41 protein-coding genes (2 of these 41 running past the window's edge) are annotated in these 57,671 nt (G+C 35.8%); 28 read left to right on the top strand and 13 right to left on the bottom strand.

What is annotated here, in order from left to right; all coding sequences use genetic code 11:
* Positions 1-2,213, top strand: partial view of a SusC/RagA family TonB-linked outer membrane protein gene (locus VB798_RS14165; RefSeq protein ID WP_323259397.1) — the 3' portion only. The gene continues 1,249 nt to the left of window position 1, outside the view; only the last 2,213 of its 3,462 coding nucleotides appear in the window; its start codon lies off the left edge, out of view; its stop codon occupies positions 2,211-2,213.
* Positions 2,214-2,273: 60 nt separating this feature from the next.
* Positions 2,274-3,803: a SusD/RagB family nutrient-binding outer membrane lipoprotein gene (locus tag VB798_RS14160; protein ID WP_323259395.1), complete on the top strand. Its 1,530-nt coding sequence runs from the start codon at positions 2,274-2,276 to the stop codon at positions 3,801-3,803.
* 73 nt (positions 3,804-3,876) lie between these two features.
* Here the strand turns inward: VB798_RS14160 and VB798_RS14155 are convergent, their stop codons facing one another.
* Both VB798_RS14155 and VB798_RS14150 read right to left on the bottom strand, forming a co-directional pair.
* Complete coding sequence (locus tag VB798_RS14155; RefSeq protein WP_323259393.1) at positions 3,877-4,602, bottom strand: nickel transport complex, NikM subunit,transmembrane; 726 nt, start codon at positions 4,600-4,602, stop codon at positions 3,877-3,879.
* Positions 4,603-4,777: 175 nt separating this feature from the next.
* Positions 4,778-5,485, bottom strand: a complete 708-nt coding sequence (locus VB798_RS14150; RefSeq protein WP_323259391.1) for a FadR/GntR family transcriptional regulator — start codon at positions 5,483-5,485, stop codon at positions 4,778-4,780.
* A gap of 366 nt (positions 5,486-5,851) precedes the next feature.
* On the opposite strand from VB798_RS14150, the gene VB798_RS14145 reads away from it, so the two are divergent.
* From VB798_RS14145 to VB798_RS14080, 14 genes are all read left to right on the top strand, one after another.
* Positions 5,852-9,124, top strand: coding sequence for a SusC/RagA family TonB-linked outer membrane protein (locus tag VB798_RS14145; RefSeq protein ID WP_323259389.1), 3,273 nt, complete (start codon positions 5,852-5,854; stop codon positions 9,122-9,124).
* 18 nt (positions 9,125-9,142) lie between these two features.
* Entirely contained in the window at positions 9,143-10,678 is a 1,536-nt protein-coding gene (gene nanU / locus VB798_RS14140) for a SusD family outer membrane lipoprotein NanU (protein ID WP_323259387.1), read from the top strand.
* 69 nt (positions 10,679-10,747) lie between these two features.
* Positions 10,748-11,731 carry a dihydrodipicolinate synthase family protein gene (locus VB798_RS14135; RefSeq protein ID WP_323259385.1) on the top strand — a complete coding sequence of 328 codons (984 nt, stop codon included), beginning with the start codon at positions 10,748-10,750 and terminating at the stop codon, positions 11,729-11,731.
* Positions 11,682-12,824: a Kelch repeat-containing protein gene (locus tag VB798_RS14130; protein ID WP_323259383.1), complete on the top strand. Its 1,143-nt coding sequence runs from the start codon at positions 11,682-11,684 to the stop codon at positions 12,822-12,824. The genes VB798_RS14135 and VB798_RS14130 overlap by 50 nt, the downstream gene beginning before the upstream one ends.
* Before the next feature lie 39 nt (positions 12,825-12,863).
* A complete protein-coding gene (locus VB798_RS14125) occupies positions 12,864-14,084 on the top strand; it encodes an MFS transporter (protein ID WP_323259381.1) in 1,221 nt (406 codons plus the stop codon).
* 85 nt (positions 14,085-14,169) lie between these two features.
* A complete protein-coding gene (locus tag VB798_RS14120; RefSeq protein ID WP_323259379.1) occupies positions 14,170-15,351 on the top strand; it encodes an AGE family epimerase/isomerase in 1,182 nt (393 codons plus the stop codon).
* Positions 15,352-15,356: 5 nt separating this feature from the next.
* Complete coding sequence (locus tag VB798_RS14115) at positions 15,357-16,523, top strand: sialidase family protein (RefSeq protein ID WP_323259377.1); 1,167 nt, start codon at positions 15,357-15,359, stop codon at positions 16,521-16,523.
* Complete coding sequence (locus tag VB798_RS14110) at positions 16,514-19,078, top strand: family 20 glycosylhydrolase (protein ID WP_323259375.1); 2,565 nt, start codon at positions 16,514-16,516, stop codon at positions 19,076-19,078. The genes VB798_RS14115 and VB798_RS14110 overlap by 10 nt, the downstream gene beginning before the upstream one ends.
* Before the next feature lie 7 nt (positions 19,079-19,085).
* Positions 19,086-20,627 carry a sialate O-acetylesterase gene (locus VB798_RS14105; RefSeq protein ID WP_323259373.1) on the top strand — a complete coding sequence of 514 codons (1,542 nt, stop codon included), beginning with the start codon at positions 19,086-19,088 and terminating at the stop codon, positions 20,625-20,627.
* A 419-nt stretch (positions 20,628-21,046) separates the two neighbouring features.
* Positions 21,047-22,129, top strand: coding sequence for a sensor histidine kinase (locus VB798_RS14100; RefSeq protein WP_323259371.1), 1,083 nt, complete (start codon positions 21,047-21,049; stop codon positions 22,127-22,129).
* Complete coding sequence (locus tag VB798_RS14095; RefSeq protein WP_323259369.1) at positions 22,126-22,881, top strand: LytR/AlgR family response regulator transcription factor; 756 nt, start codon at positions 22,126-22,128, stop codon at positions 22,879-22,881. Before VB798_RS14100 ends, VB798_RS14095 begins: the two co-directional genes overlap by 4 nt.
* A gap of 176 nt (positions 22,882-23,057) precedes the next feature.
* On the top strand, positions 23,058-24,197 hold the full coding sequence (locus VB798_RS14090) for an efflux RND transporter periplasmic adaptor subunit (protein WP_323259367.1): 1,140 nt from the start codon (positions 23,058-23,060) through the stop codon (positions 24,195-24,197).
* Between the two features lie 23 nt (positions 24,198-24,220).
* Positions 24,221-27,346 carry an efflux RND transporter permease subunit gene (locus VB798_RS14085; protein WP_323259365.1) on the top strand — a complete coding sequence of 1,042 codons (3,126 nt, stop codon included), beginning with the start codon at positions 24,221-24,223 and terminating at the stop codon, positions 27,344-27,346.
* An 11-nt stretch (positions 27,347-27,357) separates the two neighbouring features.
* A complete protein-coding gene (locus tag VB798_RS14080) occupies positions 27,358-28,773 on the top strand; it encodes an efflux transporter outer membrane subunit (RefSeq protein ID WP_323259363.1) in 1,416 nt (471 codons plus the stop codon).
* 86 nt (positions 28,774-28,859) lie between these two features.
* On the opposite strand, the gene lodB is transcribed toward VB798_RS14080, so the two are convergent.
* The 5 genes from lodB to VB798_RS14060 all read right to left on the bottom strand — a co-directional run bounded on the left by lodB (position 28,860) and on the right by VB798_RS14060 (position 34,670).
* Positions 28,860-29,960, bottom strand: a complete 1,101-nt coding sequence (gene lodB / locus VB798_RS14075; RefSeq protein ID WP_323259360.1) for a lysine-epsilon-oxidase maturase LodB — start codon at positions 29,958-29,960, stop codon at positions 28,860-28,862.
* Position 29,961: 1 nt separating this feature from the next.
* The gene (gene lodA, locus VB798_RS14070) at positions 29,962-32,016 is read right to left on the bottom strand and encodes a CTQ-dependent lysine 6-oxidase LodA (protein WP_323259358.1); all 2,055 of its coding nucleotides are present in this window, start codon (positions 32,014-32,016) and stop codon (positions 29,962-29,964) included.
* A gap of 1,191 nt (positions 32,017-33,207) precedes the next feature.
* On the bottom strand, positions 33,208-33,339 hold the full coding sequence (locus VB798_RS24380) for an AAA family ATPase (RefSeq protein ID WP_407654161.1): 132 nt from the start codon (positions 33,337-33,339) through the stop codon (positions 33,208-33,210).
* Positions 33,326-33,655, bottom strand: coding sequence for an AAA family ATPase (locus VB798_RS14065; protein ID WP_323259356.1), 330 nt, complete (start codon positions 33,653-33,655; stop codon positions 33,326-33,328). The genes VB798_RS24380 and VB798_RS14065 overlap by 14 nt, the downstream gene beginning before the upstream one ends.
* 736 nt (positions 33,656-34,391) lie before the next feature.
* Positions 34,392-34,670 carry a hypothetical protein gene (locus VB798_RS14060; protein ID WP_323259354.1) on the bottom strand — a complete coding sequence of 93 codons (279 nt, stop codon included), beginning with the start codon at positions 34,668-34,670 and terminating at the stop codon, positions 34,392-34,394.
* 550 nt (positions 34,671-35,220) lie between these two features.
* Here VB798_RS14060 and VB798_RS14055 point away from each other — a divergent pair.
* The 5 genes from VB798_RS14055 to VB798_RS14035 all read left to right on the top strand — a co-directional run bounded on the left by VB798_RS14055 (position 35,221) and on the right by VB798_RS14035 (position 43,274).
* On the top strand, positions 35,221-35,811 hold the full coding sequence (locus tag VB798_RS14055) for an RNA polymerase sigma factor (protein ID WP_323259352.1): 591 nt from the start codon (positions 35,221-35,223) through the stop codon (positions 35,809-35,811).
* A gap of 82 nt (positions 35,812-35,893) precedes the next feature.
* Positions 35,894-36,994, top strand: coding sequence for a FecR family protein (locus VB798_RS14050; RefSeq protein WP_323259350.1), 1,101 nt, complete (start codon positions 35,894-35,896; stop codon positions 36,992-36,994).
* Between the two features lie 180 nt (positions 36,995-37,174).
* Positions 37,175-40,645 carry a SusC/RagA family TonB-linked outer membrane protein gene (locus VB798_RS14045; RefSeq protein ID WP_323259348.1) on the top strand — a complete coding sequence of 1,157 codons (3,471 nt, stop codon included), beginning with the start codon at positions 37,175-37,177 and terminating at the stop codon, positions 40,643-40,645.
* Between the two features lie 22 nt (positions 40,646-40,667).
* The gene (locus VB798_RS14040; protein WP_323259346.1) at positions 40,668-42,530 is read left to right on the top strand and encodes a RagB/SusD family nutrient uptake outer membrane protein; all 1,863 of its coding nucleotides are present in this window, start codon (positions 40,668-40,670) and stop codon (positions 42,528-42,530) included.
* 18 nt (positions 42,531-42,548) lie between these two features.
* Positions 42,549-43,274, top strand: coding sequence for a DUF3823 domain-containing protein (locus tag VB798_RS14035; RefSeq protein ID WP_323259344.1), 726 nt, complete (start codon positions 42,549-42,551; stop codon positions 43,272-43,274).
* Between the two features lie 613 nt (positions 43,275-43,887).
* Here the strand turns inward: VB798_RS14035 and VB798_RS14030 are convergent.
* The 4 genes from VB798_RS14030 to VB798_RS14015 all read right to left on the bottom strand — a co-directional run bounded on the left by VB798_RS14030 (position 43,888) and on the right by VB798_RS14015 (position 46,817).
* Positions 43,888-44,634 carry an SDR family oxidoreductase gene (locus VB798_RS14030; RefSeq protein WP_323259342.1) on the bottom strand — a complete coding sequence of 249 codons (747 nt, stop codon included), beginning with the start codon at positions 44,632-44,634 and terminating at the stop codon, positions 43,888-43,890.
* A 32-nt stretch (positions 44,635-44,666) separates the two neighbouring features.
* Positions 44,667-45,524 carry a pirin family protein gene (locus VB798_RS14025; RefSeq protein WP_323259340.1) on the bottom strand — a complete coding sequence of 286 codons (858 nt, stop codon included), beginning with the start codon at positions 45,522-45,524 and terminating at the stop codon, positions 44,667-44,669.
* Between the two features lie 140 nt (positions 45,525-45,664).
* Positions 45,665-46,093 (bottom strand): nuclear transport factor 2 family protein, encoded by a 429-nt coding sequence (locus tag VB798_RS14020; RefSeq protein ID WP_323259338.1) that lies wholly within the window; start codon positions 46,091-46,093, stop codon positions 45,665-45,667.
* 142 nt (positions 46,094-46,235) lie between these two features.
* Positions 46,236-46,817, bottom strand: a complete 582-nt coding sequence (locus VB798_RS14015) for a Crp/Fnr family transcriptional regulator (protein ID WP_323259336.1) — start codon at positions 46,815-46,817, stop codon at positions 46,236-46,238.
* Between the two features lie 231 nt (positions 46,818-47,048).
* Between VB798_RS14015 and VB798_RS14010 the strand changes: the two genes are divergently transcribed.
* The 3 genes from VB798_RS14010 to VB798_RS14000 all read left to right on the top strand — a co-directional run bounded on the left by VB798_RS14010 (position 47,049) and on the right by VB798_RS14000 (position 49,065).
* Positions 47,049-47,630 (top strand): Crp/Fnr family transcriptional regulator, encoded by a 582-nt coding sequence (locus VB798_RS14010; protein WP_323259334.1) that lies wholly within the window; start codon positions 47,049-47,051, stop codon positions 47,628-47,630.
* Positions 47,631-47,719: 89 nt separating this feature from the next.
* Positions 47,720-48,610, top strand: coding sequence for an MBL fold metallo-hydrolase (locus VB798_RS14005; protein ID WP_323259332.1), 891 nt, complete (start codon positions 47,720-47,722; stop codon positions 48,608-48,610).
* Between the two features lie 65 nt (positions 48,611-48,675).
* Positions 48,676-49,065 (top strand): nuclear transport factor 2 family protein, encoded by a 390-nt coding sequence (locus VB798_RS14000; RefSeq protein WP_323259330.1) that lies wholly within the window; start codon positions 48,676-48,678, stop codon positions 49,063-49,065.
* Between the two features lie 80 nt (positions 49,066-49,145).
* Here the strand turns inward: VB798_RS14000 and VB798_RS13995 are convergent, their stop codons facing one another.
* Positions 49,146-50,624, bottom strand: coding sequence for a cryptochrome/photolyase family protein (locus tag VB798_RS13995; RefSeq protein WP_323259328.1), 1,479 nt, complete (start codon positions 50,622-50,624; stop codon positions 49,146-49,148).
* On the bottom strand, positions 50,611-50,760 hold the full coding sequence (locus tag VB798_RS13990; RefSeq protein ID WP_323259326.1) for a DUF2256 domain-containing protein: 150 nt from the start codon (positions 50,758-50,760) through the stop codon (positions 50,611-50,613). The genes VB798_RS13995 and VB798_RS13990 overlap by 14 nt, the downstream gene beginning before the upstream one ends.
* Before the next feature lie 465 nt (positions 50,761-51,225).
* Here VB798_RS13990 and VB798_RS13985 point away from each other — a divergent pair, with 465 nt between their 5' ends.
* From VB798_RS13985 to VB798_RS13970, 4 genes are all read left to right on the top strand, one after another.
* Complete coding sequence (locus VB798_RS13985) at positions 51,226-52,749, top strand: carboxylesterase/lipase family protein (RefSeq protein WP_323259324.1); 1,524 nt, start codon at positions 51,226-51,228, stop codon at positions 52,747-52,749.
* A gap of 332 nt (positions 52,750-53,081) precedes the next feature.
* Entirely contained in the window at positions 53,082-53,705 is a 624-nt protein-coding gene (locus VB798_RS13980; protein WP_323259322.1) for a gluconate 2-dehydrogenase subunit 3 family protein, read from the top strand.
* Between the two features lie 92 nt (positions 53,706-53,797).
* The gene (locus VB798_RS13975; protein ID WP_323259320.1) at positions 53,798-55,513 is read left to right on the top strand and encodes a GMC family oxidoreductase; all 1,716 of its coding nucleotides are present in this window, start codon (positions 53,798-53,800) and stop codon (positions 55,511-55,513) included.
* Positions 55,514-55,861: 348 nt separating this feature from the next.
* Positions 55,862-57,671 carry the 5' portion of a DUF7133 domain-containing protein gene (locus VB798_RS13970; protein ID WP_323259319.1) on the top strand. Its footprint extends 992 nt past the window's final position, so 1,810 of the gene's 2,802 nt are visible here — the first part of the coding sequence; it begins with the start codon at positions 55,862-55,864; its stop codon lies off the right edge, out of view.

The following is a 57,671-nucleotide window of genomic DNA, read 5'->3' as shown; positions in this document are numbered from 1 at the left end:
CAACGGTTGCTCAAACAGCTACTAGAAATAGCTGGGGTGGAAAACTAGACGGAAGTAATGCCATGTTTTACGATGGCGTAGAAAGACCTTATCTAGCTGTAAAAGATAATTTGAAGAAGTTTTACCAAATAGGAACTACTTTAACAAACTCTGTTGCGCTAACGGGTGCTACTGAAAAAGTGACCTACCGTTTTTCAATGAATGACTTAAACAATAAGGGTGTTTTACCAAACAATACATTACACAGAAACAATTTTGCCTTGAATCTTAATGGAAATCTTGGTAAAAATATTTCATTCGTAGCCAATGCAAAGTACATCATTGAAAAAAATCACAACAGACCAAGAGTAAACGATTCGCCCGGAAATGCCAACTTTACCATGTATGTTTTACCAACTTCGTTGGGTGTAGATGTATTAAGAAATGCAGTTTTTGATGCTAACGGTAACGAAAAAGTATGGTCTGATAATCAGTTTACACAAAACCCATATTTTGCTACGGAGCAATTTCAACAAGATGATGAAAAGAAAAGAATCATTACTTCTTTTGAACCAAAATATACCATCAATGAATGGCTTTATGTAAAAGGACGTTTGGGTTTTGATAATTTCAACCATTATTACAAAAACATCGAACCTTATGGTACTGGCTATGCACTAAGAGGAAATTATGCGGTTTCTACCCGTAATTTTACGGAGACAAACACGGAATTATTAGTAGGCTTCAACAAGAAATTCGGCGAAAAATTCAGTGTAAATGCTTTGCTTGGTGGTAACCAAATGAGACAAGTTACCAGAGTAACTGAATTTAGTGCTTCAAACAGCTTTAATATTCCTTTCTTCTATGATATTTCAAATATTGATCCATCTGCAAGAAGTTTATCAGAAGCTTATATCGAAAAAAGAATCAACTCAGTATATGGTTCTGCGGAATTATCTTACAATAATATCTTGTTCCTAACAGCTACTGCTAGAAATGACTGGTTTTCAACACTTGCAGCGGGCAAAAACAGTATTATGTATCCTTCTGTTGGTTTAAGTTTTGTAGCATCAGAGGCTTTCGTATTACCTGAAGCGATTAACTATTTGAAATTCAGAAGTTCATGGGCACAAGCTGGTGGCGATACCGACCCTTATAATTTATCTTTATATTATGCTTTAAATGGCGCACATTTAGGTTCACCAATTGCTCAAGTAAGTTCAAACCGTGTGCCAAATGCTAATTTACAACCTTTAACATCTACTGCTTCTGAGTTAGGGCTTGAAGCTAAATTATTCAGAAATAAAGTAAATGTAGATTTAGCGGTGTACAACAGAAAAACTACAAATGATATTGTAGCCGCTACAATTTCTGGAGCTTCTGGTTATAATAGTGCTTTATTTAATGTGGGAGCTATCCAAAACAGCGGTGTAGAATTATTATTGGGAGTTGCTATTACTAAAACTAAAAGCTTTACTTGGGATGCCTCATTCAATATGGGTTATAACAAAAGTGAGGTGTTAAGTTTATATGGCAATTTGAATACGCTACGTGTTGACCAGTCAAGACCTGGGGCTACTTTTATCCAACAAACCATTGGTTTACCTTATAGCCAAGTTCAAGGATATGATTTTAAAAGAGATGCTAGTGGAAACATCGTTTACAATGCACAAGGCTTTGCGATGCAAGGAGATTTGAAAAACTTTGGTACGGGTGTTTCTCCATATACTTTGGGTTTAAATAACACTTTCTCTTTTAAAGGTGTAAGCCTAAGTGTTTTAGTGGATGGTAAGTTTGGCGGTTATATTTATTCTGGTACAAACGCCTTGGCATATCGTTTTGGTTTAGCTAAAGAAACGTTAGTAGGTCGTGAAGGTGGAGTACTTGGTGCTGGAGTTACTCAATCTGGCGAACCTAATACAGTAAAAGCTCCTGCTCAGGCTTACTACAGCGGATGGTACAGTAGCATTGCAACGCCATTTGTGTATCAGTCAGATTTTATCAAATTGCGCCAAATTGTATTAGAATACAGTATTCCAGCTAAATACTTGAATAAATTACCATTCAAAGGAGCATCTGTTTCAATCGTAGGTAGAAACTTGGCTATACTCATGAAGAAAACACCAAACATTGACCCTGAGTCCACTTATAATAATGGAAATGCTCAAGGTTTAGAGTTTGCGGGTACTCCATCAACAAGGTCGTTTGGGATGAATGTAAACTTGAAGTTTTAAGGGTAATCCACCAAACAGTATCAATTTTTTAGAAAAATACAGTTAATATAATAGACAATTATGTTAAAGAAAATAACAATATGTGCTTCTCTCATCTTATCAATGGGAGCTTGTACGAAAGATTTTGAAGTAATCAATGTGAACCCAAATACACCATCAAGCGTTCCAATCGATTATTTATTAGGCGAATCTGAATTATTTATTCCTGGTTCTAGCGATGCTTCTAGTAAAGCTTGGCGTATCAACTTTGGTTTTGCGGCTTGTTTTGTTCAACAGATGTCATCAATAGATGTAACATTTTATGGCGGTAGTTTCTATAATTCTGGCTCTAACAATTTTACTTCATTTTTCGATTATTCATATCCCAATGCTGTGAAAAGTTTGGTTAATGTAATTGATATAGCTAAAAAAGACGCCAAATATATCAATGTGTTGTCGATGGCTAGAATCCTGAAAGTAATGGAAATGGCTAGGCTTACCGATCTTTATGGAGACATTCCTTATTCTGAAGCGGGAAAAGCATTTTTAGATGGTAATTTTTCGCCGAAATATGATGCGCAGAAAGACATCTATTTTGATATGTTGAAAGAATTAGATGAAGCAGGTAAAGCATTTAGTGCAACAGCTTATATTCCTAAAACGGCTGATTATATTTATTCAGGCGATTTAGACAAATGGAAACGAGCAGCGAATACTTTAATGCTACGTTTAGCAATGAGATTACAGAAAGTAGATGCCACTTCTGCGCAATCTTGGGCTAAAAAAGCCATTGATGGCGGTTTGATAACGAGTAACAGTGAAACCATTGCCTTTAAATTTGATAATACTGGTGCAATGATTAACTCAAACCCAAATTCATGGGTGCTAGGACCAAGCGGACAAAATATTGCCAATTTGAATAATGCGGGCGTACAATGGGGCAAAACGCTTATCGACCTTTTAAAGACTCGTAAAGACCCACGTTTATCGGTTATTTCTAGTTTAAGAAATGGCGACAAAACCATTGAAAACCAAAGAGGATTACCAAATGCAACTGATGCTATTATATTAAACACTTTAGAGGAGAAAAATCTTAATAATTACTCTCGTCCTAGCAGTAATTTGATGAGCTTGGCTACTCCTTGGATTTATATGACTTATGCCGAAGCACAATTATTAAAAGCAGAAGCCATTGAAAGAGGTTGGGTAAGTGGCTCGGCAAAAACTGCTTTTATTGAAGGACAAAGTGCAGGAATTAACCAACTTTCAGTTGTTGGAAGCACTATTACAGCAAGCGATTTAAGTACTTATGCAACGTTAAATGCTTATCCTGAAACTGGAAATTTAGACAATAAACTAAATGCTATTCATACAGAATTATATTTGATTCATGCTTCAACCCTTAATCATATTGAAGCTTGGGCAAACTGGAGAAGAACGGGCTATCCAAATTTAAATCCAGTAAATTATTCTGGTAACGAAACTGGTGGAGTGATTCCTCGTCGCTTACGTTATCCATTAAGCGAACTGGGTATCAATCCTAATTTCAAAGACGCTATTACTCGTCAGGGTCCAGACTTATTTACAACCAAAGTATGGTGGGATAAATAATATTGCTACAAATTACGACTGGCACAATTTTAACAGTGCCAGTCGTAATTATTTTCAAAGAAGATTCTTATTATTAATCAATCACAAAAGTCATCTCAGATTTGTATCTGATTGTTTGATAATCTTTTCCTTTAAAAGTACCCGGATTTGTGTCAATCCATTCTAATTCAACCAAATACAAACCTTTTCCAGTTGGTGTAAATGTTGTTTGTCCATTTTCATTAGTGAATTTTGTTTTTTCCCACGTTTGTGGATTGATAATCGTTAATTTGGTTTTGGCTAAAGCTTGCTTGTCTTTAAAAGCCGACAAAGTAATTTTACCATTTTCTTGATTTGCCGTAACATCTAAGAATTGAAGATTCTTCGCATTTGTTGCACTAGCTTTCCCAACTTGATAAGTTGTTCTCATAAATTGTACGGGACGAGTAATGCCTAAATTATGTTTCGTAAAATCTTGTACTTCACGGGTATCATTTATTGCCAAAATCTGATAATTTCCATTGGTTGTTGGCGTAAACGTTCCTTCCCAATGCGTTTCTTTCTGAACCATATTGATAGCCGATTGCTTTCCCAAAGCATCAATAACAGAGACTTTTAACTCAGCCATTTTATCAAGTTTATTACCCTTTTCTCTTATTGCTTCAGCATATTCTCCATAAAACATTAAGATTTTAACAGGTTCACCGATTTTTCCAGAACCTTGTGTTTCAAGCCAATATCCATGTGCCCTTGATAAAAATGGGAGGCAAATAATTGTCAATAATAGACATAGCTTTAATAATGTTGTATTACTTTTCATGGTATGAAAATTGTTAATTTTATTTAGACTTATTATAAATAATAGCGCAAAGCTACATGTGATAATCTATACTAGCAAGCATTATTTAATATAATTCTAAATAGTAATTCATCCATCATTTTATAATGGGCGAATTACTATCCAATCAAAGTATGTAATAATTCCTTCAGAATGATTAGGAAATTAATCGAGCAAAGTGATTTTCTAAATGGTTGCGCATTCCATTTCTAAATAATTCTGGTGAACCATTTTCTAAAATATCTACCAAGCCTTTGTGCGAGACAAACTTTCTTTTTTGTACTTCCTTTTTCAATAAACCACTGTTATGGACATAATCGAAAATCGGCAATAGCATTTTCTGAAAAGTCTTCATGGTTTTGTTACCTGTTATTTCGTACAGTTTTCCGTGAAATTTAATTTCGTGCTCAATATTAAAAAGATGCGATTCACTTGACGCTGGCTCATTTTTAACAATTTCTTTGAGTTCCTCAATATCTTTTGGGGTGATTTTCTGAAATATAAAATCCGCCATTCCGATTTCTAATACCAGTCGAATTTCGAAAATCTCTTTCAGTGTTTCTTCGTTCAAAATATGAGGATTCATACTTTTACTCATGATTCCGAAAATATCTGGACTCGTAATTACAGAACCTTTTTTCTTCTTAGATTCAATAATACCCATTGTGCGAAGTCTGGTAATGGCTTCTCTAATTACCGTGCGACTTACTCCTAATAGTTCTACCAGTTCTATTTCTTTAGGGATGACATCGCCCACTTTTAGCTTCCTACTTTGTAGTAATTCAACCAAATTGGCTTCTACTTTATCCACCAATGAGCTATTGTCAACAGTTATAAAATTATTATTAATAGATTCCTTTGTCATATTATGTATTACTTATTTAGAATAAAAGTAGGTAAAATATTTCATTTTATGAAATATTCATGATTATATCAACTGTAAAGCGCTATTTAGCTTTGTATGGGTACTTATTGAAGAATATGCTGTTTTCTTTTTAAAGATAATGTAAAGTAAGCCTTTTAACGACAAAACATCACAAAATAGCCATTAAGTATTACATATTTATCTTCATAAATACTCTTACTAAGTATATTTTTGGTGCTACTTTTGAGTATTTGTCACTATTTATAGATATTTTATAAAAATATTCGAATAATGTTATGAAATTAAAAAGATGTTCTATAGTTTTGTTATGTCATACATAATACAAAAATAAAACTAGGCTTCATTATGAAAAACGTTTATCAGAAAATTGGTTTCTTGATTATCTGTTGCCTTTGCCTACTAAGCGCATGGGGACAAACCAAAAAGATTAATGGCAAAGTAATTGCCGCTGAAACAGGAGAGGCTTTACCCGGCGTATCTATTATTTTGAAAGGAAAAACTACTGGAACCATTAGCAACGAAAATGGGGAATTTAGTGTAACAACTGCTGAGGGAGATATATTGGTACTGAGTTATGTTGGCTATCTTAAAGAAGAAATCAAAGTAAGTGGAAATACTTTTTTGAACATCAAACTCAGAGCAGATGTCACTTCTCTTGGTGAAGTAGTGGTGGTTGGTTACGGAACGCAGTCACGTCGGAATATTACCAGTTCGATTGGAAAGCTTGACAAAGATGTACTTTCGAATGCTCCGAGAGCCAATGTTGGAACAGCTTTGCAAGGTTCTTTGGCGGGTTTACAAGTTGTAAATCGAACAGGAACGCCCGGTGCAGCGCCATCAATTTTATTGCGTGGCGGGGCTTCAATTAATAGCCCGGGTTCGCCTTTGGTAGTGGTTGATGGCGTAATTAGGTCATTAAATGACATCGCTCCAGACGATATTGAGTCGATAGAATTGTTGAAAGATGCTGCATCAACGGCTATTTATGGTGCTAGAGCCAACAATGGAGTAATTATAATTACCACAAAACAAGGTAAAACTGGCACCGCACGTGTAACCTATAAGTTTACAGCGGGCTATAACCAAAACCGTGAAGGTTATAAATACATGAATGCCCGAGACTATATTTATTATAATAGATTGGGAAATTTGAACTCAGGTAGAACGCTTGCACAAGTAAATTCATCAAGAGGTTATGGACTATTGACGGACGCTGCCAATTTAGCACTTTTTGACATTCGAATAAACAATGCTGCTAATGCTGGCTTGCTATCGCAAGGTTGGTTGGCGATGGATGACCCTTATGGCGGTTCGATTTTATACAAAGAACACGGAGGAGAAATTGAAAATTTAGTTTTCAGAAATACCTATACAAAAGACCATTATGTTAGCGTAGAAGGTGGCAACGATCGTGGAAAGTACTTTGCCAGTTTTGACCATTATAAAGAAGATGGCGTAATTGTGGGTTCAGATTACAAACGTTATACAGGGAATATCAATGGTTCTTACAAAGTAAAGCCGAACCTTGAAGTAACAACAGGAACAACCTTCTCGACTTCTTCCCAAAATGGTACTTTAGCTTCAGAATCCAATGTATTGTACAGAAGTTTAGCGATTTGGCCTACGATGAATCCTTGGTTAGATTCTTTGCAAACAATGCCCAACCCTGGAAATGGCGTGAGCGATAGTAATCCTTTGTATTGGTTACAAAAAACAAAACGTAATAGCGAAGTCAACCGATTTACGGTAAATGCTTCTGCCAAATATGATATTACGAAAGATTTGTACGTAAAAGTAGCTGGAAATGCTTATCTGTTTGAATCGCTAAATCAGTCGTTTAATCTTGCTACGCAAAACTATACCAACTTATATACCAATCCGCCCTCGTTTAGCAATGCTACTCGCAATTCACTTGCGAATTTCTCAAGGTCGGTACAACAGCAATACAATGCTATTATTAATTACCAAAAAAGTATCGGTGAATCGCACCATTTCAACACAATGCTTGGGGCAGAAATATTCAGCCAAAAAGGTTTTGAAATGCAAGTTTTAGGGCAAAATGCTCCGACAGATGATATCGAAACAGCAAATGCTTCAACAACTTTTGCGGCTGGAAGTAATTATTCAACCAGAGATGAGTACAAAATTGTGTCGCAATTTGGTCGCCTCAACTACGATTTTGACGAGCGTTATTTGGTGAGTCTTGTGTTCAGAAGAGATGGAGTATCAAGTTTGGCAACTGACAATCGTTATGGATTCTTTCCGGGGATGTCGGCTGGTTGGAATCTTCACAAAGAAAAATTCTTTGCTGAAAGTTCACTTAACCAATATATAAGTGCCTTAAAACCACGATTTAGTTATGGTATTAATGGAAATGTGGCAGGAATTGGCAATTACGAAGTACAAGGCGTGTACGGTTCGCAAGGTAATTATAACACCAGTTTAGGTTTTTTAAGTACAAGTATTATCAACTCTGGCTTGCGTTGGGAAAAAAGTAAAACCTTGGATTTAGGCTTAGACATTTCCTTCCTTAATAATCGCTTTAGTATAATGCTAGATTATTATGACCGTAGAACGAGCGATTTATTGACCAATTTAACCTTGCCAAGTTATGTAGGATATAGCTCGGTAAGAACCAACCTCGGAACCTTTCAAAATACTGGTCTTGAATTGACGGTGAATGCTAGCATCTTGAAAAATCCAAATGGAATTTCTTGGAATATGGGTGGAAATGTTTCGTTTGTGGGCAATAAAATCTTGCAATTACCATTCAATGGAAATGAAAATAATCGACAAGGTGGCTTGCAAATTTATGACCCAATTCAAGGTAAAGTAGTGTGGGTTGGCGGTTTACAAGAAGGACAACCTTTGGGAGCTATTTACGGTTTTAAACAAGTTTCAATCTTTAAAAATGAAGAAGAAATCGCCCAACTAGCTGCTAATAGAGTAGATGCCATTGCAGGAATCGGTGGTCCATCTACTACTATGACGAACAAAATTGCTCCGGGCGATGTCAATTGGCTAGATGTTGACAATAACAATATTATCGACTCACGTGACCAAGTATTTCTAGGGAATATCAATCCAACGGTTACAGGAGGTTTTACTTCAAATGTTAGTTACAAAGGATTTTCTCTTTTCACCAGATTTGATTTTGCTTTAGGACATACCATTTATAATGACTTGGTAGCACGCACGCTTGGTAATTATCAGGGTACTTTAAACTACATGGAAATGCAAAAAGATGCGTGGTCGCCAACCAATACCGACACTGATATTCCAAAAGTATATTATGCCGACCAAGTGGGTGCACCAGCAGGTAAAAAGAACTATACTCGTGCAAACAACGCTGGGCAAGTATTGAACGGAAACAATTCAAGATTTTATGAAAAAGGAGATTATTTAGCTTGTCGAGAAATTACCATTTCTTATGATTTATCTAAGAATAAATTCTTGAGTAAATGGTTCTCACAAGCACGTGTTTATACCAATTTTAACAACCTTTTTTATGTCACGAAATTTAGTGGACCATCGCCAGAACCACCAGCAGGCGGTATTTATGCAGGTACATATCCAACGCCAAAATCAGTGGTATTAGGTCTTCAGGTTTCATTTTAATTATTAAAAATTACTTTCATGAAAAATATCATTAAAACCATATACATCAGTTTGGGGATTAGTTTGCTATTTACCTCATGCAATACTCAACTGGATTTAGCGCCTGAAAGTAGTATCAGCGACGCCAATTATTGGAAAACTGCCGACCAATTTGATGCTTTTGTATCGGGTATTCACGTTCGTTTCAGAAGTCACAATGCCAGTTTTCAGGCTTTGGGAGAAATGCGTTCTGATATTTTTGGGACGGAAGACAATAGCCCAAGTACTTTCACGGGTGAAGCCACGCAAGGTTTAGAACGCATGTGGTTGCAAAATCTGGACATGGATAATACAGGTGTGAGCAATTTTGGAGGATTTTACAGCAATATCGTTCAACTCAATTTGTTGATTCATAAGCTAAATGCTACCAATATTGTTTCAGATGCCAATAAAAACTATTATTTGGGTATTGCACATGGGATGCGTGCATTTTATTACTTTCATTTGTATCGTTCATGGGGCGGTGTGGTAATTCAAACAGAGCCTGTTTTATCAATAGATATTGCAAATTTGGCAAAAGCGGCTTCACCTGAAGCAGAAGTAATGACCTTGATTAAAGCTGATATTGATAAATCGGAAAGCAGTTTTGGTACTAATTATACTTTCAGAAATAATAAAGGCTATTGGTCAAAAGCAGCTACGCTGATGCTAAAAGCCGAAGTATCACTTTGGAATAGTCATCGTGGTGGTGGTTCTGTTGATGCCACTACGGCATTAAATGCGCTGAATGACATCAAAACAAATATTCCGAACTTAACTTTATTACCCAATTATAGCACAGTATTTACTGCTGGTAATAAAGGGAATAATGAGATTATTTTTGCCATTCGATATGTACTCAATGAAGCTACAATGGGTTTTGTTGCGAGCTCATTTGTTCCACAATCTGGTTTGATTTCCAACTTTTATGATCTCAATGGTTCACGACAATTTAATGTAACTACCGACAACTGGGGAGGACTTTTGCGTGCGCCAGTACGTATTGCTACTTATCAAAAATTTGATGATAACGATAGTCGAAAATTGTCTTCTATTCAACCTGCTTTTAGTAAAAAAGGTACTGGGTTTGAATTGGTGGGTTGTTTTATCAATAAATTTCAAGGAGAACAAAATGCGGGTTCACGTGCTTTTACCAACGATTATCCTATTTATCGTTATGCAGATTTATTATTAATGATGGCAGAAGCAAAAGTAATTTTAGGACAAAATCCTGCTAATGAAATCAATTTAGTGAGAGCCCGTGCTTATGGAGCAAAATATGATGCAAGCAAATACGCTTTTCCAAATCAAGCCAAAGATGCTAGTCCACTCAATGCCATCTTAGATGAAAGATTATTTGAATTTGTTTTCGAAGGAAAAAGATGGTACGATTTACGCCGTGTAGGCAACAATTATGTATTTGCTAATACTAGCCTTTCATCAAACGAAGCATTCAAATTATTATGGCCAATCGACCGTAACTCACTGACAAACAATAGGTCATTAGTACAAACTGCTGGTTATCCAGTCTTTTAGTTTTATCATCCAGAGCGGGTACTCGCCTGCTCTGGATATGATTTTCTATTTTTTAAAATGATAATTTATATGAAAACAACACATCTTTCTGGACTTATTGCGGCGCCATTTACGCCCATGAATGCCGACGGAACCCTTAATTTAGCGGCTATTCCAGCTTATTATCAAATGCTTAAAACCAATGGCGTAACAGGTGCATTCATCTGTGGTTCTACGGGCGAAGGCGTTTCAATGACACAAGTAGAGAAAAAAGCTGTTGCCGAAGCATGGGCAATTTGTACTCGTCACGATGACGATTTTAAAGTGATGTTATTTTTGGGAGGAACCAGCCTCACCGATTGCAAAGAGTTAGCGTTGTTTGCTCAAAAAATTGGCTTATACGCTATTTCATTTACAGCTCCTTTTTACTTCAAACCTGCTTCGGTAGAAATGTTGGCAAATGCTTGTAGAGAAGTAGCCGCTGTTGTGCCAGAAATGCCATTTTATTATTATCATATTCCTGTGTTGACGGGTGTAGATTTTGCCATGTATGATTTGTTAAAAGCGATAGATGGCAATGTTCCTAATTTTGCGGGCATCAAATATACTCATGAAGATTTTATGGATTACCAATCGTGCATGAGCTTTCAAAACGAAAAGTATGATATGTTATGGGGACGAGACGAAAATATGCTTTCAGCCTTGGCTTTAGGAGCAAAAGGTGCGGTTGGGAGTACTTTCAACTATGCAGCACCACTGTATCATCAGCTTATTCAGTCTTTTGAAGACAATGATTTAGTAAAAGCAAGAGCGTTGCAAATGACTTCAATAGAAATGATTCGTTTATTGGGAAAATATGGTGGGATTTCTACAGGAAAAGCATACATGAAATTAATCGGTCATGACTGCGGAACGTTTAGAGCACCCGTTAGAAATATGACGTCAGCCCAGTTCGAAGTATTCAAGCAGGATGTGGAATCATTGAATTTCTCCTTATTTTGCTCAAAATCTATTCAACACATTCATGAAGCAAATTCTAATGTCTCTTTCACTCTCGATTTTAACTTACAATAGCATTGCTCAAAACAATGCTATTCAAACCATTGATTGGAGTATTCCGACCCAACTTCCTGTTGCCGAAGGACATCACAAACAAATGGGTTTAGCTGGGGCTATCGCAGGATACTGTCGAGATGTATTTATCGTGGCTGGAGGATCCAATTTTGAAGATGCTCTTCCTTGGGAAGGGGGAAAAAAGAAGTATTTCGACGATATTTATTTCTTGAAAAAAGACATAAATGGCGTAATTGCTTGGCAAGAAAAAACCTTACGTCTTCCCGAAAAGAAGGCTTATGCAGCTGTGGTAAATACTTCTGATGGAATAATTTACGTGGGAGGAGAAAATGAAAAAGGATTAAGTAATAAAGTTGTTTTAATACAAGTATTTCGTAATCAGATTAATACAAAAATATCGTTGTTCCCCGATTTGCCTTTTGCACTTACTAATGCAGTAGCAACATTGGTCAATAATCAATTATTTGTTGCTGGAGGCGAAAAGATAGATGGAGTTTCATCAGCATTATTGCGCTTAGATTTAAACAATTTAGCACTAGGCTGGAAAATCTTGCCAGATATTCCTGAAAAAGTATCACATACGGTTTTCCTTAATCATGGCGAAAAACTGTATTTGTTGGGTGGTCGCCAAAAGCAAGCATCAGGAATCAGTACTTTATTCAGTGCTTGTTTTGCGTTTAATTTAATCACCCAAACATGGGAGAAACTTCAAGATTTGCCCTATCCTTTATCGGCAGGAACAGGCTGTGTCGTTGGGGAAAATACTTTAGCAATGTTCGGTGGTGATAAAGGAACAACTTTTCATCAGGTAGAAAAGTTACTCGTTGCCATTCAAGCGGAACAAGACTTAGAGAAGAAACAGCGATTAATTCAAGAAAAAAATCAATTGCAGATAAATCATCCCGGTTTTAGTCAGGAAGTATTATTGTACAATATTACTAGTAATCAATGGACTAGCACCAATAACATCGGTTTTCAAACGCCAGTAACTACGCAAGCAGTTATGTGGGATAAACAAATTATCATTCCTTGCGGAGAAGTAAAAGCGGGTGTGCGTACAGCGAATATTTTGGTGGGAAAACTAAACCCATAGATTTGATTTGTAAAGTATTAATATTTCAATTTAGAAAAAATGGCTTCAAAAACATATAAATGGTTGGTAGTAGCTCTATTATGGGGCGTAGCTTTACTCAATTACTTGGATAGACAAATGCTATCGACCATGAAAGCAAGTATGCAGGCGTCTATTCCAGAGCTACAAACTGCTGCAAATTTTGGCTATTTGATGGCTATTTTTCTGTGGATTTATGGTCTTATGAGTCCCGTTGCTGGCATTGTAGCAGATAGATTCAATCGAAAATGGATAATTGTAATCAGTCTTTTTGTTTGGTCTAGTGTTACTTTTTTGATGGGATATACTACTTCTTTCAACCAACTTTTTTGGTTAAGGGCATTAATGGGCGTTAGCGAAGCTTTGTATATTCCTGCGGGTTTGTCGCTGATTGCCGATTATCATAGTGATAAAACTCGCTCGGTAGCCATTGGTATTCACATGACTGGTCTTTATGTTGGGCAATCACTAGGTGGATTTGGAGCGACTATTGCGGAACATTATTCATGGCAAGAAACCTTTCATTTTTTTGGTATTATCGGTATTATTTATGCTTTGATATTACTCTTACTGTTGAAAGAACAAAAAATAAAAACAAGTAAAAAAGTTGAAAATGAGGCGCCAAGACCGCTTTTGAAAGATTTGAAAGTACTATTTGGAAATCTTTCATTTTGGTTATTGCTATTCTATTTCACAATTCCAAGTTTGTCGGGTTGGGGAATTAAAAACTGGTTACCTACACTTTTTGCCCAAAATTTACAGATTGAAATGGCAAAAGCTGGTCCACTTTCTACGATTGCCTTGGCTGTGTCTTCTTTGTTTGGCGTTTTATTTGGAGGAGTATTATCAGATAAATGGATACAGAAAAACCCCAGAGGACGTATTTTTACCAGCACCATCGGACTGGGGTTAACTGTTCCCGCCTTATTGTTTTTGGGCTTTGGACATAGTGTAGTGCATTTGGTTTGTGCAGCACTTTGCTTTGGCTTTGGTTACGGTATGTTCGACGCCAACAATATGCCGATTTTATGTCAATTTGTTAGTCCACAGCACAGAGGTACTGCTTATGGTATCATGAATATGTGTGGCGTATTTGCAGGGGCTTTTATTACCAATCTTTTAGGAAAATCAACCGACCAAGGGCAACTCGGCTACGACTTGGCAATTTTAGCGGGTTTTGTCTTACTGGCTTTAGCTATTTTTTTAGGGAAAATGATGCATATTCGGATTAAGGATTTTTGATTTTGGACTGAAAAGTACTCCAATTATCATTCACTTGATTTGAATTTTCCATGTTACAATTCCCTAATTTTCAAAGGAGAAAAAGATGTACTCAACACAAGAACTTATAGATTTAAGAGATTTTTATCGGAAACAATTATTGGATGATACGATTCCTTTTTGGTTTCCAAGAAGTATCGATATAGAACAAGGAGGTTATTTATTGATGCGAGACCAAACAGGCAATTTGCTTGATGACGACAAAGCTGTTTGGATTCAAGGCAGAGCGGCGTGGATGCTTGCCACTTTATACAATACTTTTGAAAAAGATAGCAAATGGATAGAAGGCTCCAAAAGCGGTATCGATTTTTTGAATAATCATTGTTTTGATACTGATGGACGAATGTTTTTTCATGTAACTCGTAATGGACAACCCCTTCGAAAAAGACGTTATTTCTTTTCAGAAACCTTTGCGGTGATTGCAAATGCTGCCTATGCCAAAGCAAGTGGTGATTCACAAGCTGCTGATAAAGCGAGAGAACTTTTTGGTAAGTGCATCGAATATGCTAGTAATCCAAGTTTATTACCTGCCAAATTCACGGCTGTGCGTCCAGCAAAAGGTATTGGAGTACCAATGATTATGATTAATACTGCTCAACAATTGCGAGAAAATATTGGCGACGAGCGTTGCGATGAATGGATTAGTCGTTGGATAACGGAAATTGAGCGTGATTTTATCAAAGATGATATTCAATGTGTGATGGAAAGTGTTGCCTTAGATGGAAGTATTATCGACCATATCTACGGGCGAACGCTGAATCCGGGACACGCTATGGAAGGTGCTTGGTTTATTTTGCATGAGGCACGTTACCGAAATAACGACCAACATTTAATTGCCTTGGGTTGTAAAATGCTAGATTATATGTGGGAACGTGGTTGGGATAAAGAGCATGGAGGTATTTTATATTTCAGAGATGTTTATGATAAACCTGTGCAAGAATATTGGCAAGACATGAAATTCTGGTGGCCTCATAACGAAGTAATTATTGCCACTTTGTTAGCGTACTTAATGACAGGCAATGAAAAATATGCCCAATGGCACCGTTTGGTGCATGATTATGCTTATTCACATTTTCATGATAAAGAGTATGGTGAATGGTTTGGTTATTTACACCGTGATGGTACTGTAGCACAAACTGCTAAAGGAAATCTCTTCAAAGGTCCCTTTCATTTGCCTCGCCAAGAATGGTATTGTTATAAAATTTTAGCAGAATTTTTAGAAAAATAAATCTCATGAAAAATACTCTTTTACTGATTATACTCTTTTTATTTTTTGGTACAATTGCGTCAAAAGCTCAATCCGTTCCAGTATTTACTGCTGGTACTGAAGGGCATAAATCTTATCGTATTCCAGCTATTATCAAACTTCCAAGTGGCGATCTTTTAGCTTTTGCCGAAGGGCGTGTACAAGGTGCTGGCGACTTTGGCGATATTAATATTGTATTGAAAAGAAGTAAAGACAACGGCAAAACTTGGGGAAAACTTTCAACAGTCGTCAACTATGATACACTTCAAGCAGGCAATCCTGCTCCTGTGGTTGATTTAACCGATAAGCGTTTTCCGAAAGGTAGAATTTTTCTTTTTTTCAATACTGGAAACAACCATGAAGGCGAAGTCCGTAAAGGAAAAGGTTTGAGAGAAGTATGGTACAAAACTTCTACTGATGGTGGATTTACTTGGAGTGATGATGTGAATATTACGACACAAGTACATCGTCCCAATCAGCCACAAACTAATCCTATGTATAATTTTAAAGAAGATTGGCGCTCGTATGCCAATACACCGGGGCATGCAACGCAGTTTTTAGCAGGAAAATACAAAGGTCGTATCTATGTAGCAGCCAATCATTCAGAAGGGAATCCACGTAAACAATCTGCTGATTATTTTGCTCACGGATTTTATACTGATAATCACGGAGAAAGTTTTCAATTAAGTGAAACCATCATGAAAGAAGGTGGAAATGAAGCCACAGCGACACCTATTTCGGGAAATCGTTTGATGCTAAATGCCCGTAATCAAAAGGGTGACGTTAGGCAAAGAATTGTGGCAATCAGCAATAACGGAGGACAAACATGGGATAAAACCTATTTTGATGCCAATTTGCCAGACCCCGTTTGTCAAGGAAGTATTTTGACGATAGGACAACAAAAAGGCAAACATATTTTAGCATTCTGTAATGCCGCCGATACCCAAAAACGTGACAATTTAACCCTGAGAATTAGTTTTGATGATGGGCAAACTTGGCCTATTGCCAAATTGGTTGATAAAAGCAGTGATAAGCAACAAAATGACTATACTGCCTATTCGGATATTGTAGCAATCGGCAAGCGTGAAATTGGAGTTTTATATGAAAAAAGTAACTATACACAAATCGTTTTAAACACAATATCATGGAAGTAAAAACGCTTGTAACTTATTTCTTAGTACTTTTCTGTCATTTTACGGCATCCACTCAAGTAGCGGTTCCACAATTTAGCGATTCGTTATTTTCGACCTATTATCATCAACGAGTATCGCATTTTAAAAGTCTTCCGCAAACTCAAAGTGATATTATTTTCTTGGGAAATAGCATTACTGACGGCGGAGAATGGAGTGAAATGTTTCAGGATTTACATGTTAAAAATAGAGGCATTAGTGGCGATAATACGGCAGGAGTTTTACATCGTTTATCAGAAGTATATAATCGTAAACCCGACAAAGTTTTTTTGCTAATTGGCACGAACGACTTAGCAAAAGGTATTTCGCCAGATAGTGTTATCAAAAACATTCGTTGGATTACGACAATACTCAAAGAAAAATCGCCCAATACAAAGATTTTTGTACAAAGTATTTTACCGGTAAATGAGTCTTTCAATAAGTTTGGAGGACATACCAGTAAAAAGCAACAAATCTTGTCTGTGAATAAAATCCTCAGTACGATTTCAGCAAGTATTCCTTTTACTTTTCTGGATATTCATGCTGCTTTAGCTGATTCAACTGGAAGGTTAGATGTTCGCTTCACCAATGATGGTTTGCATTTGAATGGTGCGGGTTATCAAAAATGGAAATCATTAATAGAACATAAAATGTATTTACTGCCCAGCCTGTTACCATTTCCTAAACAACTGGCTTGGACAAGACAATTGTTTTTATTAAAAACCTGTAAAACAATTTATTACAATCATTCTTCTTTAAAAAGAGAAGCCGTTTTTTTACAAAAACAATTGGCTAAAAATGGGTTTAAAGTAAATATTACTTCTAAAAAAGACCCCAAAAATACTTGTATTGAACTCCTTCTTAGCAAATCGCCAGCGAATCATTTACCTGTAGAAGCCTATCAATTGAGAGTCAATACTGAAAAGGTTTCTTTAAGTGCTAATACTGCTCATGGAATTTTTAACGGCATTCAAACGCTTGCTCAATTGCAAGTCGGGAATGTAATTCAAGGTTGTGAAATTAGTGACAGTCCTGCTTTTTCTTGGCGAGGGTATATGGTGGATGTAGGTCGTAATTATCAGTCGATGCCACAATTATTGCAACAGATTGAGACAATGGCAAGATATAAACTTAATGTTTTTCATTTTCATTCAACCGAAGATATTGCTTGGCGTTTGGCAGTAAAAAAGTATCCTCAACTTACTGCTCCAAAAACAATGCAACGCCAGCAAGGAAAGTATTATAGCAGCGCTGAGATAAAACAGTTAATCGCTTTTTGCGAAGAAAGACATATTGAATTTGTCCCAGAAATTGATATGCCCGGACACAGCCAAGCTTTTGAAAGAGCAATGGGAGTAACCATGCAAAGTGCTGAAGGATTACGTATTGTAAAGGAAATTATCAAAGAGTTTTGTGAAACATATCGAGTAAAATACCTTCATATTGGTGGTGATGAGGTTAAAATAACCAATTCCAATTTTTTGCCAGAAGTGATAAAATATGCTGAAAGTTTTGGTAAAAAAGTAATTGGCTGGTCACCAGGTGGAAACCTTTCAGACCAAACCATTCGTCAACTTTGGATGGGACATGAACCTATTTTAAAAGATTATCAGTACATTGATACACGACATTTATACATCAATCATTTAGACCCATTGGAGGCTGTCACAACAATTTTTCATCGAAAAATTGGGGACAAAGATTCCTCTGATACTCATTCGCTAGGAGCAACACTCTGTTTGTGGCACGACAGAAATATTCAGAAGGAACAAGATTTATTAATAATGAATGCCGTTTATCCAAGCTTATTAGCCTTTGCAGAACGTACTTGGCTTGGTGGTGGAGAGACTAATTGGATAACGAATGTTTCAGCAAGTGATTCGAAAAAGGCAGCAATTTTTCAAGCATTTGAAGAAAGATTGATGGCTGAACGTTATCGTTTTTTTTCCAAAAAACCATTTCCATATCATCCACAAGCGCACATTCGTTGGCAAATGTTTGGTCCGTTTAATAATAAAGGGAATTTAGAAGCAAATTTTTCTCCAGAACATCCTAAGTTTTTAGAAACTAATCCATTGACAAATTTAGAAGCTTTGGGTGGAACTATCGTCTTGCGACATTGGTGGTCGCCAACAGTAAAAGGAGTTTTGCCGAATCCATTAGAAAACACGACTTGGTATGCCATTCAACAAGTGTGGAGCGACACCGATACGACGGCTTTTTTATGGCTTGGCTTCAATAATATATCAAGGTCAATGGCCACAAATGTGCCCAACTCGCAACAATGGGATGAACGTTTTAGCAAAATATGGCTAAACGACGATTTACTTGAGGCACCAGATTGGAAAAACGGAAATCAAAAGCCAAACTTAGAATTGCCTTTGATTGATGAAGGTTACGAATACAGAAAACCCTTATTGATAAAGCTAAAAAAGGGCTGGAACGAAATTAAAGTAAAAGCTCCTGTGGGCAGTTTTAAAGGAAAAGATTGGCAAAATCCAGTGAAATGGATGTTTACTGCACTTCCATTTTTTGAATAGCATTAACATGAAAAAGATTACACTTTGTCTATTGTCGCTTCTTGCGTGCTTGTGTCAAACGGTACAAGCACAGCTTGAGTTTCCTCTAATTTTTACCGACAACATGGTTTTACAGCAAAATATGGAAATTCCTGTTTGGGGAAAATCTTGTAAAAACTGTGAAGTTACCGTCTCTTTTGATAATATTTCAAGAAAAACAAGAGCAGATAAAAAAGGAGATTGGCAACTGAAAATTCCTGCTCATACGGCTGGCGGACCTTTTCAGTTAAGTATTTCTGATAAAAAGCAAGCTAAAACTTTACAAAATATTCTTGTGGGTGAAGTATGGCTTTGTGCGGGTCAATCTAATATGGAATTACGCCTTGAGCAGTCCAAAGAAGCTAAAGAAGAAATTTCCCAAGCCAGTAATTCTCAAATCAGATTTTTCCGTATGACAGCTCAAGACAAAGCCCGTCCTACAGCAAAAGTAGTTTTTGATGATAGTCTTCTGGCAGATTTGCAGGCAGGAAAATTCTATGAACCTACCACATGGCAAGTCTGCACAGTCGAAAACGCCGCCAAGTTTTCGGCTGTAGGCTACTATTTTGGCAAATCACTTCAGCATCAACTGAATGTTCCTATCGGACTGATTTGCAATGCCGTTGGAGGAACTACCACACAGGCTTATATTGATTCAGCGAGTTTGGCTTCTCATCCACAACTTCGTCAATTTGTGGATGCTAACTGGCTTGAAAGCGCTCAAGATATTCATCCTTGGGTACTTGAACGGAGTAATGAAAATTTAGCAAAAACAAAAAATGATGTTGTTCCAAATCGGAAGTTTTTACATCCTTTTGCAGGTTCATTTTTGTACAAAAACGGCATTCAACCACTATTGCCTTTTGCTATCAAAGGTGTAATTTGGTACCAAGGAGAATCGAACGCTACTCATCCCGAAATTCATACGCCACTATTTGAAACACTCGTAAAAAACTGGCGAAAGGCTTGGGGACAAGGAGACTTCCCTTTTTATACTGTACAATTACCAGCGATTGCCAATCGGAGTGCTTGGCCCACTTTTCGTGCAAGTCAGGAAGAGTTAAGTAAACGGATTGTCAATTCAGGAATGGTAGTAACGATTGATACTGGAGATTCTTTAGATGTGCATCCTACTGACAAAAAAAACGTTGGCGAGCGTTTGGGTTTATTAGCTTTAGCGAAAACGTATAATCAAAAAAATGCCTATTCTGGACCAGTCTTGCGAACTTACGAACAAAAAGGGCAGGAAGTACACCTTTATTTTGACCATGTGCAAGAGCTAAAAACTAAAGACGGACAAGTGCCGAAGAGTTTTGTTTTGCAAGGCTATAATTTAGGCGGAACAGAAGAATCCATTTTTTATCCAGAAAAAATTGAAATTCAACCAACAAAAATTATTCTTACGCTACCACCAAATCGACAAGTAACACAAATAAAATATGCTTGGTTACCAAATCCAAAATGTAATATAATCAATGAAGTTGGGCTACCGATGTCACCATTTAAATTTGATTTGAAAGGAAGTTTTTAAGGCTAAGTATTTGGAAGCATTTAGTCAAACCTATTAAGGATTCATATAATTATCTAATAATAAGAACTTTAATGTCAAATTCCTATAGGTTTATATTCTCAATTTATTGATTCCAAATATTTAAGTTAGTTTATATGATTTTTATTTAACATAATTATAATTATAATTCAAATATAGGATGCAATAATATTTGTCATTTTGTGCTTATTTAAATACTATAGGTAAAAAATGCTCTTCGGTCTAGTAATTGTATTAGAGCTTTCAGTCGTGAATTAGGTAGATTAAGTAAGAAAAAAAAGAAAGTAAATATAGAATAATCCAATTTTGGAAACTTTAAATACATAAGGATATAAATGCTTATCTTTCAAGCAAGAACCATCATTAATAAATTTAACTTACAATTACTGTATTTATAATAAATGAGCGAAAAAAAAGATACATTTTTAAGTAATAAAGGAAAGCGAATTATCATCGTTGTTTTCGCTTTTATCTTATTAAACCTTGTTTCTTACATTATTGACCCCTATTCTTCCTATTGGGTTTATTACTTCAACCGTTCTGTACTGACGATTGCAGAAGACTTGGCTTTATCGTTTATTTTCTGCTTGTTGATTTCCGAAACAAGTATTTATATCAGCAACAAACTCAATGTGTTAATTTCATGGACAGAAAAACCCTTGAAAAGGCTATCTATTGAAACGGGGCTAAACTTGGTGATTATCTTTGTAAGTCTTGTCATGTTAGACCAATTGTACCAATTATTGGATAATCCTGAAACTTGTATAGAAATTCATACTGCCGACCAAGTAAGAGGTTTTTTACAATGGATTGTAGTCAGTACGATTATCGCATTTATGATTATCGGAATCAACACCTGTAATTACCTGATTGTCAGTTGGAAAAATGCTGCCATGAAAGCCGCCGCACTCGACCAACTCGCTGTCGAAGCAGAATTACAATCTTTAAAACTTCAAATAGATCCACATTTTGTATTCAATAATCTTAGCGTACTTTCTGAACTGATATTAGTCAACCAGCAATTAGGCTATGAATATGCTGAGAATTTTTCAAAAATTTATCGCTATATGTTGGTCAACTCAAAGAAAGATATAATTCTATTGGAGGATGAGTTGAAGTTTTTGCATTCTTATATGTTCTTGATTAAGAATCGTATAGGCGAAGGAGTAATATTTGAAGTAAGCATCGACAAAGAAAATAAACAACTGTATTTACCACCTCTGACCTTGCAATTATTGGTAGAAAATGCCTTAAAACATAACAAAACCAATAAGAAAAACCCTTTGAAAATTAGTATTTATAATACTGACGAACAAACGTTGATTGTTGAAAACATGCTACTTCCCATCGAAAATCAGCTTGAATCATCAGGAATTGGTATCCAAAATATTATTAGAAGATATGATTTACTCTGGCAAAAACAGCCTGAAATTATACAAAACGAAACTACATTTAAAGTAAAAATTCCTTTAATAAAACAATGATAGAAAGAATACTGATAATAGAAGACGAGAAGCCTAATGCGGATAGATTACAACGTCTAATTAAAATAATTAGACCCAAAGCTATTGTACTTGAGGTGTTAGACAGTATTTCCGATAGTGTGACTTGGTTTAACACACATGAAAAACCTGATGTGGTGATGATGGACGTAAGATTATCGGACGGGCTTAGTTTTGAAATCTTTGAGCAAGTAAAAATAAACTGCACAATCATTTTCACAACAGCTTATGATGAATATGCCGTTAAAGCATTCAAATACAACAGCATCGACTATTTACTGAAACCTGTTGAACAGGAAGAATTACTGGTGGCTTTTACAAAATTGGAAACCTTGTCGGGCGATTTTCATCAGAAATCTTTGGAAGGATTATTAAATTTTTTACAGCCAAAGGATTTTAGAAATAGGTTCTTGATTCCTTATAAAGATGGTTACAAAACAGTACAAGTAAGTGATATTGCTTTTTTCTATTCTAAACTAAAAATTACACGAGCCAAACTACATAATGGTTTAGAAGAGACAATTCCACTAACGATGGAAGAACTTGAATATCAACTCAATCCAAAAACATTTTTCAGAGCAAATCGTCAAATTATTATTCATATCGATGCCATTCAGCAAGTACACAACTATTTCAATGGAAAATTAAAAATTGACATTGCTAAGAACCCAGATGTAGAAGTAGTTATTAGTCGTGATAAAGCTGGTTTGTTCAAATCATGGATGGATTATTAAGGATTTATTAACGAATGTCACCCTATTTCATATACGTTTTATCAATTCATTTTCGCTTCAAAATTCGGGAAAGTAAATCTTCAATTCAGCAGTAAAAATATACGGTTCAGTGATTTTCTCCAGAATTAATGTGTAAGTAAAACTTCCTTTGTAGTATAAATTAATCCTTATACTCAATGTTAAAGCTCACTTCTAAAACAGAGAATGTTTCTAAAGGAATGATATTACTTCTCTGTTTATTTATCCTATTTTCCTGTAAAGAACGAACACAAGAACAGGCTAATTATGCGCCAATAGCGGTTGATTTTCTTCAAATCAATTTTTCAAATGCTGATGTTGCTAAAAAATATCCCGGAATAATTGAAGGCTCCGTCAATGTTGATTTGAAAGCACAAGTATCAGGCTACTTAGAGCAAATATTTGTAAAAGAAGGCGATTATGTACAAAAAGGGCAAGCTCTTTTCAAAATCAAAGCAGAGGTATTTAATGAACAAGTCAATAACAGTTCAGCGACGCTCAAAGCGGCCTTGGCAACACAAGCTAATGCAAAATTAGAAATTGAAAAGATTCGTCCTTTGGTAGAAGGAAAAGTAGTTTCTGAAATCCAATTACAAACGGCTCAAGCCAATTATGAGGCTGCTTCTGCACAAGTAAATCAAGCAAAAGCCATGTTGAGTTCTTCTAAAATCAATGCAGAATTTAGCCTGATAAAAGCTCCTATTAGCGGTTATATTGGTAGAATTCCAAACAGAATTGGCAATTTGGTAACACCAGCTGACCTTGTTCCGCTTACAACACTTTCAGACATTAATCAGATTTTTGTTTATTTCTCGCTCACAGAAGCAGATTATATCGCTTTTATGAAAGAAAAAGGTTTACAAAAAAATGCTAATACGGTTTCATTGGTGATGGCTGATGGTAGCGAATATGAACACAAAGGTAAATTAGAATTTGCCAGTGGAAATATCGACCGCACTACTGGAAGCATTGCCTTGAAAGCCATTTTCCCTAATCCTGATAAACTACTTCGTTCGGGAGGTTCCGCTGGTGTGATTTTACAAAAAGCTTACAACACAGCATTATTAGTACCAATGGCGAGTGTCAAAGATATTCAAGATAAATACTTTGTCTTCTCGTTGGCTGATAGCAACAAAGTAGCGATGAAACCATTTGAAATCGAAGGGAAATCGGGCAATCATTATATCGTAAAATCTGGGATTAATGCTGGTGAGAAAATTGCCCTCACAAGTATTGATTTATTGAATGAAGGAATGATGGTTATTCCTAAAATCACAAAAGGTTCATTGGGAAAATAAGTGCATTTCAAAATTGAAAAGACATGTTAAAAAAAATAATAGATAGGCCCGTTTTGGCTACGGTGATTTCTATCGTGATTGTGGTGTTAGGAATTGTCGGACTTGATAGACTTTCCGTAACACGATTCCCAGATATTTCACCACCAACAGTTATGGTGTCGGGTTCGTATCCAGGCGGTAATAGCGAAACAGTAATTCGTTCGGTTGTTACGCCACTTGAAGAGCAAATTAATGGAGTAGAAAACATGCAGTATATCAAATCTACTGCTAGTAATGATGGAACATTTTCCATTTCAATCATCTTTAAACAAGGAGTAAATGCCGACCAAGCAGCAGTAAATGTACAAAATCGTGTACAACAAGCTACGCCGATTTTACCACAAGAAGTTATCAGGATGGGACTCACCACTTCCAAACAACAGAATAGCATGATTATGATATTCAACTTGTTTACGGAGGATAATAAAAAATATGATGAGACATTTTTGCAGAATTATGCCAATATTAACCTTATTCCACAAATCAAACGAGTGCCAGGCGTAGGACAAGCAATGGTTTTTGGTACGAAAGATTACTCTATGCGTATTTGGCTCAATCCACGCCAAATGGCAAATTACAATTTAGTTCCTTCCGACATCAGTAATGCCATTTCTGACCAAAGTTCAGAAGCCGCACCCGGAAAATTAGGAGAAGAGTCTAACGCTGCTTTAGAGTACGTTATTCGTTATAAAGGCAAAAAGAATCTTCCTGAAGATTATGATAATATTATCGTAAAAAATACTGGCAACAATATTATTCGTTTGAAAGATGTAGCTCGTATTGAATTTGGAGCAATTTCTTACAGTGGTAACAATACTTCAAACGGAAGGAACACCGCTACCATCGCTATTTTACAAACCACAGGTTCGAACGCCAATGAAATCGAAATTGGGATTGACAAGGAAATTGAACGATTGTCAAAATCTTTTCCTCCGGGCATAAAATACTCGAAATTAATGAGTACCAAGGAAAAATTAGACGAAGCAACAAGCCAAGTAAAATCCACTTTGTTTGAAGCCTTCGTACTTGTTTTCTTGGTTGTATTCCTCTTTTTACAGGATTTTCGTTCTACGATTATTCCTGCAATAGCTGTGCCTGTAGCCATTATTGGAACATTCTTCTTTTTGCTCGTACTAGGTTTTACCATCAATGTCTTAACCCTTTTTGCTTTGGTTTTAGCAATTGGAATTGTTGTGGATGATGCCATTGTCGTTGTGGAAGCAGTACACAGTAAAATGGAAGGAACACATTTAAGCGGAAAAGAAGCTACACACTCAGCAATGGGCGAAATCACGGGTGCTGTAATTTCTATTACTCTTGTGATGTCTGCGGTATTTATCCCGATTGGTTTCATGACAGGTTCAGCAGGAATTTTCTACAAGCAATTTGCTTATACGCTGGCTATTGCCATCATTATTTCTGCCGTAAATGCCCTGACACTTACGCCTGCTTTATGTGCTTTACTCTTGAAAAATACACATAGTGAAAATACCAAAGTTAGTTTTAGCAAACGCTTTTTCTCTGGGTTTAATACAGGCTTTGATAATCTCACAAATCGTTATGTAAAGAGTATTCGTTTCTTGGCAATACACAAATGGTTAGGCATAAGTTTTATCGCTTCTATAATTGGCGTAGCTACATGGCCTATTATGAGTACCCCAAAAAGTTTTGTGCCTATGGAAGACGATAGTATGTTTACATTCGTACTAAGCATGCCTCCAGGAACAGCATTAACTCCAACAACCAAAGTAGCCGATAAAATCAACAAGTTGTTGTCGGAAATAGAAGCCATTGAAGATAATACCACCATCACAGGTTTTAACCTTATGACCAACAGTACAAGCCCTGCTTATGCCGTAGGCTTTGTTAAATTTAAACCGAGAACACAACGAGGAAAAATACAGGACATCGACGAGCTGATGAAAATTGTAGATGCAAAACTATCTGCTGTTAACGAAGGCAGTATCCTCACGATGAGAATGCCCCCAGTAGATGGTTATGGAGTTACGAACGGTGCCGAAATGGTATTACAAGACCGTCAAGGTCGTAGTTCTGTCGCCTTGAAAGCACAGGCTGATAAAGTAATTGCTGACTTGATGAAAGTTGATGGAGTACAATTAGCTTACACTATGTTTAGGGCTGATTATCCACAATTAGAATTGGAAATAGATGAAGCTAAAGCTAAACAAATGGGACTTAGCATTAATAATATTTTAAGTACCGTTCAAAGCTATTTTTCAGGTGATCAATCTTTGAATTTTTCAAGATTTGGAAAATTTTATCGAGTAAATATCAAAGCTGATGGTGTATTTAGAATGGACGAACAGGCTTTCAATGAAGTTTTTGTTCGTAATGATAATGGAGTAATGGTTCCCGTAAAATCAATCATTTCCTTGCATAAAGTATATGGTCCAGAATCAGTAAGTCGCTATAATCTTTATAATGCACTGACAATCAACATCAATGCTATGCCCGGAATAAGTAATGGTGCTTTGATGGAACGATTGGAAGTCATTTTAAATAAAATGCCTGCTGACTATAGTTATGAATGGACGGGATTAAGCTTAGAAGAAAAATCAGCAAGAAATCAGACAATAGCCATTTTAGGACTTTGTTTACTCTTCGTGTATTTGCTTTTATCAGCTCAGTACGAAAGTTATTTATTGCCTCTTGCTGTTTTATTATCTATTCCAACGGGGATTCTAGGGGCTTTTATCGGGATTAAAAGTATTGGGCTAGACAACAATATTTACGTACAGATTGGTATCATTATGCTTATTGGTCTATTAGCCAAAAATGCTATTCTGATAGTAGAATTCGCTGTACAAAGAAGACGTGCCGGATTATCTATTTTGGATGCTGCATTAGATGCCTCCAAAGCCCGATTAAGACCAATCGTGATGACATCGCTCGCATTCATTGTAGGTATGATTCCATTAATGGTTTCAAAAGGTGGAACTGCTACAGGAAATCATTCTATCAGTACCAGTGCCGCAATGGGTATGCTAAGTGGTGTGGTTTTAGGCGTAATTGTCATCCCTTTATTGTTTATGTTATTCCAATACTTGCAAGAAAAAGTATCTGGGAAAAAGCAAGTATTTCAATCGTAAATTAAGCTGAAATGAAATTATCAAAAATACATATATTACTAAGCGTTAGTATTTCATTGCTACTTTTTTCGTGTAATGTAGGGAAGAAATATAGCAGAACGCACTTAAATATTCCTGAGCAATATAGAGAAACCGTCAACCTAACGGCAGATACTGTTCAATTGCCTTGGAGAACCTTTTTTAAAGATTCTATATTGGTTAATCTGATTGAAAAGACTCTCTTAAAAAATAATGAAATCACTGTAGGTGTGATGAATATGCAACAGCTAGATTTAATGTACAAACAGTCAAAGTTAGGGTTTTATCCGTCTGTAGATTTGAACATAGGAGCAAATAGAAATTGGCTTTCTAAAAGTTCGCTGAATGGCTCATTGACCGAACAATTCTTAGGGACAAGTTATATGGATGATTATAGTGCCAGCTTGCGCCTATCTTGGGAAGCTGATATTTGGGGAAAAGCCAAAATGTACAGGGAGTCCTCACTTGCAGATTATTTCGCACAAAAAGAAAATTTTTCCGCTTTGAAAACAAGACTCATCGTTCAGGTTGCTCAAGCCTATTATAATTTAACAGCACTCGATGAACAGCTAAAAGTAGCAAAACGTAACATTGTTTTGGGAGATAGTACCTTGGCGATGATTCAGCTTCAATATAAATCTGGACAAGTAAATTCCTTGGCAGTAGAGCAAGCAGAAGCACAAAAGAAAACGGCGGAATTATTAGTTCCTCTGGCATTACAAAATATTGCAGTACAAGAAAATGCTCTCAGTATTTTATGTGGAGAATTCCCTAATAGCATTACTAGGGTTCAAAATATGAGCGATACCTTGCTTTCAGCAATTTTTCCTTTGGGTGTTCCAGCCATGCTTTTGAGTCGCCGACCAGATGTAAAATCAGCAGAGTATGCTGTGGTTTCAGCCAATGCAAAAATGAATATTGCTAATATTTCCATGTATCCAAGTATCAGTTTTACGCCCTCGGTTGGAGTCAATTCTTTTAAACTTAATACTTGGTTTAATTTGCCCGGTTCTATCGTAAAAAATATAGGAGTCAATTTAACGCAACCAATTTTTATGAAAAAATCGCTTAAAACAGCTTATGATATTGCCGTCATTGATCAAGGAAAAGCCGTGACTACTTTCAAACAATCACTATTAACAGCAGTAGGTGAAGTATCTGATGCACTTGCCAGAGCTAAGTATGCAGATGAAAGAATGGACTTAGTTAAACTAAAAAAAGCATCGCTCACAAAAGCTACAAACGATGTTTTAATGCTTTATAAAAGTGGAATGGCTACATATTTGGAAGTAATTAGTACTCAAAACAATTCCTTACAAAATGAACTAGAAGCCATAGAAATCAAAAAAGAAAAATTTAATGCCATCACAGATTTGTATCGGAGCTTAGGTGGTGGTATTGAAAAATAAGAGACAAGAATCATTAAAGCGTAATTGTTGCCAATGGTATAGTATGGTAGTTTTCTAAAATCTAACACAACTTTTATCGAAGATGATTAATTTCTTTTTTTCCAAAAAGAAGAGTCGTTCCATCGGTTTTCTTTATTGTAGAAAAGTGTTTTTGTTTCGAGATAATGCTTGAAAATAGCATTAATATTTTCCTGATAATTTAAAAATGTATTTGAATCATTAGCCTTGTCTATGATAGCTTTTGCTGCATGACAAGCTGAGCTAATAGCAAAGCCTATACCCATTGATGAAATTGGATCAAAAGAAGCTACAGCATCCCCTACGGCCCAAAAATTACTTTTAGCCCCTATATTTGAGATGTGAGAGAACGCATTTCTGACCCAAGGTTTGGCGTTAGAAGAAGTATTTACAAGCATTTTTTTGATGTGTACTGTATTTGAAAGTAATTCATTCCAGTTTTCTGTTTTTTGTAACTGCTTTTCTTTTACTATTGATGAATCTGTAAAAAGCGAAACCACCATTTCTTGATTAGGTAATCCTGCAAAATACCACCAACCATCTTCTACTGTTTCTAGTAAAATTTCCTGTTTAATAGCTCTTTTAGTATCCTTGAAGTGCAAAAAAGTACCAATAGCCACCAAATCATCATATTTTTCGATTGGAATTCCTAATTTTCGGCACACATGGCTTTGTCGTCCACTAGCATCAATCAGATAAGTAGATTTAATGGTGAAATCCCCTCTAGTTTCATGCCTTAATTCGATAGTCCAAGCGGTATCAGTTTGTTTGAAATCAATACATTTTGTTCTTGGGAAAACGATTGCCCCTTTTTCAGAAGCTTGTTTCAATAGCATTAAATCAAAATGCTCTCTATCTAGTTGAAAACTATCTACTTGTGTACTAAAAATGGAATGCCTTGAAGAAATATGCGAGCTTCCCCAAGCAGCAAGACTACTGTATCCGGGTAAAAGACTATTCTCTTCAAAATCACTTTTATTAATGCCTATGTATTGAAGTAAATCAAATAAGCTTGCATTAACTTGTTCTCCGACTCGGATGGAATTTAAGTCATTTTGCTCAATAATCATTACCTTCAAGTTGGAGTATTTAAGCAAACTTAAAGCGGTGGAAGAACCCGCAGGTCCCCCACCAACTATAAGTACATCTGTTTCAACTGTATTTGGCATGTTAACGTCTATTTCGAGTTCCAGAACGTGGTAAACCAAGTCCTTCGCTATGAATTTCAATGGCTTTAAAACCAACTTCTTCAAAGTGTTCCATCAATACTCTTGCTTTATTACTTTTTCGTTTTACTGTAGAAGTACTTGATTCAATAAAGAAAACAGGAATGGTTGTTTCAGCATCTTCTGGGTTTCCACTTATCGCACTAACTGGTACTTCCTTCAATGTGAATACCTCATTGTTCCTTTCTGTTTCAAGCATGAAAGGAAAACCACTGTTGTACGAATTTTTATCACGAATAAAGCCTAATGAGTACCAATATTGAACCATTTGCGTGAAACTATTAATACCACGGGCATAGTTCATTTGTTGACCAGCGGGAATTCCACCTCCAGCTACTTGACCTTCCTCAGTTAACTCACCCACTAAAACATCCCAAGGACTTTGTGGCGGCCACCAGTACGAATAATAAGTAGGAGGTAATGGAGTACTAGAACCATCTGGAAGCTTAATTTTATTGACAGATGGATCGGTAAAGTTAATATACTGAACTGTGCATTGGAAAAAGTCAGCTTGCCAAGGACATGCCATTCTTTTTGTCAAATCTCCAGGTTCACATCCACCACCTTCACATTCGTCTCTCGAAGGCGTCAACCCATTGGTTAAATACCAATTTTCATCTTGATATTGTAAAATTGTATAAGGAGAAGCGTAAACAATTGGATTTTGCATACTCCAAGTAACTTCAATGCCTGGACACATCGGTAAACCAACACAGTTTCCTACGCTTGCTGTATCTAATTGATTGACAGGGTATGGTTGATAGGATGGGTCACTTACAAAATAACCATTCGCCCACTGTTCTAATAGAAAAAGTTGTGTTTGGTCTAGTGCCAAAAATTTCATGATATTGGTATTACTCACCGAATTACTACCTGAATTTAATGGCATCATAGGAAACAAATTATCTCCATTTGTTTGAAATAGTTGTTCTTGTGGCAAAGTTGGAGGAACTGGAGGCTGACCGTCATTTTGCCTAAAATAATAGGCGTAATTTAGTCTATTTGCTTTATTAGCTTCAGAAGGGTCTGAATAATCAAATTGATAACTAGCAAAAGCCATCATTGACTGAACATTCGCAACCCATTGATACCTGCTAATTCGATTTATTATTGGAAGAATGTCTCTTTGGAAATTTGCAATGTAGTTTGGATTGTATTGCCCGTCGATGCACATTTCTGACACTAGATTAAAATATCTTACCCCAACATCAAACATCGTATCGCTTAAATTAGAGATATTTACAATCTCTGGAGCAAAATCAGGTGAGCCTACAATAACCCATGCTGAAAGTGTAACAGGAGGCGTTCCATCATTAAATGTGACTGTACAGTAAACAGGTCCATCCGAAATATCATCGTGCCAAGTACTAGAGCCACCGTATGAAGTTAGGGGTAAATCTCCTCCAGCATTTCCATATCCACCTAAAACTACCAATCTTCCACTATTATCTGTTAACAAATCTCCGAGAGTGGTTACTGCCACACCATACTTTACCTCTGAATTGGGATATTGAACAGGATAATTAGCTGGGGCGTTTTCTCTGTCAAATCCAATTGAGCTAAGTTTTCCTGAAATCGTTCTTGGCCCTGGATCAATGATTAATGTTTGTCTTTCTGAACCTGTTATATCTGGGTTGCGGAAAGGGATATTTTGATTCTCATAGCTGTTTTCATTTCCATACAACAAATTGCCCTGTAGTTCACTATATTGATACCAAGCAGCTTTTTTGTTGGCTAAATGAACAGTCCACTCTATCGAAGTAACATTAGGGGTGTCAAGTGTAATTTCTTGTCCATCGTCTTGAAAGATTTTAAATGGTTGCCCTTGTCTTTTAATAAGCCCTTTAGCATCCTTAAAATTGCTTATTGGCCCAATCAAATTTCCGGAGTTATCTGCATCATAAGGTAGTCCTCCAATGCTATCTGGCGATAAACAAATTTCAGTTGTACTATTTCCCAATCGAGCAACTCCAATTGAGGGATGAATTTTAAGTTCCATGTTGTGATTGTTTTATGATATTTCCTACTCTTATGGCTTTTCAGAATACGCCCCGTTTTTTGAGAAGGTTCTGGCTTCTTCTTTTTGTCTTACAATTTTGTCATATAGGGTTGTCATCCCTTAATATCTCGACGATGCTTATACTTTATTTTTAAGTAAAACTATATTTAGTAAATATTTTAAATCATTAAGTAAACAGATATTATCTAACTTCTTTAACAAAAGTAAAAATTTATCATCATAGATTTTAGAGTATAAATACCTGTTTTTCATCACTCATAATAATGTTTAATCTTCATATATTTTGAATGCATGAAGATTAATTTTTGATAAATAGCAAGAAAATGATAATTTTATTTAAAAAATGTATTATACTTAATTTATTAATGGTTTTGGTATTTGTTGATTCTGCATTAATAAAACTAACTATAAAACGCTTTATAATGGTGTTCACGAGTACATTTATACGGCTACGGTCGAAGACAATATTGACCGTTTTATGTATTTTTGAACTGGAAGGAACTTGAATATGAATAAGCCAATGTCCATCTATTTCATGCATCCAATAATTCACCAACAAGAAATTAATTGTTTGTCGATGGTATCTCGTGCTATTTGTTCAGCATTTTGGTTAGGTATATCGTTAAGCGATACTATTATTTGGAGGGAAATACACTTTAGACCAAAGTCTATCAACATTAGTTGAGTAGAGTAAGAGTAATTTGACTTGATGATAATTGTAGAATAATAAAAACTCTTTATAATAGCCAGGAGAAGCATAATACATAAAATATCAAGACACTACAATTTTTGCCACAAGCCGTGGCAAAATTACCTTACTGGTTATATTAATTCATATAGAAAAATGAGTATTTTGCCCTAAATATAGGGCATACCGTTACACGTAAGGAGATTAACATGGTTAATGAATGCTGACTAAAATAGAATAGGTAGAATTTTCATCATACAACAAATCTCAAACTTCTAAATATATTTTCCCTTAATCTATTTTAAGGGTATTTCTTAAGATAGATTAAGGGTGAAGGCTTTAGTTGCTATCTACCTTTGCGAATAAAAGATAATTCATCACTTGCTTCGATTTACAAGTTTCAATAATTCAATAACAAACGACGTATTAATACACCATCTTACTGCTTTTGGAAACAATAATTTAGCAGAAACTATGCTCGATTATACAAAAGATTCGGAAGTACTCACGTCAGCACCAGAAACGATAAATTTCGTTTTAGGGTAAAAATCAACTAATACTTTTAGATGGCGTTCCCAATCTTTTAGGTATTGAATTTCGTCAAAAAAACACAAAATATCCTTCCAGACTTTCTAAATGAACGGCTTCTTTTGACAACAATAATATGTCCTCTAATCCCAGTTGCATATAAATGTGATTGTCGATACCGATGAAAAAGATTTTTTGAGAGGAAATATTTTCTATAATCAATTCTTGTATGGCATGAAACATCATAGCCGTTTTGCCTACACGGCGTGGTCCCATTAAAACCACGGCTCTTTTTATTTCGGTTTCCTTCACAAAAGGATAGAACAAATCAAAATATAGTCTTTTTTGACATATCCTTGTAAGTTTGTAGTACTTGACCCGAAATCCACCAAGGGTTTTCATATTGCAAACGTTCTATCCTTTTTGATGTTGGAATAATATTATTAAAGTTTATTATTATATTTATTTTTACATAATAAGTATTTTAAGCTAAATAAACTTATTACTAATGGTTTATTTCACCACTTTATCACCATTTGCTCATTTACTAATATTGGTAATAAGCAATCTTACTTTGAACTAAAAGGCTCAAGAACATGATGTCAAAGATTATCTACAGTTAAATATTTTTTAGAGAGAGTACATGAATGTTATAAACTAAAATTTGTATTATTTCACTTTTAAATAAGATTTATCAGTACTTTAGGTTAGCAATATATATTTCTGAGTAAATGCTTATTCAACAATATTACGCTAACCTATGTTCTGGAAGCAATTATTACCTAAATATTTACAGTGACATTTTATGAATAATTCCAAAGCGTTTTTAGATACGATAGTAATTGACGAACTCTCTTCAACTCCCAAATACCAGCAATTAGTTAATTTAGTCAATTTCTATAGAATTCTTTCGGCTGTGTCTACGAGTTTATGCGTCGTATTCTTTTTTAAAACCTTGCTGTTTCAGCTCGTTGTTAAACTTATAAACCTCTCTAAATTACTTTTTCTTTCATGTTGAAAAATTAAGAAATTCAAATATAATAAAAAGACTAAAAGCAAATTAAGGGATCTTCTACGCACAGAAGTCCTCAATTATCTTTATTGATTAACCTTTTCGGTTTTAACTACGGGACAAGAATTATTTTCCCCACTGTATTTGACTACTTTTCGTTCCCCCCTCTCCTTTTGTTCGCCAAGAAGATGTTTCGCTGGCTACGCCTCCAATATTCAATACTCTTTTAATCTGTGGAATATGAGAAAAGCAACCTTGCTCAAAAGCAAGTCCCGACCATGTTCTAAAAGCTGGGTTATCAATTTTATTCAACCAAATATTGGGCTCATATTTACCAACCTTATCAATAAATCGAAAATAGAAAAGTGTATAAAAATCTGAAATACAATAAACCGAGTTAGCCAATTTTAATCCAAACTTAGGAAGCTTAGCAATAAACCCACTTTCTTCTAATTCTTAATCTTATTCAATTATTGCATGAATTAACTTTCCTAAATACCTGTCATCTATATTCTTTAGTCCAATCAAACGCCTGTTTGACTATACAATTATTGGTAGAAATGAAATCTAGCTAACACATTAACCAAAGTTTTAAGACGTAAAATTAGTATTGATAAAAATGAAAAAGTGTCAGAGTACAATCTGGTAGTTACGATATCCTGCTTAAAAATAAAGAATAAATTATAGCTGGTTTCCTGAAATCAAGGCAAGGTTAGCTTGTTGTCGTATAAGATATACGTTATTGAACATGGATTCATTTTCAAAAAATTAGAATAGCTTTCTTATATAAATTCTTCAAAATAGAGATTAATTATTTTGAAGAATTTTCTATTATGGCAAGGGTAGTTATGAATCATAATCTCTTTTGGGCTCTAGAAAAAATTATGTGAACTTCTTCGATTAATTAAAAAATAAATTACTTTTGTTTTATACAACAAATCATTCTTTCAATGATATGGCATTAGATATTAGCGATGAAACCCTGTGGAAAAGTTTAAGAGAGGGCAATGAATGGGCTTTTTCAAATTTATTTGAGCGTTATTTTCGTTCAATGGTAAATTATGGGAATTCGTTAATGTCACATTCCGACAAAGTACAAGACTGTGTACAAGATGTTTTTGTAGATTTATGGTTGTATCGACACTCCCTTCAAGATAAAGTAGTGGTAAAAGCATATCTTCTATCTAGTGTACGTAAACGCATTGCTCGATTATATGAACGAGACCATATATTTCGTCAAACGACTTCAGTAGAAGGGCTTGATTTTTTAATGGATTTTTCGATTGAAGAAAAACTCATTCATGATGAAATAACAGCTTCTAAAGTAACATATCTTAATAAACTTATTAATGCTCTTCCTGCTAGGCAAAAAGAAGCACTGTATCTTCGTTATCATCAAGGACTAACGATTGAACAAATTTCAGAAACTTTTGATATTAATTATCAATCTGCTAACAATCTTGTATTCAGAGCTTTAAAGCATCTTCGAGATGCTTGGTCTGGAGATTTAACCCTTGTATTTATACTACTTTCAAGGTTTTTTTAATTTTTTTCGAAAAAAAATACAAAAAGTGAGTATCCCCAAAAAATGTTGTCCTCTCTAGTTTTGAAACCATTTCCATAGGACAATGCGAAAAACTTATCAATCTATAGATGACTTCCTAAGCGACAGCTCTTTTAAAGAGTGGGTACTTGAAGGGAAACATCATCATCAGTGGCATGAGTGGACTCTTTCTAAAGATGAATCCACCGAGCTTATGCAATCTGCTCGCTTATATTTATTGGCAATGAAGGTTGATGAACAAGAAATACAAAAAGCAGATGTTCAAGAGGCTTTAGGACATACTTGGGAGAAAATTAATGAACAAGAACGTATTAATCAAGGAAACTTTTGGTTGCGTTTATTCAAATCATCAACCTTACAAAAGGTTGCGGCTATCTTACTGGTTGGTATCTGTTTGGTTTGGGTGTATCAACAACAAATTACTCCTCAAAAATTGTTAGACTATGAACAATTAATTAGTCAACAAAACGACGGACTGATAGAACAAGCGAATAATACTGATAAACCCCAGTTGATTACACTTTCGGATGGTAGTTCGGTATTATTACAACCAAATAGTAAATTAAGTTATCCAAAACTCTTTATAGGCAATGAACGAAAAGTATATCTTTTAGGCGAAGCCTTTTTTGAAATCAGTAAAAATCCTGCAAAACCATTCTTTGTATTTGCTAACGAGTTAGTCACTAAAGTACTGGGTACAAGTTTTAGGATAAAAGCCTATAAAAACAATCCTAATGTAGAAGTGGTAGTACGAACAGGTAAAGTCAGTATCAGTTCAAATACTAGTGTACAGACATCAGATAAACCCATTGTACTTCTTCCTAACCAGTCAATTCGTTTCCAACGCAAAGAGTTGATATTCGATCAGATTATAACTATTAATAATAACAAACCAGATATTACTAATCAGGTTGAAACGATAGAACAAGTAAATTTTGAATTTGCAGATGTGGCAGTGAGCCAGATATTTACAACACTTAAACAAGCATATTTGATAGAAATAGATTACCCACAGGAAAAGTTGAAAGACTGCTATCTTACAACATCCTTGAGCGATCAACCCCTTCCTGAAAAACTTAAGATTATCTGCGAAAGTTTGGGGAATAATACCAGATATGAAATGAATGGAAACCAAATAATTATTTACTCAAATGGTTGCAACTAACTATCTAATCACAAAAACAATATGATAAAAACCAATTAAAAAAGGCGTTAAAAATGCTGCTACATTTTTAACGCCAGTGACTTCCCTTCTCTGTTCGATGTACGCTCCTCTGCTAAGGAGTGTGGGAATTATTTTGCTTATACCAACTCAATCAGTATTAAACAAAAACGAATCAAAAGTATGAAAAAAACTTTTAACTACAAGCGGTTGCTTTACCAAATCGTGAAAATGTCATTTTTACAATCTTTTATAGTACTTGTCTTTTCAAGTGTTACCATGGCGACTAACGTCAATGGTCAAGAAATGTTGGCTAAACATGTGAGTATCAACATGAAAGAAACCACTTTAGAAAAAGTATTAACAAAACTTGAGAAGTCTGCGAATGTTAAGTTTTCATTTAATTCAAGGATGATAAAACTTGATAAACAAGTAAGTATTACTGCTAATAATGAGCTACTCTCGCAAGTACTTACAAAAGTACTTAAACCCTTAAATATTACCTTTTTAGAAGTAAGTAATAGAATCATACTTCGCAATGTGGAGACTCCCAGAGCCACCAGTGAAAACATGGATGAGGCATCATTCGAAAATATAGAGGGAGTAATCGACCAAAATGTTTCTGGTACAATAAAGGATGAAAACGGGAAACCATTAGCAGGAGTAAATATCACGATAAAAGGAACTTTAAAAGGGACGAACTCTGACGAAAATGGGCAATTTAAAATAGATGTTGAAGATGAAAATACAGTTTTAGTATTTAGTTATGTAGGTTATGCCAAACAAGAAGTTCTGATAGGGAAACGAACTGTTTTTACTATTTCAATGGCGATTGACCAAAAATCTTTAGATGAAGTAGTGGTAGTAGCTTACGGAACACAAAACAAAAAAACTATTTCAGGGGCAATTTCTACTGTGAATGCTGATGAGCTTTCGCATAGTAAAACGGCAACAGCAGCTGGTGCACTTGTCGGAAAAATACCTGGTTTGAATTTCCGTCAGACTACAGGTCGACCTGGTAGTGAACCTTCTATCCAAATAAGAAATATCGGTACGCCACTAGTAATTATTGATGGTGCGGTGCGTGATATGAGTAGTTTTTCACAAATGGATTTTAATGATATAGAATCGGTTTCTGTACTGAAAGATGGTAGTGCTGCTATTTATGGGATGCAGGCAGCCAATGGAGCAATTGTAGTAACAACCAAGAAAGGTAAAAGAAACCAAAAGTTAAAAGTTGGTTTGCAGAGCTATTTTGGCGTGCAAAAAGCATCTGGGTATAATAAACCAGCTGATGCTGTTACATACCTTAGGGCAATTATTCAAGATGAAACTTTTAACGGAGTATCCGAAAATGCTCGAACTATCAAAAAGGATGAATATGAAAAATGGGTCAATAAGGTAGATGATGATCATACTTCTTTTGATTGGTATAACTATATCTGGCAAACGGCACCACAATTTTACAATAGTATAAATCTTTCTGGAGGGTCTGAAAATGTAGATTACTATGTAAGCGTTGGAAATCTACAACAACAAGGACTTTTGAGAAACTTTGTAGGCTTTTCCAGAACCAATTTTCAGTCTAATATAAATGCTAATATCTCAAAGCGATTCAAAATTGGGTTCGGTATGCAGGGTCGTTTAGAACACAATGAACAGCCAGGCCTGCCTGGTGATGACTATTCGTTTGCAGAACAAACAGCATTTCGTAACCTTCCTACAAAGAAACCATTTTACAACGGTAATGAAGATTATCCACTTATAACAACGATAGATCCTCAATACAGTTATGGATGGGTTGGATACAAAACATCTGGTAAATATCAAGCAGAGTCCAGAGTTATACTGATTAATGGATCGGCAGAACTAGAGATTGCAAAAGGGTTTAAAGCAAGAGGTCTATTTACTTATTGGTACAAAAATTATAAAACCGATTTGTTAGAGCTTTCTCCTATTCTTTATTCGTATGACAAGACAGCATCTCAATATAACGTCGCCTATTCTGGAAATGGTCGCTATGTTGAAAGGTTTATGCAAAACAATGAGGAAGTTACTACCAACTTGCAATTAGAATATAAAAATTCATTCGGTAAACATAATCTTTTTTTGTTTACTGGTATGGAAGGCAAAAGAGGGACCTATCCTAGCGTATATCTTTGGGGCTCTCCTGTAGCAAATGGGATTCAATATTTAACAAATGCAACGCCAGGTATTACTGTAACCGATAATATAAGTTATGTTCAGAAAAGGCTCGGTTTTATAGGGCGACTAAATTATGATTTTGAAGGTAAATACATTGCTGAGTTTTCTACACGATATGATGGAAGTTACTTTTATCAACCAGGTAGTCGGTTTGGTATCTTTCCTTATGGATCAGTAGCCTATCGTGTATCTCAAGAAAATTTCTGGAAAAATAATGGTTTCTTGAGTAACACTTTCAATGATGTAAAGTTGAGAGCTTCCTATGGTATAGCGGGAAAGGAACTAGGATCTGCCTTGTCTTTTATTACAGGGTATAACTATAATACAGGTAATGCAATATTAAATGGAGCCAATGTAACTACAACTACCGTATCTGGTTTGCCTACTATATATACTTGGGGGCGGGTTAAAACATTAAACCTTGCTTTAGACGTAGTATTATTAGACAACCGTTTAAAAGGTGGTTTTGATTGGTTCAGCCGTCACCAAACAGGAGAACTAGGTAGTCGTTATGATGTTCTTTTACCTAATGAAGTCGGCTTCGGTCTTCCATCTGAAAATTTAAATGGTGATTATACGAAAGGTATTGAGCTTTCTTTGGATTGGAAAGATAAGATTAAAGATATTAATTACTGGGTGGGTGGAAATTTTAGTTTTTCAAGATGGATAACTGGCGAAAGATACAAACCTCACTGGTCATCTGCTTACAATCAGTATCGTGATCTTGGTAGTACCGAAGGACGCTATAGAGATGGATCATTTCAATTAATTGCTATTGGACAGTTTAAAACTTGGGAAGAAATTGCTAAGTATCCTATCGACCAAGACCATGCAGGAAATACAACAATTAGACCTGGTGACTATATATATCAAGATACCAATGGAGATGGGTATATTACTGAGCTTGACATGAAGAATGTAACCTATAGAACCAACTCTGGAACACCATGGATAAATTTCGCTTTCAACTTTGGAGCAAATTGGAAAGGAATAGATGTGCGTGCAGATTTTGTAGGAGCTTCTGCGTACACTTATGAGCAACAAGGCTATATGCGTTATTTTGACCCTAGTGGGAACGTATCACAATACCTAGCTGATAATTCAACTTGGTACAAAGATATTTGGAATAAGAACAGTGGTTTTAACATTGGGAAATATCCACTTTTAACAAAAGGGGTAAATAACTGGATGAATACTCATTGGCCAAACAATTATTGGCAAACCAATATTACTTATGTCAAACTTCGTAACCTAGAAGTTGGCTATACCTTACCTGTTGTAGTAACTAAACAAATAGGGATATCAAATCTTAGATTTTATTTTGCTGGCTATAATATGTTCACTATTTCTAACATGCCAGCTGGGTTGGATCCTGAAATTACTTCAAGTTCTGGTAACTCTTATCCAAACCCTAAAGTGTATAATTTTGGTTTCCAAGCATCTTTCTAATGACCTTCAAAATCTCAATTAAATGAAAAATAGAATAATAACAATATTTAGCATATTAGCCTTACTTTCAACAGCTTTATGCAGTTGTGTAAAAGAACTTGATGGAGAAGTGGTTAATAATTTACCTGAAAGTGTAGTATATAATGATAAAACTTTGATTCAATCAACCCTTGCAGCCTTTTATACTTCTGTTAATTATGGACAACAGAATGGAGACTATGGATCTTACCATATACTCGACGAGGCCAATGTGCAATATGGTGCAGCCACTACCACAGATGATGAAAAACAAATACCTCGTAATTTTTATAGAGTGTACGACTATGGATTAGTAAGAAGAATTAATCAGTTTTTGAAAGGTATAAACTCTTCGACTGCGAAGTCTTTACCTTCTTTGCCAGAACCTGAACGTTTAAATATGGAGGCTCAGGCTAAATTTTTGCGTGCATGGTATTATTTTAGTATGGCTCGGTCAATTGGCGGCATGCCAATAATAGGCGATACAGTTTATACATATCAGGCAGGGGTAGATGTCACTGGGTGGAGAGTTCCTCGTTCTTCAGAAGCACAAATATACCGATATATTATTGACCAATGCGACCAAATAATACCACGGCTCACCACTTCAAAAACAACCAACTCGGCTGTAGTTAATAAATGGGCTGCATTAATGTTGAAATCCAGAGCGGCTATATATGCGGCTTCCATAGCGAAATATGGTAATCTAAAAACGCCGACTGTCCGTACAACTGGTTGGGAAGCCGGTATTCCAGCAGACAGTGCAACAGCCTTCTATACATTAGCACTGGCTACAGCACAGAAGGTAATTGCGGAAAGCCCGTATATAATACAGAAAGATGCGGCTAATCCGGGATTGGCGTTTTACAAAGCTACAAGCGTTAAGGCTGGTAATACGGAAGTTATCTGGGCATTGGATAGACTTGCTCCAAATGTGGTAACAACTTTTACTAATTATGCAATGCCTTATTCGTTGCGTGACTATACAGAAGGAAATGCGTTAGGAGCACTCCTTAACTTAGTAGAGTCTTTTGAAAACAAGGATGGAAGCAATTCAGCTATTAAAACAAATAACACAGATGGTAGCTATGTGTTTTATAATAGCGTTGAAGATCCATTTACAGCGAAAGATGCTAGGCTTTGGGGTACAGTTATTTGGCCTAACGCAACTTACCGAAATCTGGCAGTAAGTTTACAGGCTGGACAAATTAACAAAAACACCTCAGGTAATTATGTGATAAATGCTGGGGCAACAGGAAGTATGAACGCAGGAGATGTTTTGACATCTATCAATGGCCCTATTGCAAACTCTAATAACTATGTGAACAAAACTGGATTTCTGGTTCGCAAATTTCTTGATGAAACTGTTGGAGCAGGTTTAAATCCTACTTTTAGTGCAATGTGGATGCCTCGTTTCAGAATTGCTGAAGCATATCTTATAGCGGCTGAAGCGGCATTTGAATTAGGACAAACAGCTTTGGCTGTTCAATATATCAATATAGTTAGAGACAGAGGGGGTATTCAACCTTTAACTACTTCAACAATTACATTTGATAAAATTGTAAATGAATACCGTGTTGAGTTCGCATTTGAAGATCATCGTTTTTGGGATCTTAAAAGATGGAGACTAGCACATACACTTTGGAATGGTGTTCCTGGCGATGCTACGGCACAAATGTTTTCATTATTTCCATATAAGGTAGTTAGTCAAGGAGACCCTAACAATGGCAAATGGGTTTTTACAAAACAAGTATCGTATAAAAGAGCAACCACTCCTTTATATTTCCCTATCACAAATTATTATGGAACTATCGAGAGCTCTTGGATTACCAATAATCCGAGGCTTGTAATCAATCCTAATCAATAACTATTTTAATACGACAATATGAAAAAAAATATATATAGTATTTCAGCATTGATGTTAGTTGTGCTGATTTGCATTACGGCATGTAGCAAAGAAATTGATAACTGGAGCTATCCCACTTCGGTTATATCAGGTCAATTTCTTTATAAGGGGCAACCTCTGCAACTAATGGGAACTGCCTCGGATGTTACGGGTACAAATATGCTTCAACTCAATCAGGTTGGACCAGAAAAGTGGGATGTAGGATATATCAAAATGTTTGGTAGAGAAGATGGTACATACACTATAAATACATTTGATGGGGATTACTACCTAGTAATTACACCCGGTAAAGGCCCTTGGGTTACCAATAAAGATACATTACGTTTTTCATTACAAGGAACTAAAACTAATGTCAACTTTGAAGTTACACCTTACTTTTGGTTATCTAATTATGCCAATGAGGTCAGTGATTCTACTTACAAAGCAACATTTAATTTAGAAAAAAATGTTTCAACAGCTGTATTGGAAAAAGTAGTAATATATTTGGGCGTCACGTCAATTGTTGATAATACTTCCAAAGTATATGAAAAGGCATTTACTAATTTATCTGTTGGTAATAATAGTATTTTCCTTGATTTAAAAACACTATCAGCATCTCAAAAGGCTACTTTATCCAAAACAGGATTTATATATGCACGTATAGGGGTTAAGACTGTCGGAATAGCTGACCTACTTTATTCAAAGACCCTAAAGCTACAGCTTTGATAATAATGATTAATATATTAATTCTGAATAAAGAGGCTGTCCGAAAAGGTCAGTCTCTTTTGTTTATTGAATTTTATATAATTATCATTTAAGATACGGTTTACAAAAAATACAACTACTTTAACTGGATTTTCGGTTTTACCAATTTCTGCTACAATTGCTTTAGGTGGGACACAAACACTTAAAACTTTAGCTACCAATCTGAACATTACGTGGACTTCAAACAATAATGCTGTTGCGACAGTGAATAGCTAGGGTATTATTACAGCGGTTAGCATAGTACAAACATGCTCAAGCAAAACAAAAATCGAATATGGACATTGCTATTTTAAAAAGCAGTCTAAGACTGAAGATGAAATTGAAAGAGCTATAAATGCCATTGCAGTTTCTTGCATTTCAGGGTTAAGATATGGTGGGACAGATGAAAAAATATTGAAACGGCTGTATGAAATTGGCGAAGGTGTACAATGCGATTACAAACCAAATCAATAAATTTAAAAGCGGTTGCTAGAAGCTTGTTTCCTACGACCCAAAATACTTATTACCCCTTTGGTTGATAACTATGTTTTAAATCGCTATTAGGCTTAAATACCCTTAACTTTTTTGATAAACCTTAAATTCTACCGCCACCATTTACAATTATTTGCTGACCATTTACCCAAGCTCCCTCTGGACTAACAAGAAACGCTACTATACCAGCAATATCTTCTGGTTCGCCCATTCTTCCTAGGTTCATTGCTTGCCCAATCCTTTCCAATTCTTCTTTTGAAACCTCTTTTTCCATTAAAGGAGTCTTTGTTGGGCCAGGGAAAACACTATTCACTGAAATTTGACGATGACCAAGTTCTTGTGACAATATTTCAGTAATTACTTTGCCAGCGGCTTTACTAGGAGCATAAATACCAAGACCCGCTGCTGGATAAAGTGAGCTTGTGGAAGAAATCTGAATAATTCGTCCACCATTCCTAACGTGTTTAGCCGCCTGTTGCAACACAAAGTAGGTCCCTTTATAATTTACCGCATTGATACGGTCGAAGTCAGCTTCGGTAACATCAGCAATAGGAATACCCATAACCGCAATACCAGCATTGGCTACAACAATATCAATACCGCCAAATGCTGTAACGACATCATTATAAAGCTTAATGATTTCGGCTACTGAACTAACATCTGCTTGAAATCTTATTGCTGTTCCGCCTGCTTCTTTGATTTTATCCACTACTTCATCGGCTTGTTTGGGGTTCCCCATGAAATTAACGGCTACTGCAATGCCGTCTTGTGCTAAACGGATGGCAATAGCACGACCGATGCCTGTTGCTGCTCCTGTTACTAGTGCTACTCTTTTTCTTGAGGCTGTCATAATTAACTAAACGTTGTGAGATTATTTGTTGTTTATTTAATTTTCCCATATTTTCCAGCATAAAAATCCCGATAGGCATCTGCTATTTCGCCTTGGGTGTTCATCACAAAAGGACCTTCGGCTACTACAGGCTCCGTATATTCTTCCCCACCAAAAAGTAATATATCAATGGCTACATCAGATGTGTTTTTTAGCTCAATTTCACCTGCTTCTCTATCAAATTCTACAAATTCTCCTTTTTGAAATTCTGTATCGTTTAATACTGCGTTTTGCGTGGGTAAAAAAGCAGCAACTTCAATTTTATCTTCCATTTTCAATGAAAATTGTTTCCCAGCCTCCAGATGAATATGATATAAAAACTGCTCTGAATAAGTTGGAATGATAGAGCTTAATCCTTGATAATTTCCTACGATTACTTTTATCCATCCATCTTCATTAGACAATACTTTTTCAGGTACTTCATTAGCTTGAATCGCTATGTGAGCAGGTTTCTCAGCTTTGTTTTTAGCAGGTAGATTAATCCAAAACTGAAAGCCTTGAATATATTTACTGTCCGTTTGGCTATCATAATTAAAATTTTCATCATGGATTATTCCATTGCCTGCTTTCATCCATTGTGCCCCACCAGAGTGTATTTCGCCAGTATTTCCTGCACTGTCAAAATGTTCCACTTCTCCTTGAAGAATGTAAGTCAATGTAGAAATACCCCGATGCGGATGCGCCCCCATGCCATTTTTAGTGATGGTTTCTTTAATGGCAGGCGCTACATAATCGAGAAATACAAAAGGCCCAACTTTGTCGGCATAGCGATTGGGCAACATTCTACTGATACTTAAAGGACCTAAATCAGCACTACTTCCCTTTGTTGAAAAACTTGTTTTCTTTTTCATATTTATATGTTTTGATAATGTAAAATTGCACCAGAATGAAGCTATAGAACGATGAGATATGATATAAAAAAGCGTTGACATTTATCAACGCTTTTTTGAAATTTGATTGAAAACGATACCGTTTCAACTTTGTATTGCTATTATTCCGCAAAGCTTCCACCGCTCATTGCTTTTATAAAAGCTTGCGGATTCCAGTATTCACGGTAGTTTACGATAAGTCCATCACGGAAGGTTACAAAAGTGGCGTAGCTCATTTCGTAAGGATTTCCATTGCTAATTACTACACCAGAAGCACTCCATTCTGCAATGGCAACGTTAGCATCATCAGTAGCATAGATTTTTAAGGTAGGAATAGATTTTACATCTATAAAACTTGGGTAGTTGCGTAAGTATTCATAAAGTGCTTCACGACCTTCAAACCTTGCAGGTGTACCTTCTGGGGCAAAAGGAAATTCTGCTACTACATCCTCAGCACAAAGCTCTGACCAACCTTTCATATCCTTGGCAAGAAATGTATCTAAACTATTACGAAGTAATTGAGTTGCAGCTGTGTTTGTTGTATTGTCCATTTTATTAAATTTTAATGTTTTTCTTTATTGATTTAACGATACAAAATTGCATCAAGAACAACTCCTCAAACGATGAGATATGATAAAAAAAACCGTTGACAAATGTCAACGGTTCTATAAAATCAAGATTTAAAAGTTAAGGCTACTTCATCGCTTGTTTTCTGATTCTGCTTAATGTTTCTTTGGTAATACCCAGAAAAGAAGCAATGATGTGTTGCGGAAATCGTTGAATAAACTGGGGGTGATTCTCTGCAAATTCTTCATAGCGTTTTTCGGCCGTGTTACTGATGGTAGAGCTTAATCTTCGTTGGTTAGCTATCGCATTCCTTTCGTCCATTAGTCGTATCATTTTTACCAATGCAGGTATTTTTTCCATCAAATCCATCATTTCAGCTCTTGTAATAATAAGCATTTCGGTATCTTCCCAAGCATCAATATTATATTTGGATGGCGTAAGCATAATAGAGCTTTCACGGTCGCCTGCCCAATAGTTTTCAATGTATAAATGAACGATATGCTCTACGCCTTTGTCGTCAACACTATACTGTCGCATAGCTCCTTTTACAATAAATCCAACATGCTTACAAACATCACCTTCTTGCAAAAAATATTGTTTTTTTCTGAGTTTTTTGGGTTGAAAAGTAGCTTCAATTAAGGCTTCCTCTTCGCTTGTAAGGGGTAAATTACTATATTGATTGATGTATGTCAAAAGGTTTTTGTGCATTGATTTTGATGATTAAATAAAGCAGATACAAAGGTATAAAGAATGTTTCGTAATGTTAGTTCACTTGATTGTCCACCATTTTCTATCTACATGCAATTCAACGCTGGTATTTCTCCGTTTTTCTATTTTCAAAGGTGATCAACAATTATTTCGGCTCTGAACTTCGCTTAAAAAATATAGTATCTTTACAGAAGTTAAAACCATCATTGGTGAATTAATACAACCTACAACATGAAAACCCTTCTCAAACAAAATATATCCAAACATATCTCTCTTTCAGAGAATGAAATAGAAGAGTTCTGTAATTTATTTCAACTCAAAAGTATTAAGAAAAAGAGTTTTTTATTGAGAAAAGACGAAGTCTGCAAGTTTGAAGGTTTCGTTGTCAAAGGGCTATTTCGGGTGTATCATATTGACCAAGACGGTGTTGAACAAATACTCTATTTTGCCTTTGAAAATTGGTGGATTACCGACATTGATAGTTTTACGAATGATAAACCTTCGCAACTTTTTATAGAAGCCATCGAAGATAGTGAGGTACTGCTAATATCAAAAAAGGATAAAGAATTTGCCTATATGAATTTGCCAAAAATAGAAAAACTATTTAGGGTAATGACTCAAAAAACACATGTTGCTCTTCAAAGAAGGATGATAGATAATCTAAGCAAAACTGCTGAAATACGTTATCTGGAATTTTCTGAAAAATACCCACAACTTATCCAACGCCTTTCAAACCTACAAATTGCTGCCTATTTGGGCATTACCAATGTTTTTTTGAGCAATATTCGAAAGAAGATTTCTTTGAAAAAATAGCCCCTCTCCTACTTTTATTAAACTACTTTAAAGTTTTTGTGCCTTACTTGAGACCATCTTTGCATCACTAGTTTAAAACAAAAGCAAAGATGAAAAACCTTATTTCAACAATATTATTAACAATCTTAATTTTATTCAAAATGGACGCTCAAGCACAAAGTTTCAAAACGATTGAAACAAGTAATTTAAAAATTGAAGTATATAATGCTTCTGAAAACAGTTTTGGAGTAGCATCAGTAATTGTATCAGGAAAAACCGATGCAGTATTAATTGATGCTCAATTTACTTTAGCAGATGCTGAAAAAGTAGCACAGGAAATCAAAAATTCAGGTAAAAAACTGACGACTATTTATGTTTCTCACACAGACCCAGATTTTTACTTTGGCTTAGAAGTATTCAAAAAGTATTTTCCTGAAGTTACTGCTTATGCTTCGCCAGCAACGGTTGAATCTATCAAGGCTACAGCACAGAAAAAATTAGACATTTGGGGAGGAAGATTAGGTAAAGCCATCACCTCAAATGTTGTTTTACCACAAGTTTTAAAAGGAAACAGCATTGAATTGGAAGGTCATCAATTAGAAATTGTAGGTTTAGAAGAATTTCCTTCAAAAACCTTTGTTTGGATTCCTTCAATTAAAGCAGTAATTGGCGGTATCAATGTTTTTGGAACGACTTTTAATCTTTGGATGGCGGATGCACAAACAACAGAAACACGTAAAAACTGGATAAGTGTTTTAGATAAAATTGAAGCATTACATCCAACAATTGTGATTCCAGCACACGCAAATTCAAATTCTCCATTCGATATTTCAGCAGTAAAACACACAAAAAGTTATATCCAATTTTATGAAGAGGCTTTGAAAACCAATAAAACTTCAGAAGATTTAATTAAAGCCATCAAAGCAAAATATCCAACACTTACTTTTGAGACTGCTTTGCAAATTGGTGCAAAAGTGAACACAGGCGAAATGAAATGGTAAAATCAATCATCTTCAACTTGGCAATGTTCTTTACATTGTCAGGTTGTTCTTCTAACAAAAAAGCAATGACAAATCTCGAAATTATAAAAAGTACTTACGAGGGTAAAACGTCGGAAGAAAACGGTAAAAATTTAGCTAAATATGTAGCTGAAGATATTACTTGGACAGAAGCTAAAGGCTTCCCCTATGCTGGTACTTATGTTGGATTAGAAAATGTTACCCAAAATGTTTTTAGTAGATTAGGAAGCGAATGGATAGATTATAAATTTACTCCTGAAGACTATGTTGCCAGCGACGATAAAGTAGTAGCTTACGGCACATATAAAGGAATATACAAACGTACAAGCAAACCTTTTGAAGCCAGAGTAGCCCATATTTGGAAGCTGAAAGATGGAAAAATCATCAACTTTGAACAGTTTGTAGATAGTCTGCCTGTCAATAATGCAATGAAATAGAGGCATTAACTGTAAGTCTTATTCAGGATTCTATGGGATTATTTTGGGCGTAGCACCCTTCGCCCGTACAATGAAAATACCTACAAACTTTTAAGATACTCATTGGCATGATGATGTATTGCTTGCTTTTTACTTTCGTCCCATTTATCAAAGGTTTTTACTAGCATACTAAGTCTAGGATTTTTTAGAAAAAAAGCTCTTTGTTTGTCTAAAAAACGCCAAAATAATGCGTCCCAAGTATCCTGCCAGTCGCCTTTAGGATAGTCGCTCATCTTTATAAGATAATTACTTGCACTTATATATGGTTTGGTTGACATCATCCCACCATCAGCAAACTGGCTCATTCCATATACATTGGGAACCATCACCCAGTCGTAGGCATCTATAAAAAGCTCCATAAACCAACGATAAACTTCGTCAGGATCAAATTCACACAATAGCATAAAGTTGCCAAGGACCATCAGTCGCTCAATATGATGGCAGTAGCCTGTTTTCAAAACCTTTTTGATGGTTTCATCTATTGGAAATATACCAGTTGTTCCATCATAAAAACTCTTTGGAATCTTTTTAGTAAAACCCCAATAATTCTTTGTTCGCTCCTCTCTACCTTTTGATATGTATACACCTCTGATAAATTCTCTCCAACCGATGATTTGCCTAATAAAACCCTCTAAGGAATTAATCGCTACGTCATTGGCAAGACTATAGCTCAATGTATGTCTTAAAATTTGTGTAGGGCTAAGCATTCCAATATTCAGCATTGGCGTAAGCAAACTATGATTTAGCAATATTTCTGTGTGAACTATTGCATCTTCATAATCTCCAAATTCTGCCATACGATTTTCAAGAAATTGGTCTAACCATTGTTCACTTGCTGCAAATCCAATTGGATAGTTCAAAGTATCTGTAAAACTGCCAATATTGTTGGAGAAATATTGATTGGTATATTCTCTAGCTCCTTTGGTGTAGTCATCTACTTTAGGGTATTCGCACTTTACAATAGATTTTCCTTTTGGATATTTTTTTCGATTATCTACATCAAAAGTCCACTGACCGCCCATCGGTTCACCTGATTCTTCCAATAAGATTTTTCTATTGATTCTTTCTTGTTTATAAAACTCTGTTTGAAAAAATTTCTTTTTTGAAGGTTTGAAAAAATGCTCCAGTTCTTTTGTGGTATTCAAAAACATGGGCGATTCCAATACTTTAATTTTTATATTTAATTTATGGCAACTTGCCTTTATTCTTCTAAGTAGCCAGTCATCAACGGGGTCAATGAGGACGATAGTCTCTACTCCTAAACTATGTAAGTGAGGAATCAATTTTCTTATATCTGATTCTTTTTCAATTGCTTGAACATAGTTTACCGAAAAGTTTTTTTCAAGTAGGAAATTTTCATAATACTTCATGGTAGCCCTGTGGAAAGCTATTTTTTGTTTATGGAAATTATATTGTCTAAAAAACAAAAACTCTTCAACCAGATAAATAGGACCATCAATAGCAAATAATGGACTAAATTGCAATAGTTGATGTGGGAAAATGAGTTTAATTGTTCGCATGCTCTATATTTTTATTCCTTCTACATTTTTCACTGCAATACTTAACCTCAGCCCAATGTTTTTCCCATTTTTTTCGCCAAGTGAATGGCAGTTTACAAACAGGACAAATTTTTTGTGGAAGTTCGCTTTTTTTCATGTATTTGGCTTTGACTCCTAAATACAACATACTTTCAATAGAATTGTTTTTGGGTGGTTATGTATTGTCTTCTACTTATTGAAGATGCGACTCTTTAGGTACGAAGACCTTTGTTCAATAAATTGATGGAAAATTTTGAAGGAAAATGTACTTCTTCTAAATGGGCAAAAATAGCAAAATGTTGAATTATTGAAATGAGTAAACAGACTTTTAGCACATAACATGCACATGGCTTTTATTAATTTTCAGACATAGTAACTGAAAATTTTTGGATAAGAGACAATTGATTGTCACGACTGTCTCTATATTCTTTTTAGTCCAATCAAGCATTCGTTTAAACCATTTGAGTGTCGCTCACAGTAGTCGAAAAATAAACCAAAGGAGAATAGGAAAATGGAGGAAAAGGTTTTTATGATTATGAGTAAATTTGATTGAAATTTACAGCCGTATTCCAAAAACAAGACTATGAAAAAAATCCTCTTATTACTCTTTTTGAGCTTTCCAATGTTTGTAAAAGCTCAAAAATCAATTGTAACAACAACTAATGGTAAAGTCCAAGGCTTGAACAATTCAGACAATACTGTTCGTATTTTTAAAGGTATTCCTTTTGCTGCTCCACCAGTGGGCGATTTGCGTTGGAAAGCTCCACAAGCAGTACAAAACTGGAAAGGTATCAAAGAGTGTACAAACTTTTCGGCAAGTCCTATGCAAAATAAACCTCAGCCGTTCTATTGTTGGACTGAAGAGTTTATTGCTCAACCAGAGCCCCTCAACGAAGATTGTCTGTACCTCAATGTTTGGACAACAGCAAAATCAAAATCCGAAAAACATCCTGTATTAGTGTGGATTTATGGCGGTGGTTTGAATAGTGGTTCTACAAATTGTGCCATTTACGATGGTGAAGAAATGGCAAAAAAAGGAGTAGTTTTCGTGAGCATCAATTACCGTGTTGGCATTTTTGGTTTTATGGCTCATCCTGAATTAACGAAAGAATCAGGTTATCAGGCTTCCGGAAATTATGGCTTTTTAGACCAAATTGCGGCTTTGAAATGGGTACAAAAAAATATCGCTGCCTTTGGTGGAGATCCAAGCAATGTCACGATTGCTGGACAATCAGCTGGAGCTTTTAGTGTAACGGCTTTGATAGCTTCACCTTTGGCAAAAGGCTTATTTCACAAAGCTATTCCACAAAGTGGTGGTTTGTTATCGAATATGCTTAGCCAGAATTTAGAAAAAGCAGAGTCGCAAGGTCTTGCTTTTATGAAGAAAGCGAATACTAATTCTATTGCTGAACTGAGAAAAAAATCAGCTCAAGAATTACAAATATTGAGCAATAACCAAGAAGTTGGCAGATTTGGCACAACGATGGACGGCTATGTTTTACCTTTGAATTTATTTGAACATTTTCAAAAAGGCTTGCATAACCAAACCCCGATTTTAACAGGTTGGGTAACAGGCGATGGAAGTTTTTTGGGAGATACCAAAATGACTGTTGAAGACTACAAAAAAGAAGCTCAAACAAAATACGGCGATAGAGCTGATAGCTATTTAAGTATTTTCCCTGCCACAACAACTGATGAAGTAAAAGTTGCCAAACAAAAATTAACTTTATTAGGTTTTGCCGGTTTGCCTTCACACCTGTTAGCAAGTTTTAATAGCAAAGCAAGTTATGTTTATCAATTCGGACACGTGCCACCAGATAAGCCCAATTTCCAAAATTATGGTGCTTTTCATACTTCCGAAGTACCTTATGTACTTCATACTTTGCATACTTGGAATCGTCCGTGGCAAGCATTAGACAAAGAAATAGAAAATACATTTTCATCGTACTGGGTCAATTTTGCCAAAACAGGAAACCCGAATGGGCAAAACTTACCGCTATGGAAAAGTTATGACAAACAAAAAGGAGAAATTCTGGTAGTGGATGATAAAATAGAATCTAAAACAGGTTTTTTGAAAAAAGAATTTGATTTTTTAGAAGTGAAATAGTTTATCCATAATGGTTTTTTACAAAAGAGCACTCAAACAGAGCATCCATCGTTAAACGATTTTGGATGCTCGAACTTGAGTACTGGTTTTACATCACCTTAAAGTCCTTCATAAATATACATATTCAAATCATGAACACTCTTGTTATTCCCCTTCACTTTTTATAGAACAAAGTTTGAGCAAATGATAGACATTAAACTGTATCTACTTATATATCCATGTACTCTACCCTCAAAATAAAATAGATAAGAATTAAAATAAGCCTTTGTGAATGGAATTCAGTATTGAATAAATATATTTGTTTCTTAAAATTATTCAATCCTGTAAATAAAATGAACAGAAGAGAGGTCATTAAAAATGTAGCTTTGATATTGGGTGGGACATTTTCTGCTCCAACACTCATGGCGATGAATCATTGGGAGCAAGGAATAAAAGCCAATACCAGTATTGCTGCTTTCAGTCTAACAGAAACACAGCGAAAGATTGTTGCTGAAATTGCAGAATTGATTATCCCACAAACCGATACTCCTGGCGAAGCGTCGCCCGGAGCTAAAGATGTGGGCGTTCCTGCTTTTATCGAAATGATGCTCAAAGATTGCTACGCACAAGCCGAACATTTGAGTTTTGTAGAAGGTTTGACTTCGATAGAACAAGCCAAATTCTTGGATATGAATCAGAGCGAACGCCATGGAGTGCTTAAATATTTGGAACAAGAAACCAAAGCAGAAATGAAAGCTCGCCAAATGAAACAAACCAAAATGGGCGATAACGATGACCATGAGGACATCAAAAAAGCACCTAAAGGACTACCTTTCTGGCGGTTGATTAAAGAATTAACGCTCTTGGGCTATTTCACTTCCGAAGCGGGTATCAAAGCTTCTTTTGAGTACGTACAGATTCCGGGAAAGGTTGAAAATATCAAATTGAAGCCTAACCAAAAATCGTATGCTTATTGATTTACAATGTGATTTAGGAATTTCAATAAAAGATTTATGATTGAAATTTTGAAATCAAGCATGAATCACTCAATTTTTAAAACCTTTCAAACATGAATTTGAATTTAAAAGCCAATAAAAATAATACTTTTGATGCGATAGTCGTGGGTTCGGGAATGACGGGTGGTTTCGCCGCAAAAGAACTGACAGAAAAAGGACTAAATGTGTTGATGATAGAACGTGGTCGTGAAATCAAGCATCCGCAAGATTATGACACCGCCATGAAAGAACCTTGGGATTTTGAACATCGTGGAAAAGTAACGGCACATTCAGCAGAAGAACTTTGGGCTAATAAGCGTTTCGGGAATTTAGCTAACGAAGAAACTGGCGGACACTTTACCAATGATAAAAACAATCCGTATATAGAGAAACGTCCATTCGACTGGATACGTGCCTACCATACTGGTGGAAAATCGATGCACTGGGGACGACAATCTTACCGATTTAATAGACAAGATTTTGAAGCCAATGCCAAAGAAGGTGTAGGCATAGATTGGCCCATTCGATATGAAGATTTAGAGCCGTGGTACACTCATGTAGAAAAATTTGTAGGCGTTAGCGGTCAAAAAGAAGGCTTAGATGTTTTACCAGATGGACATTTCTTGCCTGCTATGCCATTGTTTGCTCCTGAACTTCATTTCAAAAAAATGATGCTCGACAAATTCAACCGTCCTGTTACGGTTGGGCGTGTTGCAAATCTTTCTCAGCCACAAGAAATACATACTAAATTGGGCAGAGCTTCGTGTCAGTACCGCAATAAATGTGCTCGTGGCTGTCCGTATGGTGCGTATTACAGTTCTTTATCAGGGGCAATTCCCGCAGCAATCTTGACCAAACGATTGAGTATTTTGCATGATAGCATCGTTTCGGAAATTATTTATGACGAACAAAAACAAAGAGCCACAGGCGTGCGTGTAATTAACCAAAACACCATGCAAGTAGAAGAGTATTTTGCAAAAATTATCTTCTTGAATGCAGGTTCAATGAATACAGCGGCTTTATTGCTCAATTCTAAATCAAGCCGTTTTACGAATGGCTTAGGAAACGATAGCGACCAAGTAGGCAGAAATATTATGGACCATCACTTGGGCGTTGGTGCAACGGCAACTGTTGAAGGTTTTCTGGATGATTATGTTTACGGACAACGCCCTAATGCCCTATACATTCCACGTTTCCGAAATTGGGGAAATGATAAACAATCTTATCTCAGAGGCTTTGGTTATCAGGGCGGAGCAAGTCGTGAGGGCTGGAACAGAGGCCTAAATACTGATGGCTTTGGAGCAGATTTCAAAAAAGATTTAACCAAACCGGGGCAGTGGTCTATCGGTTTTGGTGGTTTTGGCGAAGTATTACCGAATCCAGAAAATCGTATGTACCTCGACGCTACTCGTAAAGATAAATGGGGCGTACCAATGATTGTTTTTGATGCAGCTTTCGGCGAAAACGAAATCATGATGCGAAAAGATATTATGAATTCGGCAATGGAAATGATGGATGCTGCTGGCTTCAAGAATATTACTGGCTACAACCGCCCAGAAGTACATTTAGGTTTGGGTATTCACGAAATGGGAACTGCTCGTATGGGTCGTGACCCAAAAACGTCTGTTTTGAATGCTTTCAACCAAGTACATTCGGTAAAAAATGTTTTTGTGACTGATGGTGCAGCGATGACTTCGTCTTCTTGTGTGAATCCTTCTATTACTTACATGGCTTTAACTGCTCGTGCAGCAGATTATGCCGTGAAAGCCCTGAAGAAAAGAGAACTTTGATGAAATTAGGGATAATGAAATTAAAGCTAGCGTTTTAATAGCTATCCTTTGAAAATTGTTTTTGATATTCATTTTAATAAAATCCACTTATAATCTAAGTGGATTTTTTATGTTTATTGAGGGAGACTTATACGAAAGTTTTTTTCTATTGATACTCTTCTTCATGAATCTTCTTAAAAAAGGTTTCTGTTTTAATTATGCTGTTCATCTATCAACAAATGCTTAAAATCGGTTCTAAAGGTCGAGTTGTCTGGTATTATATGGTAATGGTCGTTTTTCTTCAAATACTTTAATCTAAAATAGCTACTTTTGAAAATCATTATTTTAATCCAATTATATCATAAAAAAATGAAAAATAAGTTTCAGGTTGCTCATTCAAAATCAAAGATTAAAGTTGGTTTAATGGTTACTTTACTGGCATTTGTATTATGTTCTTTTATCATTTCCGATCCTCAAAAGAAAAAATACTTTATCCAAAAACTTCCATTTGTATCATTGGATAGTCTTCCAAAAGTAAAACTTCCTGATGGCGTTGACCCTAACGATGAAAATTGGAAAGACATAGATTTAACTCCTAAACAGCCTGTTCAGCCATTAACAGCGGATGAAGAAACCAAACATTTCTTATTACCTCCTGGCTACCATATCCAACCTATTCTTACTGAACCAGCCATTCAACAACCGGGTGCTATTGCCTTTGATGGAAACGGCAGAATGTATGTGTTAGAGCTTCGTTCCTATATGCTGGATGCAGATTCTAAAAATGAATTAGAGCCAACTAGCAGAATTTCTCGTTGGGAAGATAAAAATAATGATGGCGTATATGAATCTGGAACAATTTTTATCGACAACCTGATTTTCCCTCGTTTTGTACTGCCTTATGGTAAGGATTGTATTCTCACGATGGAATCGGATGCGGATAATGTTTATAAATATACTGACACAAACGGCGACGGAAAAGCGGACAAAAAAGAGCTTTTTACAACGAAATATGGTCGTTCGGGCAATGTAGAACATCAGCAAGCTTTTATGTATTATGGCATGGACAACTGGCTATACAGTACTGTAAATGCTTTTAGAGTAAGAGAAACTCCCAACGGAGTGATTCGTGAGAAAACGGGTTTCAACAGAGCGCAATGGGGTGTAACGCATGATGATGACGGGAAACTCTGGTTTCAAGGTGGAGCAAGTGGCTTGCCTTCTCATTTCCAGTTTCCTGTACAATATGGCAATTTTGAAGTACCGAACGAGTTTGCGAAAGGCTTTGATGTTCCTTGGGGTGCAGCGATAAAATTAGCTGACGTACAAGGTGGTATGGATGAAGTGCGTCAGCCTGATGGTTCTTTGAACAGGGTAACGGGCTCGGCTGGAAATGATGTTTTTCGTGGCGACCGTCTTCCTGATAAACTGAAAGGACAATACTTCTATGGTGAACCTGTAGCAAGAATTGTCAGACAAGTAAATCCTGTGGTTACAGAAGGACTCACTACACTTCATAATGTGTATCAAGACCAAAAATCTGAATTCTTGCGTTCAACTGACCCATTGTTTAGACCTGTCGATATGGCAACTGCGCCAGATGGTACGCTTTACATCGTGGATATGTATCATGGCATTATTCAAGAAGGACAATGGACACAAAAAGGGACATATCTTCGGACCAAAATTGAACAATATCAATTAGATAAAGTAGTGGGTTTGGGCAGAATTTGGCGAATTACGTATGATGGAAAAGAGCGTGATAAAAATCAGCCTAAAATGTTGAATGAAAGTACTGCTACTTTGGTAAAACATTTAGAACATCCAAACGGCTGGAGAAGAGATGCAGCACAACAATTAATCGTTTTACGAAAAGACCTGTCGGTTGTGCCAGCTCTAAATGCGATGGTGTTGACCAATAAAAATGTGTTAGCTAGAATTCATGCGTTATGGTCATTAGAAGGTTTGGGCGCTTTGAAAACGAATGTACTTCAAAAACTATTCAAAGATTCAAATCCACGTATTCGCATTCAGGCACTTAGAGCGAGCGAAACTTTGTACAAAGCGGGCGAAAAAAGTTTAGAAGCAAATTATACTAGTAGTTTGAGCGACCTCAATACAGACGTCGTGATTCAAGCGATGATGACGGCTAAGTTTTTGAATTTACCCAATTTAGATA

It is taken from the genome of Arcicella lustrica (genome assembly GCF_034930985.1).
In the GTDB taxonomy this organism is placed as follows: domain Bacteria; phylum Bacteroidota; class Bacteroidia; order Cytophagales; family Spirosomataceae; genus Arcicella; species Arcicella lustrica.
This window is presented reverse-complemented; position numbering and strand designations above follow the sequence as displayed.

Bases quoted from the DNA above. Each gene is read 5' to 3' on its own strand.
- VB798_RS14160 (WP_323259395.1), top strand. From the start codon at position 2,274: ATGTTAAAGAAAATAACAATATGTGCTTCTCTCATCTTATCAATGGGA.
- VB798_RS14155 (WP_323259393.1), bottom strand. From the start codon at position 4,602: ATGAAAAGTAATACAACATTATTAAAGCTATGTCTATTATTGACAATT.
- VB798_RS14150 (WP_323259391.1), bottom strand. From the start codon at position 5,485: ATGACAAAGGAATCTATTAATAATAATTTTATAACTGTTGACAATAGC.
- VB798_RS14145 (WP_323259389.1), top strand. From the start codon at position 5,852: ATGAAAAACGTTTATCAGAAAATTGGTTTCTTGATTATCTGTTGCCTT.
- nanU (WP_323259387.1), top strand. From the start codon at position 9,143: ATGAAAAATATCATTAAAACCATATACATCAGTTTGGGGATTAGTTTG.
- VB798_RS14135 (WP_323259385.1), top strand. From the start codon at position 10,748: ATGAAAACAACACATCTTTCTGGACTTATTGCGGCGCCATTTACGCCC.
- VB798_RS14130 (WP_323259383.1), top strand. From the start codon at position 11,682: ATGAAGCAAATTCTAATGTCTCTTTCACTCTCGATTTTAACTTACAAT.
- VB798_RS14125 (WP_323259381.1), top strand. From the start codon at position 12,864: ATGGCTTCAAAAACATATAAATGGTTGGTAGTAGCTCTATTATGGGGC.
- VB798_RS14120 (WP_323259379.1), top strand. From the start codon at position 14,170: ATGTACTCAACACAAGAACTTATAGATTTAAGAGATTTTTATCGGAAA.
- VB798_RS14115 (WP_323259377.1), top strand. From the start codon at position 15,357: ATGAAAAATACTCTTTTACTGATTATACTCTTTTTATTTTTTGGTACA.
- VB798_RS14110 (WP_323259375.1), top strand. From the start codon at position 16,514: ATGGAAGTAAAAACGCTTGTAACTTATTTCTTAGTACTTTTCTGTCAT.
- VB798_RS14105 (WP_323259373.1), top strand. From the start codon at position 19,086: ATGAAAAAGATTACACTTTGTCTATTGTCGCTTCTTGCGTGCTTGTGT.
- VB798_RS14100 (WP_323259371.1), top strand. From the start codon at position 21,047: ATGAGCGAAAAAAAAGATACATTTTTAAGTAATAAAGGAAAGCGAATT.
- VB798_RS14095 (WP_323259369.1), top strand. From the start codon at position 22,126: ATGATAGAAAGAATACTGATAATAGAAGACGAGAAGCCTAATGCGGAT.
- VB798_RS14090 (WP_323259367.1), top strand. From the start codon at position 23,058: ATGTTAAAGCTCACTTCTAAAACAGAGAATGTTTCTAAAGGAATGATA.
- VB798_RS14085 (WP_323259365.1), top strand. From the start codon at position 24,221: ATGTTAAAAAAAATAATAGATAGGCCCGTTTTGGCTACGGTGATTTCT.
- VB798_RS14080 (WP_323259363.1), top strand. From the start codon at position 27,358: ATGAAATTATCAAAAATACATATATTACTAAGCGTTAGTATTTCATTG.
- lodB (WP_323259360.1), bottom strand. From the start codon at position 29,960: ATGCCAAATACAGTTGAAACAGATGTACTTATAGTTGGTGGGGGACCT.
- lodA (WP_323259358.1), bottom strand. From the start codon at position 32,016: ATGGAACTTAAAATTCATCCCTCAATTGGAGTTGCTCGATTGGGAAAT.
- VB798_RS14065 (WP_323259356.1), bottom strand. From the start codon at position 33,655: ATGAAAACCCTTGGTGGATTTCGGGTCAAGTACTACAAACTTACAAGG.
- VB798_RS14055 (WP_323259352.1), top strand. From the start codon at position 35,221: ATGGCATTAGATATTAGCGATGAAACCCTGTGGAAAAGTTTAAGAGAG.
- VB798_RS14050 (WP_323259350.1), top strand. From the start codon at position 35,894: ATGCGAAAAACTTATCAATCTATAGATGACTTCCTAAGCGACAGCTCT.
- VB798_RS14045 (WP_323259348.1), top strand. From the start codon at position 37,175: ATGAAAAAAACTTTTAACTACAAGCGGTTGCTTTACCAAATCGTGAAA.
- VB798_RS14040 (WP_323259346.1), top strand. From the start codon at position 40,668: ATGAAAAATAGAATAATAACAATATTTAGCATATTAGCCTTACTTTCA.
- VB798_RS14035 (WP_323259344.1), top strand. From the start codon at position 42,549: ATGAAAAAAAATATATATAGTATTTCAGCATTGATGTTAGTTGTGCTG.
- VB798_RS14030 (WP_323259342.1), bottom strand. From the start codon at position 44,634: ATGACAGCCTCAAGAAAAAGAGTAGCACTAGTAACAGGAGCAGCAACA.
- VB798_RS14025 (WP_323259340.1), bottom strand. From the start codon at position 45,524: ATGAAAAAGAAAACAAGTTTTTCAACAAAGGGAAGTAGTGCTGATTTA.
- VB798_RS14020 (WP_323259338.1), bottom strand. From the start codon at position 46,093: ATGGACAATACAACAAACACAGCTGCAACTCAATTACTTCGTAATAGT.
- VB798_RS14015 (WP_323259336.1), bottom strand. From the start codon at position 46,817: ATGCACAAAAACCTTTTGACATACATCAATCAATATAGTAATTTACCC.
- VB798_RS14010 (WP_323259334.1), top strand. From the start codon at position 47,049: ATGAAAACCCTTCTCAAACAAAATATATCCAAACATATCTCTCTTTCA.
- VB798_RS14005 (WP_323259332.1), top strand. From the start codon at position 47,720: ATGAAAAACCTTATTTCAACAATATTATTAACAATCTTAATTTTATTC.
- VB798_RS14000 (WP_323259330.1), top strand. From the start codon at position 48,676: ATGACAAATCTCGAAATTATAAAAAGTACTTACGAGGGTAAAACGTCG.
- VB798_RS13995 (WP_323259328.1), bottom strand. From the start codon at position 50,624: ATGCGAACAATTAAACTCATTTTCCCACATCAACTATTGCAATTTAGT.
- VB798_RS13990 (WP_323259326.1), bottom strand. From the start codon at position 50,760: ATGAAAAAAAGCGAACTTCCACAAAAAATTTGTCCTGTTTGTAAACTG.
- VB798_RS13985 (WP_323259324.1), top strand. From the start codon at position 51,226: ATGAAAAAAATCCTCTTATTACTCTTTTTGAGCTTTCCAATGTTTGTA.
- VB798_RS13980 (WP_323259322.1), top strand. From the start codon at position 53,082: ATGAACAGAAGAGAGGTCATTAAAAATGTAGCTTTGATATTGGGTGGG.
- VB798_RS13975 (WP_323259320.1), top strand. From the start codon at position 53,798: ATGAATTTGAATTTAAAAGCCAATAAAAATAATACTTTTGATGCGATA.